This window comes from Streptomyces sp. NPDC001093, assembly GCF_040298985.1.
Classification (GTDB): domain Bacteria; phylum Actinomycetota; class Actinomycetes; order Streptomycetales; family Streptomycetaceae; genus Streptomyces.
On sequence record NZ_JBEPBF010000038.1, the window covers coordinates 1 to 56,871 of the forward strand.

General features: G+C 70.7%; 50 protein-coding genes (1 of these 50 only partly in view). 22 read left to right on the forward strand and 28 right to left on the reverse strand.

The annotated features are described in order from the left end of the window. A partial coding sequence (locus ABT288_RS20375; RefSeq protein ID WP_351609505.1) for an MAB_1171c family putative transporter occupies positions 1-1,060 on the reverse strand: 1,060 nt, incomplete at its 3' end. Continuing rightward, positions 1,057-1,746 carry a toxin-antitoxin system, toxin component family protein gene (locus ABT288_RS20380; protein WP_351609508.1) on the reverse strand — a complete coding sequence of 230 codons (690 nt, stop codon included), beginning with the start codon at positions 1,744-1,746 and terminating at the stop codon, positions 1,057-1,059. The genes ABT288_RS20375 and ABT288_RS20380, both read right to left, overlap by 4 nt. 219 nt (positions 1,747-1,965) lie before the next feature. On the opposite strand from ABT288_RS20380, the gene arfA reads away from it, so the two are divergent. Further along, a complete protein-coding gene (gene arfA, locus ABT288_RS20385; protein ID WP_351609510.1) occupies positions 1,966-3,480 on the forward strand; it encodes an arabinosylfuranosidase ArfA in 1,515 nt (504 codons plus the stop codon). Here arfA and ABT288_RS20390 read toward each other — a convergent pair. Then, positions 3,467-6,421 (reverse strand): glycoside hydrolase family 35 protein, encoded by a 2,955-nt coding sequence (locus ABT288_RS20390; RefSeq protein WP_351609512.1) that lies wholly within the window; start codon positions 6,419-6,421, stop codon positions 3,467-3,469. The two genes, arfA and ABT288_RS20390, sit on opposite strands and share 14 nt — an antisense overlap. A 77-nt stretch (positions 6,422-6,498) precedes the next feature. On the opposite strand from ABT288_RS20390, the gene ABT288_RS20395 reads away from it, so the two are divergent. The 6 genes from ABT288_RS20395 (at position 6,499) to ABT288_RS20420 (ending at position 13,789) form a co-directional block, all read left to right on the forward strand. Then, a complete protein-coding gene (locus ABT288_RS20395; protein WP_351609515.1) occupies positions 6,499-6,957 on the forward strand; it encodes an RrF2 family transcriptional regulator in 459 nt (152 codons plus the stop codon). Positions 6,958-7,089: 132 nt separating this feature from the next. Further along, a complete protein-coding gene (locus ABT288_RS20400; RefSeq protein WP_351609518.1) occupies positions 7,090-7,743 on the forward strand; it encodes a DUF4360 domain-containing protein in 654 nt (217 codons plus the stop codon). Positions 7,744-8,030: 287 nt separating this feature from the next. Further along, entirely contained in the window at positions 8,031-9,464 is a 1,434-nt protein-coding gene (locus ABT288_RS20405) for a family 2B encapsulin nanocompartment shell protein (protein ID WP_351609520.1), read from the forward strand. 557 nt (positions 9,465-10,021) lie between these two features. Then, positions 10,022-11,389: a family 2 encapsulin nanocompartment cargo protein terpene cyclase gene (locus ABT288_RS20410; RefSeq protein ID WP_351609660.1), complete on the forward strand. Its 1,368-nt coding sequence runs from the start codon at positions 10,022-10,024 to the stop codon at positions 11,387-11,389. A 57-nt stretch (positions 11,390-11,446) separates the two neighbouring features. Continuing rightward, positions 11,447-12,322 (forward strand): geranyl diphosphate 2-C-methyltransferase, encoded by an 876-nt coding sequence (locus tag ABT288_RS20415; protein WP_351609523.1) that lies wholly within the window; start codon positions 11,447-11,449, stop codon positions 12,320-12,322. 120 nt (positions 12,323-12,442) lie between these two features. After that, positions 12,443-13,789, forward strand: coding sequence for an FAD-dependent oxidoreductase (locus ABT288_RS20420; protein WP_351609526.1), 1,347 nt, complete (start codon positions 12,443-12,445; stop codon positions 13,787-13,789). Between the two features lie 58 nt (positions 13,790-13,847). On the opposite strand, the gene ABT288_RS20425 is transcribed toward ABT288_RS20420, so the two are convergent. The 8 genes from ABT288_RS20425 to ABT288_RS20460 all read right to left on the reverse strand — a co-directional run bounded on the left by ABT288_RS20425 (position 13,848) and on the right by ABT288_RS20460 (position 24,165). Next, entirely contained in the window at positions 13,848-15,557 is a 1,710-nt protein-coding gene (locus tag ABT288_RS20425) for a pyridoxal phosphate-dependent aminotransferase (RefSeq protein ID WP_351609529.1), read from the reverse strand. A gap of 101 nt (positions 15,558-15,658) precedes the next feature. Then, the gene (locus ABT288_RS20430) at positions 15,659-16,846 is read right to left on the reverse strand and encodes an aldose epimerase family protein (protein ID WP_351609531.1); all 1,188 of its coding nucleotides are present in this window, start codon (positions 16,844-16,846) and stop codon (positions 15,659-15,661) included. A 60-nt stretch (positions 16,847-16,906) separates the two neighbouring features. Then, positions 16,907-18,151 (reverse strand): multiple monosaccharide ABC transporter permease, encoded by a 1,245-nt coding sequence (gene mmsB / locus ABT288_RS20435; protein WP_228620177.1) that lies wholly within the window; start codon positions 18,149-18,151, stop codon positions 16,907-16,909. Beyond that, positions 18,148-19,698 carry a multiple monosaccharide ABC transporter ATP-binding protein gene (gene mmsA, locus ABT288_RS20440; RefSeq protein ID WP_351609534.1) on the reverse strand — a complete coding sequence of 517 codons (1,551 nt, stop codon included), beginning with the start codon at positions 19,696-19,698 and terminating at the stop codon, positions 18,148-18,150. Before mmsA ends, mmsB begins: the two co-directional genes overlap by 4 nt. A 33-nt stretch (positions 19,699-19,731) precedes the next feature. Next, positions 19,732-20,841, reverse strand: coding sequence for a multiple monosaccharide ABC transporter substrate-binding protein (chvE, locus tag ABT288_RS20445; protein ID WP_351609537.1), 1,110 nt, complete (start codon positions 20,839-20,841; stop codon positions 19,732-19,734). A gap of 44 nt (positions 20,842-20,885) precedes the next feature. Then, complete coding sequence (locus tag ABT288_RS20450) at positions 20,886-21,857, reverse strand: hypothetical protein (RefSeq protein ID WP_351609540.1); 972 nt, start codon at positions 21,855-21,857, stop codon at positions 20,886-20,888. A 149-nt stretch (positions 21,858-22,006) separates the two neighbouring features. Next, positions 22,007-23,011 (reverse strand): zinc-dependent alcohol dehydrogenase, encoded by a 1,005-nt coding sequence (locus ABT288_RS20455; RefSeq protein WP_351609543.1) that lies wholly within the window; start codon positions 23,009-23,011, stop codon positions 22,007-22,009. Continuing rightward, positions 23,008-24,165, reverse strand: a complete 1,158-nt coding sequence (locus ABT288_RS20460) for a mandelate racemase/muconate lactonizing enzyme family protein (RefSeq protein WP_351609546.1) — start codon at positions 24,163-24,165, stop codon at positions 23,008-23,010. Before ABT288_RS20460 ends, ABT288_RS20455 begins: the two co-directional genes overlap by 4 nt. Before the next feature lie 200 nt (positions 24,166-24,365). Here ABT288_RS20460 and ABT288_RS20465 point away from each other — a divergent pair, with 200 nt between their 5' ends. Further along, positions 24,366-25,298: an SCO2400 family protein gene (locus ABT288_RS20465; protein WP_351609547.1), complete on the forward strand. Its 933-nt coding sequence runs from the start codon at positions 24,366-24,368 to the stop codon at positions 25,296-25,298. Between the two features lie 452 nt (positions 25,299-25,750). Continuing rightward, positions 25,751-26,905 (forward strand): serine hydrolase domain-containing protein, encoded by a 1,155-nt coding sequence (locus ABT288_RS20470; RefSeq protein WP_351609549.1) that lies wholly within the window; start codon positions 25,751-25,753, stop codon positions 26,903-26,905. A 97-nt stretch (positions 26,906-27,002) separates the two neighbouring features. Here ABT288_RS20470 and ABT288_RS20475 read toward each other — a convergent pair whose 3' ends face one another. The 3 genes from ABT288_RS20475 to ABT288_RS20485 form a co-directional block, all read right to left on the reverse strand. Then, positions 27,003-27,968 (reverse strand): DUF1152 domain-containing protein, encoded by a 966-nt coding sequence (locus tag ABT288_RS20475; RefSeq protein ID WP_351609550.1) that lies wholly within the window; start codon positions 27,966-27,968, stop codon positions 27,003-27,005. A gap of 107 nt (positions 27,969-28,075) precedes the next feature. After that, positions 28,076-28,495 carry an organic hydroperoxide resistance protein gene (locus tag ABT288_RS20480; RefSeq protein ID WP_351609553.1) on the reverse strand — a complete coding sequence of 140 codons (420 nt, stop codon included), beginning with the start codon at positions 28,493-28,495 and terminating at the stop codon, positions 28,076-28,078. A gap of 108 nt (positions 28,496-28,603) precedes the next feature. After that, complete coding sequence (locus ABT288_RS20485; RefSeq protein WP_351609556.1) at positions 28,604-29,602, reverse strand: NADP-dependent oxidoreductase; 999 nt, start codon at positions 29,600-29,602, stop codon at positions 28,604-28,606. 102 nt (positions 29,603-29,704) lie between these two features. Between ABT288_RS20485 and ABT288_RS20490 the strand changes: the two genes are divergently transcribed. Together ABT288_RS20490 and ABT288_RS20495 are read left to right on the forward strand one after the other, a co-directional pair. Then, the gene (locus tag ABT288_RS20490; protein WP_351609559.1) at positions 29,705-30,142 is read left to right on the forward strand and encodes a MarR family winged helix-turn-helix transcriptional regulator; all 438 of its coding nucleotides are present in this window, start codon (positions 29,705-29,707) and stop codon (positions 30,140-30,142) included. Between the two features lie 20 nt (positions 30,143-30,162). Beyond that, positions 30,163-30,969: an EI24 domain-containing protein gene (locus ABT288_RS20495; RefSeq protein WP_351609562.1), complete on the forward strand. Its 807-nt coding sequence runs from the start codon at positions 30,163-30,165 to the stop codon at positions 30,967-30,969. Between the two features lie 97 nt (positions 30,970-31,066). On the opposite strand, the gene ABT288_RS20500 is transcribed toward ABT288_RS20495, so the two are convergent. Next, positions 31,067-31,648 carry a TetR/AcrR family transcriptional regulator gene (locus ABT288_RS20500; RefSeq protein ID WP_351609565.1) on the reverse strand — a complete coding sequence of 194 codons (582 nt, stop codon included), beginning with the start codon at positions 31,646-31,648 and terminating at the stop codon, positions 31,067-31,069. Between the two features lie 111 nt (positions 31,649-31,759). Between ABT288_RS20500 and ABT288_RS20505 the strand changes: the two genes are divergently transcribed. After that, the gene (locus ABT288_RS20505) at positions 31,760-34,201 is read left to right on the forward strand and encodes a beta-glucosidase H (protein WP_351609567.1); all 2,442 of its coding nucleotides are present in this window, start codon (positions 31,760-31,762) and stop codon (positions 34,199-34,201) included. 131 nt (positions 34,202-34,332) lie between these two features. Then, entirely contained in the window at positions 34,333-35,238 is a 906-nt protein-coding gene (locus tag ABT288_RS20510; RefSeq protein ID WP_351609570.1) for a hypothetical protein, read from the forward strand. Here ABT288_RS20510 and ABT288_RS20515 read toward each other — a convergent pair. Both ABT288_RS20515 and ABT288_RS20520 read right to left on the reverse strand, forming a co-directional pair. After that, complete coding sequence (locus tag ABT288_RS20515) at positions 35,235-36,206, reverse strand: aldose epimerase family protein (RefSeq protein ID WP_351609572.1); 972 nt, start codon at positions 36,204-36,206, stop codon at positions 35,235-35,237. The genes ABT288_RS20510 and ABT288_RS20515 overlap by 4 nt on opposite strands. Before the next feature lie 26 nt (positions 36,207-36,232). After that, entirely contained in the window at positions 36,233-37,126 is an 894-nt protein-coding gene (locus ABT288_RS20520; RefSeq protein ID WP_351609575.1) for an SGNH/GDSL hydrolase family protein, read from the reverse strand. A 275-nt stretch (positions 37,127-37,401) separates the two neighbouring features. Here ABT288_RS20520 and ABT288_RS20525 point away from each other — a divergent pair, with 275 nt between their 5' ends. Next, entirely contained in the window at positions 37,402-37,896 is a 495-nt protein-coding gene (locus tag ABT288_RS20525; protein WP_302001021.1) for a DUF3145 domain-containing protein, read from the forward strand. A 95-nt stretch (positions 37,897-37,991) separates the two neighbouring features. Here the strand turns inward: ABT288_RS20525 and ABT288_RS20530 are convergent, their stop codons facing one another. From ABT288_RS20530 to ABT288_RS20550, 5 genes are all read right to left on the reverse strand, one after another. Beyond that, positions 37,992-39,263 (reverse strand): beta-ketoacyl-[acyl-carrier-protein] synthase family protein, encoded by a 1,272-nt coding sequence (locus ABT288_RS20530; protein WP_351609578.1) that lies wholly within the window; start codon positions 39,261-39,263, stop codon positions 37,992-37,994. Between the two features lie 85 nt (positions 39,264-39,348). Further along, positions 39,349-39,597 carry an acyl carrier protein gene (locus ABT288_RS20535; RefSeq protein ID WP_018545314.1) on the reverse strand — a complete coding sequence of 83 codons (249 nt, stop codon included), beginning with the start codon at positions 39,595-39,597 and terminating at the stop codon, positions 39,349-39,351. A gap of 81 nt (positions 39,598-39,678) precedes the next feature. Beyond that, the gene (locus ABT288_RS20540) at positions 39,679-40,710 is read right to left on the reverse strand and encodes a ketoacyl-ACP synthase III (RefSeq protein ID WP_351609581.1); all 1,032 of its coding nucleotides are present in this window, start codon (positions 40,708-40,710) and stop codon (positions 39,679-39,681) included. A 10-nt stretch (positions 40,711-40,720) separates the two neighbouring features. Then, positions 40,721-41,638: an ACP S-malonyltransferase gene (locus tag ABT288_RS20545; RefSeq protein WP_351609583.1), complete on the reverse strand. Its 918-nt coding sequence runs from the start codon at positions 41,636-41,638 to the stop codon at positions 40,721-40,723. Positions 41,639-41,727: 89 nt separating this feature from the next. Continuing rightward, positions 41,728-42,945 carry a PucR family transcriptional regulator gene (locus ABT288_RS20550; protein ID WP_351609586.1) on the reverse strand — a complete coding sequence of 406 codons (1,218 nt, stop codon included), beginning with the start codon at positions 42,943-42,945 and terminating at the stop codon, positions 41,728-41,730. A 97-nt stretch (positions 42,946-43,042) separates the two neighbouring features. Here ABT288_RS20550 and ABT288_RS20555 point away from each other — a divergent pair, with 97 nt between their 5' ends. Beyond that, complete coding sequence (locus ABT288_RS20555) at positions 43,043-43,702, forward strand: pirin family protein (RefSeq protein WP_351609662.1); 660 nt, start codon at positions 43,043-43,045, stop codon at positions 43,700-43,702. Positions 43,703-43,730: 28 nt separating this feature from the next. Here the strand turns inward: ABT288_RS20555 and ABT288_RS20560 are convergent, their stop codons facing one another. Then, positions 43,731-44,567: a serine hydrolase domain-containing protein gene (locus ABT288_RS20560; RefSeq protein ID WP_351609589.1), complete on the reverse strand. Its 837-nt coding sequence runs from the start codon at positions 44,565-44,567 to the stop codon at positions 43,731-43,733. Positions 44,568-44,586: 19 nt separating this feature from the next. Further along, positions 44,587-45,063, reverse strand: a complete 477-nt coding sequence (locus ABT288_RS20565; protein ID WP_351609591.1) for a GNAT family N-acetyltransferase — start codon at positions 45,061-45,063, stop codon at positions 44,587-44,589. A gap of 97 nt (positions 45,064-45,160) precedes the next feature. On the opposite strand from ABT288_RS20565, the gene ABT288_RS20570 reads away from it, so the two are divergent. Both ABT288_RS20570 and ABT288_RS20575 read left to right on the forward strand, forming a co-directional pair. Next, the gene (locus ABT288_RS20570) at positions 45,161-45,625 is read left to right on the forward strand and encodes a MerR family transcriptional regulator (RefSeq protein ID WP_351609594.1); all 465 of its coding nucleotides are present in this window, start codon (positions 45,161-45,163) and stop codon (positions 45,623-45,625) included. After that, the gene (locus ABT288_RS20575; protein WP_351609597.1) at positions 45,622-46,638 is read left to right on the forward strand and encodes an aldo/keto reductase; all 1,017 of its coding nucleotides are present in this window, start codon (positions 45,622-45,624) and stop codon (positions 46,636-46,638) included. The genes ABT288_RS20570 and ABT288_RS20575 overlap by 4 nt, the downstream gene beginning before the upstream one ends. Before the next feature lies 1 nt (position 46,639). Here the strand turns inward: ABT288_RS20575 and ABT288_RS20580 are convergent, their stop codons facing one another. The 3 genes from ABT288_RS20580 to ABT288_RS20590 all read right to left on the reverse strand — a co-directional run bounded on the left by ABT288_RS20580 (position 46,640) and on the right by ABT288_RS20590 (position 49,488). Beyond that, entirely contained in the window at positions 46,640-47,485 is an 846-nt protein-coding gene (locus ABT288_RS20580) for a DUF4429 domain-containing protein (protein WP_351609600.1), read from the reverse strand. Positions 47,486-47,551: 66 nt separating this feature from the next. Next, positions 47,552-48,769 carry an alpha/beta hydrolase gene (locus ABT288_RS20585; protein WP_351609603.1) on the reverse strand — a complete coding sequence of 406 codons (1,218 nt, stop codon included), beginning with the start codon at positions 48,767-48,769 and terminating at the stop codon, positions 47,552-47,554. Between the two features lie 83 nt (positions 48,770-48,852). Then, entirely contained in the window at positions 48,853-49,488 is a 636-nt protein-coding gene (locus ABT288_RS20590) for a TetR family transcriptional regulator (RefSeq protein WP_351609605.1), read from the reverse strand. 66 nt (positions 49,489-49,554) lie between these two features. Between ABT288_RS20590 and ABT288_RS20595 the strand changes: the two genes are divergently transcribed. Next, complete coding sequence (locus tag ABT288_RS20595; RefSeq protein ID WP_351609607.1) at positions 49,555-51,168, forward strand: MFS transporter; 1,614 nt, start codon at positions 49,555-49,557, stop codon at positions 51,166-51,168. A gap of 523 nt (positions 51,169-51,691) precedes the next feature. Here ABT288_RS20595 and aceE read toward each other — a convergent pair. Next, on the reverse strand, positions 51,692-54,439 hold the full coding sequence (gene aceE, locus ABT288_RS20600) for a pyruvate dehydrogenase (acetyl-transferring), homodimeric type (protein ID WP_351609609.1): 2,748 nt from the start codon (positions 54,437-54,439) through the stop codon (positions 51,692-51,694). 433 nt (positions 54,440-54,872) lie between these two features. Between aceE and ABT288_RS20605 the strand changes: the two genes are divergently transcribed. The 4 genes from ABT288_RS20605 to ABT288_RS20620 form a co-directional block, all read left to right on the forward strand. After that, positions 54,873-55,310, forward strand: coding sequence for a DUF3052 domain-containing protein (locus ABT288_RS20605; RefSeq protein WP_351609612.1), 438 nt, complete (start codon positions 54,873-54,875; stop codon positions 55,308-55,310). Between the two features lie 134 nt (positions 55,311-55,444). Next, positions 55,445-55,903: a peroxiredoxin gene (locus ABT288_RS20610; RefSeq protein ID WP_351609614.1), complete on the forward strand. Its 459-nt coding sequence runs from the start codon at positions 55,445-55,447 to the stop codon at positions 55,901-55,903. Positions 55,904-56,050: 147 nt separating this feature from the next. Beyond that, positions 56,051-56,626: a TerD family protein gene (locus tag ABT288_RS20615; RefSeq protein ID WP_023551098.1), complete on the forward strand. Its 576-nt coding sequence runs from the start codon at positions 56,051-56,053 to the stop codon at positions 56,624-56,626. Positions 56,627-56,733: 107 nt separating this feature from the next. Continuing rightward, positions 56,734-56,871 carry the start of a TerD family protein gene (locus tag ABT288_RS20620; RefSeq protein WP_351609616.1) on the forward strand. The gene runs 441 nt beyond the window's last position, so only the first 138 of its 579 coding nucleotides appear in the window; the start codon lies at positions 56,734-56,736; the stop codon falls past the right edge of the window.

Below are 56,871 nucleotides of genomic sequence, written 5' to 3' on the forward strand. Positions count from 1 at the left end.
CGCCGACGGCCGCGTCCTGCAGCGCCACGGCGGCGGCGAGGGCCCTGGCGCGGCCGGGCTCGTGACCGAGGGCGAGGGCGGCCTCGTACGACCGCTCGCGCAGGTCCTCGTCCAGGTGCCGGGAGAGTTGCAGCAGGGCGTCGCGGATGAAGGTCTCGCGGCGGATCAGGCGCAGTTCGGCGGGGGCCTGCGGGGCGAAGGGCTCGCGTTCGCCGGTGACGGTCCGCGTCAGCTGGTAGAGGGGGCCGAGGGCGCGGTGGCGCAGCCGGACGTGCCAGCGCTCGTTCAGGTACTGGCCGACGTGCGGGACGATGAAGCCCACCGCGACCAGGGTGGCGGAGACGCACGCGCCCGCCGGTGCCACATTGGTGCTCAGCCAGTCCAGGTCGTGGCCGGTCCACCGGGCCACGACGGCGGTGAGCTTGGCCGCGTCGAAGAACAGGTTCGTGGCATAGCCGACGCCCAGCAGCCTGAGCCCCCAGCGCAGCCAGGCGTCGAGGCCGTCGGTGCGGATCCAGTTCCAGATCAGCCGGGCCGTGATCGAGCAGGCCACGGTGTGCGCGAGGAGGTAGAGCAGGATCTCCTCGCGCATGAAGGGGGTGGTGGCGTAGTACGTGTCCAGGTCCCGCAGCCGTTCCACGGGTACGTCGGCGAGGGCGAAGAGCACCCACAGGGCGGCGACCACGCCCGCGTAGACGGCCACGACCCAGCGGGTCACCCGGCGGGTCTGGGCCGTGTCGTCGCGGCCGTTGCGCCAGGCGGTGATCAGCAGCAGCCAGGACGCGCAGAGCGCGGTGAGCAGGGAGTACACCCAGGGCGCGGAGATGTTCGGCACGCCGGTGACCCGGTTGGTCCAGGCGATGGTCCGCGGGGCCGCGAAGACGAACACCGCGCAGGCGAACAGCAGCAGACCGCCGACGGCACGCAGCATCGGGTCCCGCCACATCCTGATGATGCCGGGCAGCTTGATCGCCAGGGCGGCGGTCAGGACGGCCGTGGGGATCCAGAAGGAGACGGAGACCTCGTCGAGCGGCCCCGAGAGGTCGAGCGCCAGGTTCACCGCGCGGCTCCCCCTTTTCCGGACGCTCGGTTCGCCTCCGGGGCACCGGCGCGCCCCTTCGGCTCGCTCGCTTCGTCGCGTCCGCGATAGCCGAGGGTCCGCTGTACGGGGCCGAGGGACCGTTGCACCGGGCCGGGCGGGGTGCCGGCGCCGGAGCCGGTGAGGTGGGGCCGGCACAGGGCGGCCAGGCGGTGCCCGAAGTCGTCCGCCTCGGCCTCGTCGGCCTCCCTCGAGCCGTTGCGGGCGGCCACCGTCAGGGGCATGCCCCGCCAGCCGGGTGCGTCGGCGAGCGCGCGGGCCGCCGCGTCGCCGGCCAGGTGGGAGTGCCGGTGCCCGGCGTGCAGATGCCACAACTCATGGCCCAGGATCACCAGTTGCTGCACGGCCTCGGCCCGCTCCTCCACGATCACCAGGTCGAAGTCGGCGAACTCCAGCCACAGCCCGGTGACCTCGATCTCGTCGGGGAAGCGCTCGAAGCGCACCTGGACCGGCCGTCCGCCGCGCAGCGCGCTCATCTCCTGGCACAGCGCCCGGCACAACTCCCGTACGTCCTCGGGTGTTCCGGGCCGGGCGTGGAGGGCGGCGGCGAGGTCGCCGGCCAGCGCGCGCATGGCCGAGCCCGGACGGGAGCGCCGCAGTCGTACGGCCAGGCGTGTCATCCGCTCACGCGCGCCCGCGATGCCCATCGTCTCCCCCTTCCGCTGGGCAGAGCCTACGCGGCCGGGTGTGTCCCCGTCATGACATGCGGGGGGCGCGGTCGAGGAGAAGACCACCCATCGGCTTGTGTCCCGCCCATTGACGCGGAAGCGCTTCGAATCTACGGTCCCGTTCGAAGTTGCGAGCGACATTCGTCATTCCGAACAACCTACGACGGAGCCACACCGCACCCCACCCCGGAAGGCGCCATGCACCCCGCCCGCTTCACCCTCGACCCCGCTTTCACCGTCGGCCAGGTCAACCCCCGTGTCTTCGGCTCCTTCGTCGAACACCTCGGCCGCTGCGTCTACACCGGCATCCACGAACCGGATCACCCCTCCGCCGATGAGGCCGGACTGCGAACCGACGTCCTCGACCTCGTACGCGAACTCGGTGTCACCGTCATCCGCTACCCCGGCGGCAACTTCGTCTCCGGCCACAAGTGGGAGGACTCGGTCGGCCCCCAGGCGGAGCGCCCCCGTCGGCTCGACCTCGCCTGGCACTCCACCGAGACGAACCGGTTCGGGCTGTCCGAATACATCGGCTTCCTCAAGAAGGTCGGCCCGCAGGCCGAGCCGATGATGGCCGTCAACCTCGGTACGAGAGGCGTCGCCGAGGCCCTCGAACTCCAGGAGTACGCCAACCACCCCTCCGGCACCGCCCTCTCCGACCTCCGCGCGGCCCACGGCGACAAGGAGCCCTTCGGCATCCGGCTCTGGTGCCTGGGCAACGAGATGGACGGCCCCTGGCAGACCGGGCACAAGACGGCACAGGAGTACGGCCGGCTCGCCGCCGAGACCGCACGGGCCATGCGCCAGGCGGACCCCGGAGTCGAACTGGTCGCCTGCGGTTCCTCCAACCAGGCCATGCCCACCTTCGCCGAGTGGGAGGCGACCGTCCTGCAGGAGGCGTACGACCTGGTCGACCACATCTCCCTGCACGCCTACTACGAGCCCACGGACGGCGATGTGGACTCCTTCCTCGCCTCGGCCGTCGACATGGAGTCCTTCATCGAGAACGTGGTCGCCACCGCCGACCACATCGGCGCGAAGCTCAGGTCCACGAAGAGGATCAACCTCTCCTTCGACGAGTGGAACGTCTGGTACCTCTCCCGCTGGGAGGAGCACGCCAAGGGCATCGACCGGTCCGACTGGCCCGAGGCCCCCCGGCTGCTGGAGGACAGCTACAGCGTCACGGACGCCGTCGTCCTCGGCTCGCTGCTCATCGCGCTGCTCCGGCACGCCGACCGCGTCACCGTCGCCTGCCTCGCCCAGTTGGTCAACGTGATCGCCCCGATCATGACCGAGCCGGGCGGGCCGGCCTGGCGGCAGACGACGTTCTTCCCGTTCGCGCAGGCGTCCGGATACGGCCGGGGCGAGGTGCTCGACGTGCGCGTGGACTCGCCGACGTACGAGACGAAGAAGTACGGCGAGACGGACCTGCTGCACGCCACGGCCGTCCGCGCGTCCGACGGCACGGTCACCGTGTTCGCCGTCAACCGCAGCCGTACGGACGCCCTGCCGCTCGAAGTCACCCTGAACGGGTTGGAGTTGACGACCGTCACCGGGCACAGCGCGCTCGCGGACGCCGACCCCGACGCCCGCAACACCCTCGACGAGCCCGAGCGGGTCGTCCCGCACCCGGTCGAGGGCACCGCCCTGGCGGACGGCACCCTCACCGCCGTACTGGAACCGCTGTCCTGGAACGTGATCAGACTGGCGTGACCGGCAGCCCGCCCGTTGCCCTGCCGAGCAGCGTCAGGCGTACGGACCCCGGTCCCGACAGCGTGGTGAACTCCGAGAGGACCGCCAGCGCGAGGGTGTTGGTGCCCCGGGTGCGCAGGACGCCGTTCGGCAGGACGAAGGTGTGCTGCGGACCGACGTTGTTGATGTACTGGCCCATGTTCCAGCCGTTGAGGAAGATCTGGGCACGGTAGGCCCGGTACGGGTCGTCCTGAAGGGTCAGGCCGATCGAGGCGTCGATGTCGGCCGGGACCGAGAGGCGGAAGGTCGTCCGGAACCACGTCACGCCCTGGTACCGGGCGGCCCGCGGGAAGGTCACCGCCTGCCAGTCGTGGTCCTTGAAGCCGGGCAGATGCCAGCCCTCGCGCTCGCCGTACAGGCCGCCGGTGTTCATCGGGCCGCGCACCGGGTCGGGGGCCGCCGCGCCCCGGATCCGCCACCTCACCCGGGGCGAGGCGCCCTTGAAGGCCGCCGCCGTCAGGCCGCGCGCCACCTTGTGCGTGTCGAGCCCCTTGCCGTCCTGGTCGCGCTGCATGCGCCGCACGAGCACGGACAGCACATGCCGGCCGGGCGAGCGCAGGGAGTCACGGACCGGGAAGGCGGCGGTCGCCGCCCAACTGCCCTGCCGGACGGTCGTGTCCTTGTCCGGCACCGGCATCCGGTGGGTGCCCAGCGGCTCGCCGTCCAGCCAGGCCATCAACAGGCCCTGCGTGCCGGTGCTGTAGGCGAGCGAGACCTCCTCCAGACCGGTGGAGTCGGTGAAGGAGCCGCGGTACCAGACGTCCCCGTAGTGGAAGCCGTAGTCGTCGGCGAAGAGGACCGGCTGCCCGGCGGGGACCGGCGTGGTGCTGAACGTCGTCCGCTTGTCCGCGACCGTCCAGTCCGAGTCGTCGAAGCCGGGACCCACCTCCGGGTTCTCCCTGCGCATCCGCCAGCCGCCCAGCTCGGGCAGCCGCACCTCGGGGACGGCCGGCAGCAGGCCGGCGGTCATCAGGCTGCCGGACAGGGTGGTGCGGGTGGGCAGGGTGCGGCCGTTCCACACCAGGGTGTCGATCCCGCGCGGCCCCCACACCTCCATGCTCGTCGTCTGCGTGACGTCACCCGTCAGGTGGACCTCGGAACCGCGCACTTCGGCGTGGCGCAGCAGCGCCGGGCCGTACACCAGCAGGGTCCCGGACAGGGTGTCGTACGGGAAGAGGCGTACGGCGGTGGCGTCGTCGGCGAAGAGCAGCACCAGCGGGGTCTCGGTCTCGCCCTTCTGCACCAGCACCCGGGTCAGTCCGTCCTCGCCGAGCGGGCTGCTCACATGCAGCTCGTCGCCGTTCAGGACCCAGGCGGCCTCGGGGTCCAGCCGCATGACGCTCGGCTCGACCGGGCACTTCAGCACCAGTTCGGCCATGTCGCCGCTGCGCCCCGAGAACAGCGCGATGTCCTGCCGGCCCGCCGTCACGGCCAGCACGGGCTCGGCGGTGGCGTACTTCAGTGTCCGCTCGCCCAGCTTCAGCCCGGTCGTCAGCAGCCGGGCGTCCTTGCCGGGCACGGTGATCCGCAGGCGGCCGGCGTCGGTCGGCAGGTCGGCGGTGACCGCCTCCGTGCCGTCGTTGCGGGCGACGTAGACGTGGGCGCCGGTGTCCGGGTTGGTCAGGTGGTAGACCTTCAGTCCCTCGGCGTGCACGTCCGCCGCCCGGTCCAGCTTGGCGAAGTCGGGCACGCGCTGGAGCAGATGGCCCAGCTGGTGCATCGGCGCGATCTTGTCGGTGACGTTGCGCGCCTCGTCGATGGCGGCGCCGTAGTCGTACGACGTGTAGACGACCGGTGCGGGCAGCCAGCCCCAGGAGGTGCCGCCGAAGGTCATGTAGACGTTGTGCAGGGTGAGCCCGTTGGCCAGGTTGGTCAGATAGAACCGGCGCTCGTAGGCGGCGTCCCGGGTGCGCCGCGACTCGGCGTACCCCTTGCCGTCGAAGAAGGCCCCGCCCCACGGGTCGAACCAGCCGCCGCCGAACTCGGGCACGAACCCGGGCGTGGACGGCGAGGCACTGGCCCCGCCCTGCGCCCCGCCGGGACCGTAGTGCCCCCAGTCGGGCGGGGTCCGGTCCGGCGACGGATACCCGTCGAACCCGTACAGCCAGCCGCCCTTCTCGCCGCCGGTGTCGAACGTCCCGGGCACCCAGTAGCCGTTCCGGCCCTTGTCGTTGTGGAACAGCGGGACGTCGATGCCGTCCGCCCGCACCTTCTTGTACAAGTGGGACATGTAGGACCGGCCGACGGCGTCGCCGGCGTGGGCGTCGTACTCGTTCTCGATCTGGTACAGCAGGATCGTGCCGGTGCCCTGGGTGAACAGATGCCGGCGGGCGATCCGGTTCACCTGGGTCAGCCACTCGTCGACATGCCCCAGATACGTCGGGTCGTCGGTCCGGGCCGTGCCCTTCGTCGCCGTCAGCCAGCCGGGGAAGCCGCCGCCGTCCACCTCGGCGTTGATGTACGGGCCGGGCCGCAGGATGACGTACAGGCCGGTCTCGGCGGCCATGCGCAGGAACAGGTCCAGGTCCCGGACGCCGGTGAAGTCGTACGCGCCCGGCGCGGGGGAGTGGTAGTTCCAGGCCACATAGATGCTCACGGCGTTGTACCCGTGGGCCCGCATCTTCTGCAGCACGTCCCGCCACAGGGAGGGGCTCGGCAGCCGGAAGGGGTGCAGCTCGCCGGACCACACCACGAGCCGTCTGCCGTCCACGAGCAGTGAGTACTGGTCGTAGCCGATGGTGTGCCGACAGCCGTCGGCGCTCGGCGGGGCGGGCGCCGGGCCGGTCGGCACACTGCGCGCCGCGTACGCCGAGGGCGCCCCGGGCCCGCCGCTGCCGCCCAGGGCGAGCCCGAGCGCGGTCGAGCCGGCCAGGGCACTGAAAGTACGTCTGCTGAGCGCCAAGGTGGATCCTCCGCGGGCGATCTTACGGGGCGCGGGTGAAGGCCATTCTCCATGCGGCGACGTCCCACAATGGACCCATGAGGATCTCGGCGCGGGCGGACTACGCGGTACGGGCGGTACTGGAGCTGGCCGTACGGCAGGCTAACGGCCCGGTGAAGGCGGAGGAAATCGCCGCCGCCCAGGGCATCCCGCACAAGTTCCTGGAAGGGATCCTGGGCGATCTCAGGCGTGGCGGGATCGTCGGCAGCAGGCGTGGCGGAGGCGGCGGCTACCGGCTGGCGCGGGACGCGGCCGAGGTCACGGTCGCCGACGTGATCCGCGCGGTGGACGGCCCGATCGTCTCGGTCCGCGGCGAACGCCCGACGGGCCTCGCCTACACCGGCAGCGCACGGCCCCTGCTGCCCCTGTGGATCGCGCTGCGCGCGAACGTCCGCCGGATCCTGGAGGGTGTCACCCTCGCCGACCTCGCGGCGGACGCGCTGCCGGAGCCCGTCCGGGCACTGGCGGCGGAACCGGCGGCCTGGGAGAACCCGTAGGCGCCCGGGTGTGAACGGCCGGGTGTGAATGGCCGGAGTTGAACCTCCCGGTGGTGAGCGGTGGTTCCTACGATGCGGAGCGCTTCACAGGTTCCACACAGACCCCCCACACCCTCGACCCCGGGAGAAACCATGGCTGGTGGACTCCTCCTGAGCGGTGCCGTGGCGGCACTGCTCACCACCGCGATACCCGCCCACGCGCCCGCGGGGGGCGTGTTCGACAACCCGCCCCCGGACAAGATCGTCATCGACGTGGCGACGGTGAACGGCTCCGGCTGCCCCGAGGGCACCGCGGCGGTCGCCGTCTCGCCGGACAACACCGCCTTCACGGTGACCTACAGCAACTACCTGGCCCAGGCCGGCGGCAACTCCGACCCCACGGCCTTCCGCAAGAACTGCCAGCTCAACCTGGTGGTCCACGTCCCTCAGGGCTTCACCTACGCGATCGCCAGCGCCGACTACCGCGGCTTTCTGTCCCTGCAGCCCGGCGCGAGCGCCACGCAGAAGGCCTCGTACTACTTCCAGGGCTCCCCGCAGACCGTGCCCAGGAGCCACCCCTTCAGCGCTCCCTTCAACGACAACTGGGAGGCCACCGACAGCACGGACTGGGCCCAGCTGGTCTGGGCGCCCTGCGGGGTGCTGCGCAACTTCAACATCAACACCGAGCTGCGGGTGAACCCGGGCACCACCAACCCCGACAAGGTCAGCTTCATGACCATGGACTCCACGGACGGGGACATCAGCACCGTGTACCACCTGGCGTGGAAGCAGTGCCCGAGCGCGTAGGCGTACGGGCGCCACGCCGGTCACTGTGAGTATGTGATGGCCGTTCGCCGGTTCTCGCCGGTGAGCGGTCATCCATGCGTTGACCCGCAGAATCGTTCGACAAGGCGTGATGCGCACAAGGGGCGCGCGAGGGGCGCGGTTCGCGCCTGCCGATTGCCCTCGCGCGCCGTCTGGTGCGATCACTCAACGTGAGCATGGCTCTGCAACCCTGTGCACTCAGTGTGACGACACGGCACCAGGTCGTCGCGCCCCTCACGTGCCATGGACGAGGAAGACGAGGTAGAGCCATGCCCCTCGACACAGTGACAGCACCGGCGGCGACCCCGGAGTCGGAGCAGCAGCAGCGCGAACAGCAGAGCCTCAGCACCGCGGCGGCGCGCAATCTCGCCACCACCACCAAGTCCGAACCTCAGATGCAGGCCATCAGCTCCCGCTGGGCCACCCGCATCCTGCCCTGGGTGAACGTGCCCGGCGCGACCTACCGGGTCAACCGCCGCATGTCCTGCACCGTCGGCGACGGCCGCGTGACCTTCGTGAAGACCGGCTCCAAGGTCCAGGTGGTCCCCGCCGAACTGGGCGAACTGCCCCTGCTGCGCGGCTTCTCCGACGCCGACGTGCTCGGCGCGCTCGCCGACAAGTTCGTGCAGAAGGAGTTCACTCCCGGCCAGGTCATCGTGCAGGAGGGCCGCAAGGCCGACCACGTCTACCTGATCGCGCACGGCAAGGTCGAGAAGCTCGGCGAGGGCCCGTACGGCGACGAGTCCATGATCGGACTGATGGCCGACGGCGACACCTTCGGCGGCCAGGTGCTCGCCGGCGCCGCCAAGAAGTGGGAGTTCACGGCCCGTGCCGCGACCCCCACGACCGTGCTCGCGCTGCCGCTGACGGCGTACAAAGCGGTGGCGGACCGCCACGAGGGGCTGCGCCGGCACGTGCAGCGGATCAGCACCGACGGGCACCGCAATCTGAACCGGTCCGGCGAGGCCGACATCCTCCTGAAGTCCGGCCACACCGGCGAGGAGACGCTGCACCAGACCTTCGCCGACTACGAACTCTCGCCGCGCGAGTACGAGTTGAGCGTGGCGCAGACGGTGCTGCGGGTGCACAGCCGGGTCGCCGACCTCTACAACGAGCCGATGAACCAGACGCAGCAGCAGCTGCGCCTGACCATCGAGGCGCTGCGCGAGCGGCAGGAGCACGAGCTGATCAACAACGAGGAGTTCGGCCTGCTCAACAACGCCGACTTCGACCAGCGCATCTCCACCTACTCCGGCCCGCCGACCCCCGACGACATGGACGAGCTGCTCAGCATGCGGCGCAGGACCCGCTGCTTCCTCGCCCACCCCAAGGCCATCGCCGCGTTCGGCCGCCAGTGCAACAAGCGGGGCCTGTACTTCGGCAGCATCGACCTGAACGGCAACCAGATCCCCGCGTGGCGCGGCGTGCCCCTGCTGCCCTGCGGCAAGATCCCGATCAGCGAGCAGGGCACGACGTCGATCATCGCCATGCGCACGGGCGAGGACGACCAGGGTGTCATCGGCCTGTACCAGACCGGCATCCCGGACGAGGTCGAGCCCGGCCTGAACGTCCGCTTCATGGGCATCAACGAGCAGGCGGTCATCTCCTACCTGGTCAGCACCTACTACTCGGCGGCGGTCCTGGTTCCCGACGCCCTCGGTGTCCTGGAGAACGTCGAGATCGCCCGCACGAACGGGAGCTGACGGCGGTGTCGTTGATTTCCCGGGTCACGGCACCGACCGCGGCCCACGACGTGGCGGGCCTGGTACGGGCCCTGCTGTCGGAGCAACCCCCGCCACCGGCCACCGGTGCGGGCCTCCCCACGGGCCCCACAGGCCTCGGCACGTCGGCGACCCACATCCCCTTCGCGGGAACGGCCACCCCCCACCGCTCCCGCACCAGCCGCGGCACCTCCCACACGAACGCCCGCCCCCTACCGCTGCCGACTCCGGCCGTCACACATCGGCCCGGGCCGGCCGATCTCCCGACGAGCGCCGATACGGGGGCACCCGGGAACCGACCGGAGGCCGGGCGGCCTGCGGCGGCCGGGCAACCGGTGGCCGAGCGGTCGGCGGAGGCTGGGCGGTCGGTTGCGGTGTCTTCGCCGGGGGCTGGGCCGGCGCCGGCGGGTGGGCATCGGCCTGCGGCGGCGGTGTCTTCGTCGGGCGGGGATGCGGCGGCAGGGCATGAGCCGGGGGCCGGGCGGCCGGTGGCCGCGCATCCCTCGGTGGCCGGGCAGCCTGCGGCGGCCGGGCAACCGATGGCCGAGCGGTCGGCGGAGGCTGGGCAGTCGGCCGCGGTGTCTTCGCCGGGCGGGGATGCGGCGGCAGGGCATCAGCCGGGGGCCGGGCAGTCGGTGGCGGCTGGGCAGTCGGCGCCGGGCGGGCAACCGGTGCCGGGTGCGGATGCGGCCTCGATCGGGCTGCCTGCCGGGCCGACTGGGCTCGGTACATCGGCGGCGGCTCTCGGCCGTACCGGTCCGGGTGCCGCGGCGGCAGCCGTCAGAGCCGGTCGTGGCGCTTCGGCGGCACTCCTTGCGCCCACCGGTAAGGGCGCGTCGGCGGCCGTCCCCGCCCCCACCGGTCCCGGCGCCTCGGTGGTGGACCGCCGGGTCGCAATCCTCGAGCCCCGCCGGAAGGCACCCGCGGAGGCGTCGGTATCCGATGTCGGGCCCCGGCTGCACTGTCCGCCCGCCGTGCGGGACGACCCCGCCCTGGGTGAGCTCGTCACCGAGCGTCTGGTGGAGTGGGCCGAGGAGGTCGGGATCTACCCGGGCCGGCTCGACAGGATCCGCAAGGCCGACTTCGGGCGGCTGATCATGCTCGCCCACCCCGAGTCCGACGACCCCGACCGACTGCTCGCGGCGGCCAAGTGCGCGCTGTCCGAGTGGGCCGTGGACGACCACTACGTGGACGGCGAGGTCGAGGAGGCAAGGCCGCAGGAGCTCGGCCGACGGCTAGCCATCGCCCACTCGGTGATCGACCAGGCCCACCTCCCGCTCGCCTACGCCCCCCAGCTGGAGGAGGTCGTCCGGGCGGACCCCGTCATGCGGGCCCTCAGGGACAGCCTGCGCAACCTCCACACGTACGCGACGACCTCACAGGTGCGCCGGCTCCGCCACGAGCTGGGCATCATGTTCGTCGCCTACAACCAGGAGGGCTACTGGCAGGCCGCCGGCCACCGCCCGCCGGTGTGGGAGTACCTGATGCACCGGCACGAGAACAGCTTCATCCCGTGCATGGTGCTCGTCGACGCGATCGCCGGTTACGAGATCCCGTACGGCGAGTTCGCCGACCCCCGGGTACGGCGCGCGTTCACGCTCGCGGGCACCGCCACCGTGATCGTCAACGACCTCTACTCCATGGCCAAGGAGAAGGGCCCGACAGACTACAGCCTGCCCCGGCTGATCGCCGCCGAGGACGGCTGCTCCCTCGAGGAGGCCGTCGACCGCACCGTGGACATCCACAACGAACTGATGCTCACCTTCGAGGCCGAGGCGGCCGCGCTCGCCCAGGCCGGCTCCCCGGAACTGCGCCGCTTCCTGGCCGGCACCTGGGCCTGGGTCGGCGGCAGCCGTGAGTGGCACGCCAGCAGCGCCCGCTACCACGAGACCGCGAAGGCCGCCTGACCCTGCCCCGCGCCCCGCGCCTCCCGCACCCCCACCCCGTTCCCAGTAAGGAACCCCATGTCCAAGATCTCCACCCAGATGGAAAGCATCGCCATGGGCGATGTCCTGCGCACCGACTACCAGAAGTCGGTCGCGGAGTACTGGAACAAGGAGAAGGACCCCGTCAACATCAAGCTCGGCGAGGTCGACGGCCTCTACCACCACCACTACGGCCTCGGCGAGTGGGACCCCTCGGTCCTCGCCGGCCCGCCCGAGAACCGCGACCAGCGCATCATCGAGGAACTGCACCGCCTGGAGACCGCCCAGGCCGAGGTCCTCCTCGACCACCTCGGCGACATCACCCCCGACGACCACCTCCTGGACGCCGGTTCCGGCCGAGGCGGCACCAGCTTCATGGCCAACGCGCGCTTCGGCTGCCACGTCGACGGCGTCAGCATCTCCGAGCAGCAGGTCGGCTTCGCCAACGACCAGGCCAGGCACCGCGGGGTCACGGACAAGGTCCGCTTCCACTTCCGCAACATGCTCGACACCCGTCTGGAGACCGGATCGCGCCGGGCGATCTGGACCAACGAGACGACCATGTACGTCGACCTGTTCGAACTCTTCGCCGAGTTCTCCCGTCTGCTGGAGTACGGCGGCCGCTACGTCTGCATCACCGGCTGCTCCAACGACGTCACCGGCATGCGCTCCAAGGCGGTCAGCAGGATCGACGAGCACTACACCTGCAACATCCATCCGCGCAGCGAGTACTTCAGGGCACTGGCGGCGAGCAACCTGGTGCCGATCCAGGTGGTGGACCTGACCCCGGACACGATCCCGTACTGGGAACTGCGCGCCAAGTCCTCGCTCGCCACGGGCATCGAGGACCCGTTCCTCACCGCCTACAAGGAGGGCAGCTTCCACTACCTCCTCATCGCGGCCGACCGCATCTGAAACCAGGGCGCCTGCGTGGTGCCGTACGCGCGGGACGTGCGACACCACGCCCGGCGCGGGAGCCGGATCACGGGCCTGCCAAGCGCTTGCGGGGGTACCGAGTCACGTGTGGGAGAGGACATGAGAGCACATTGCCTTTGGGGCAAGGCCGTTGTCGTCGGCGGCAGCTATGCGGGACTCGTGACCGCACGCGTGCTGGCCGACTTCTTCCGCGAGGTCGTCCTCGTGGAACGGGATGCCGTCGACGAGGACACCGGCGCTCATCCGGGTGCTCCGCACGGCTACCAGGGGCACGCGATGCTGGCCAGGGGCGGTGAGATCCTGGAGCGGCTGTTCCCGGGACTGCGCGAAGAGCTGAGGGAAGCGGGGGCTCCGGTATTCGACTACGGAGAGGGCATCGACTTCCTGCTGCCCGTCGGGCTCGCGCCACGGCAGCGTACGGGCGTCCCGGTCCAGAGCTTCACCCGCGACGAGCTGGAACGCCGCCTGCGACGCAAGGTGCTCGCGCTTCCCCAGGTCACGCTGCTGCCGTCCACCAAGTGTACGGGCCTGACCCGGGACTTCGCGGGCCGTGTGAACGGCGTGAGGTGCCAGTCGCAGAGCGCGAAGCCCTTCCAACTGGCCGCCGATCTGGTCGTCGACGCCTCCGGTCGGTCCAGTTCCCTGGTGGACTGGCTGAACGACCTGGGGATCAGCGTGCCGCCCAAGCGGACCGTGCGGGCGAAGGTCACCTACACGTCGATGAACTTCGACCGGCCGGCGGAGGGCCACCCCGACCACCCCGACTACTACGTCGCCTATCAGATGCTGTTCGCTCCCAGTGTGCGCCGGGCCGGGGTCCTGCTCGCCGTGGAGCGCAGCCGGTGGACGTGCATGCTGTTCGGGTTCCACGACCAGCCGCCGACCGACGACGAGGGCTACCTGGCGTTCGCGAAGAGCCTGAACACGCCGCACCTGGCCGAACACATCGCCCGGCGCTCCGTCCAGGAGCCCACCCGTCGCTACACCAATGTCGACAACCAGTGGCGGCCCTTCCACGCCGTCCGGGACTGGCCGGACCGCCTCCTCGCCGTCGGCGACTCCGTCTGCGTCTTCAACCCCGTCTACGGCCAGGGCATGACGGTCGCCGCGATGGAGGCGGAGCTGCTGGAGCGCATGCTGAGGCGACGCGGCACGACCGGGCGGCTGGACGGCCTGGCGCGCGAATTCCAGAAGAAGGTGGGGCGTCTGCTCCTGCTTCCGTGGACGGTGTCCACCAACTCCGACCTGATGTGGACCCCGGACGGCCAGTCCCTCGCCGCGCGCTTCGCCCACTGGTACAACGTGCGTCTGTTCCACGTGGCGGTGCAGGACCCGGCCGTGTGGACGAGGTTCGTCCGGGTGGTGAACATGATGGCCTCACCGGCCCTGCTGTTCCATCCCTCGGTGGCCCTGAAGGTCCTGAAGCTCTCTTCCCGGCGTACGTGACGCATGCCGACCAGGCGGCGGGCAAGAGGGCGACGACGACGGCCGCGGCTCCGACCGGCTACCCCGCCTGTCCCATGCCCGCCGCGTTCGGCCAGCTCTGGGCGTTGGGCCAGCCTGTTGCCGGGGCCGGGGTCAGGCCGGTGGGCGGGGCCGGGGTGGCGGGGGCCGTCATGCCGCGTACCTGGGCGGCCGTGAGGCCACCGCGTGCCGGGACACCCGGCGGGGTGAGGCCGGCCGCCGGGACGGGGACGGGGGCCGGGACGGGCGCCGGGGCCGGAGCTGCGGGGACGGGGGCAGGCAGCGGCGGGGGGAAGGCGGCGGGGGCAGGAGCCGGTATCGGAGCCGGGACGGGAGCCGGGACCGGAACCGGAGCCGGAGCCGGGACCGGAGCCGGGATCTCTGCCGGCGGCTGCTGCATCGGCACCGCCTGGGCTGCCGCCGGCATCGGCATCCCGGCGCCGGGCGGCGGTACGGCGGCGGGGAGCGGCATGCCGGTGCCGGCGGCCGGGGCGGGAGCGGCGGGCATGGCCTGGGCCTGCGCGGCAAGCTCCGGCATGCCGCCCCCGTTGGTCTCGCTCATCAGCCGGTCCACCGCCGCCGTACCCGAGCTGTAGCTGGTCCCTGTGCCCAGCTCGGGTACGGCGGCTCCCCTCCTGGACCCGTAGAGCACCTGTTCCAGGCCGGACACCAGGCGACGCACGTCGACCTGGGGGCGCACCACGAGTCTCAGGAAGCGGCTGGACGAGCCGATCTTGTTGCCGCACTCGCGGACCAGGATCCGGTGCTCGGTGAGCATCCGGTCCCGGACCACCGTGCCCTCGGCGCCGACGGGCAGCCGTACGAAGAGGAAGTTCCCCTGGGACGGGTACACCGTCAGGCCCGGGAGTGCGGAGAGGTGGCTGGTCATCTCCAGGCGGTCACGGCGGACCTGCTGCAGGCTCTGGGCGTACTCGGTGCCGTGCTCCTTCAGCATGAACACCACGTGCTCGGCGAAGGAGTTGAGGTTCCACTTCGGGAGCATCGCCCGCACCTTGCCCGCGAGCGCCGGGTTCGCGACCAGGTAGCCGAAGCGGACGCCGTGCAGGCCGAAGTTCTTGCCGAGGCTGCGCAGCACGATGACGTTGGGGCGGAGCATGGCCTCCTGGACGACGCTCGGTTCGGCCTCCGCGTCGGCGAACTCCAGGAAGGACTCGTCGACGATCACCAGGTCGAGGTCCGTCATCGCGTCCATGAACTGGACGACCTGCTGTTTGCGCAGATAGCCGCCATCGGGGTTGTTCGGGTTGCAGATCACCGCCACGCGCGTGCCCCGGGTGCGGATGAAGTTCGCGTACTGGGCCAGGTCCAGCGCGAAGCCGCTCGCCTCCTGGAGCGGGAACATGTCGACCCGCTTGCCGGTCTCCATCGGCTGGTCGGTCCAGCGGCCGAAGGTCGGCACGGGGACCGCCAGGGACTCGCGGACCATGAGGTGGTCGATCCAGGTGATCAGCTCCGTGGACCCGTTGCCCATCGCCACGCACTGCGGGGGCAGCTGGAGGAGGCTGCACAGCTCGGCGGTGATGGTGTCGGCGCCGCTCGGGTAGTAGGTGATGATCTCGCGCAGCCGGGCCGCCAGCTCGTCGTACATGGCCGGGGTGGGGAAGTACGGGTTGCACGGGACGCAGAAGTCCACCGGGCCGGTTCCGTCGCCGCCCTCGCGCGTCAGCGCCGCCATGGAGGGGCTGTGCGCGGCGGTGCCGCGGAACAACGAGGTGACGTTGCCGGCCAAAGGGACCTCCGTTTCGGGTGGCCCGTGCGGGGGAGCACGGGCCACCCATCGATACGGAGGGGACGGCAGTGGCGTTCAACTCACCGGCCCTGTGAGCCGGTTCACGCCCCGAACGTGTGGATCGTCGTCGTCCGGTAGGTCTGCCCGGGCCGCAGCACGGTCGACGGGAAGTTCGCGTGGTTCGGCGAGTCCGGGAAGTGCTGGGTCTCCAGGCACAGGGCGTCGCCCTGACGGTAGGTGTGTCCGCCGGTGCCGGTGAGGGTGCCGTCGAGGAAGTTGCCGGAGTAGAACTGCAGGCCGGGCTGGTCGGTGGCGATCTTCAGGGTGCGGCCGGAGCGCGGGTCGCGCAGGGTCACCACATGTTCCGGGCGCTGCGTGATGCCCTTGTCGAGGACCCAGTTGTGGTCGTAGCCCTTGGCCTGCACCTGCTGGACGTGCCCGGCGCGGATGTCCCGGCCGATCGGCTTGGCGTGGCGGAAGTCGAACGGGGTGCCCGCGACCTCGGCCAGCTCGCCGGTCGGGATCAGGCCCGAGTCGGTGGGGGTGTAGCGGGAGGCGGCGATCCGGAGCTCGTGGTCCTCGATCGTGCCGCTGCCCTCGCCGGCCAGGTTCCAGTAGACGTGGCTGGTGAGGTTGACGATGGTCGCCCTGTCCGTGGTGGCCTCGTAGTCGATGCGCCACTCACCGTGCCGGGTGAGGGTGTACGTCACCTTCGCCTTGAGCGTGCCCGGGTAGCCCATCTCGCCGTCGACGCTGGTGTAGTGCAGGTGCAGGCCGACCTCGGAGCCGTCGGCGAACGGCTCGACGTCCCACACGTGCTTGTCGAAGCCCTGCTTGCCGCCGTGCAGGCTGTTCACGCCGTCGTTGACGGAGAGCTGGTAGCTCTTGCCGTCGAGCGTGAACCGGCCCTTGCCGATCCGGTTGCCGTACCGCCCGATCAGGGCGCCGAAGTACGGGCTCTTGGCGACGTAGTCGGCTATGTCGTCGAAGCCCGCGACGACGTTGGCGTAGTGGCCGCGGCGGTCGGGGACCTCCAGGGTCTGGACGATGCCGCCGTAGTTCAGGACCTTCAGCCGCGTGCCGCCGTTCTCCAGCGACCAGCGGTAGATCTTCGTGCCGTCGGCGAGCGTGCCGAACAGTTCCTTCACCGGCTTACGGCCCCCTGAGGTGGCGGACGCGGCCTGGGCACCCGCCGCGGCAGCGGCTGATGTCTGCGTCGAGCCGAGGGTGGTGGCGGCGATACCGGCCGCCGCGGCTCCAGCGATGACCGTGCGTCTGTTCAGTTCCATGGATGCGGCTCCCTGAGAGGAGGGGCCCCACCGGCTCTGTCCGGTGGGGCCCGATCTGACTTACGAACCGGACTTGCGCTTGTTCCACACGTCGAAGCCGACCGCCGCCAACAGGGCCAGGCCCTTGATGACCTGCTGCCAGTCGGTGCCGACGCTGAGGAGGTTCATGCCGTTGTTCAGCACGCCGAGGACGAGACCGCCGATGATGGCACCGAGCACGGTGCCGACACCGCCGCTCATGGAGGCACCGCCGATGAACGAGGAGGCGATGGCCTCCAGTTCGAAGCCGTCGCCCGCCTTCGGCGAGGCCGCGTTCAGACGGGCGGCGACCACCAGACCCGCCAGGGCCGCGAGCACGCCCATGTTCAGGAACACCTGGAAGGTGATGCGCTTGTCCTTCACGCCGGACAGCTTGGCCGCCGGCAGGTTGCCGCCGATGGCGTAGATGTGCCGGCCGAAGACCGAGTTGCGCATGACGTAGCCGTATCCGCCCACCAGGACACCGAGGATGATCAGGATGATCGGCGCGCCGTCGTAGCTGGCGAGCAGCATGGTGAGGGCGAGGACCGCGGCGACCAGCGCGACGAGCTTGAGCAGGAACAGCTTGAAGGGCACCACGTCGAGGGAGAACTCCTGCTGGCGGCGCCGGTCGCGCACCTCCTGCCAGACCACGGCGGCGATCAGGACGATGCCGAGGAGCAGGGTGAGGTTGTGGTAGTTGGTGTTCGGGCCGACCTCGGGCAGGAAGCCGTTGCCGATCTTCTGCAGGCCGTTCGGGAACGGGCCGAGGGTCTGGCCCTTGAGGAGGATCTCCGTCAGGCCGCGGAAGAGCAGCATCCCGGCGAGGGTGACGATGAACGACGGTATGCCGAAATACGCGATCAGGAAGCCCTGTACGGAGCCCGCCACCGCGCCCACCAGCAGGCACAGCACCAGGGCGACGGGCCACGCCACATGGTGCTGCACCGTCAGTACGGCCGCGAAGGCGCCCACGAACGCCGTGATCGAGCCGACCGACAGGTCGATGTGCCCGGCGATGATCACCAGCATCATGCCGATCGCGAGGATCAGGATGTAGCTGTTCTGCAGCACCAGGTTGGAGACGTTGCGCGGCAGCAGCAGGTCGCCGCCGGTCCAGAACTGGAAGAGGACGACGATCAGACCGAGCGCGATCAGCATGCCGTACTGGCGCATGTTGCGGCGCAGGCCGCCGAGCACCAGCCGCAACAGGCCCTCGCCGGCGGCCGGTCCGCCCTTGCCCGGCGGCGCGGCCGCCGGGGTCTTGTCGGTGACGTCCGTGCTCATCGGGTTACCTCTTTGTCCTTCGTCATCTGGCGCATCAGCACTTCCTGCGTGGCCTCGGCCCGCGGCACCTCACCGGTCAGCCGTCCCGCGGCCATCGTGTAGATGCGGTCGCACATGCCGAGCAGCTCCGGCAGCTCCGAGGAGATGAAGACGACCGCCTTGCCCTGGGCGGCCAGTTGGTCGATGACCGTGTAGATCTCGTACTTGGCACCCACGTCGATGCCGCGGGTGGGCTCGTCCAGGATCAGCACGTCCGGACCCGCGAAGATCCACTTGCTGAGGACGACCTTCTGCTGGTTGCCGCCGGACAGCTTGCCCACCGGCTCGAACACCGTCGGTGCCTTGATGTTCATGGACGTGCGGAAGCCCTCGGAGACCTGCCGCTCCGCCTGCTCGTCCACCACACCCCGCTTGGCGACCTTCTTCAGCGCGGTAAGCGAGATGTTGCGGTTGATGGTGTCGATGAGGTTGAGGCCGTAGTGCTTGCGGTCCTCGGTGACGTACGCGATGCCGTGCTCCACCGCCTCCGCGACGGTCTTCGTACGGATCTCCGTGCCGTCCTTGAGGACCGTGCCGCCCGCGTACCGGCCGTAGGTGCGGCCGAAGACGCTCATCGCGAGTTCGGTGCGGCCGGCGCCCATCAGGCCCGCGATGCCGACGATCTCGCCCCGCCGGACGCTGAGCGAGACGTCGTCCACGACCTTGCGCTGCTGGTCGATGGGGTGGCGGACGGTCCAGTTGCGGATCTCCAGCGCGGGGGCCGCACCCTCCTCCGGCTGGTGCGGGGTGCGCTCGGGGAAGCGGTGGTCGAGGTCGCGGCCCACCATGCCGCTGATGATCCGGTCCTCGGTGGTCTCCGCCGCCTTCACGTCGAGCGTCTCGATGGACCGCCCGTCGCGGATGATCGTCACCGAGTCGGCGACCCGGCGGATCTCGTTGAGTTTGTGGGAGATGATGATCGAGGTGATGCCCTGGTTCTTCAGCTCCAGGATCAGGTCGAGGAGTTTGCCGCTGTCCTCGTCGTTCAGGGCCGCCGTCGGCTCGTCGAGGATGAGCAGCTTCACCTCCTTCGACAGCGCCTTGGCGATCTCCACGAGCTGCTGCTTGCCCACGCCGATGTCGGCGACGCGGGTCTCCGGGTGCTCGTCGAGACCGACCCGGCGCAGCAGTTCGGTGGCGTGGCGCAGCGTCTCGCGCCAGTTGATGAGTCCGCGCGTGGCGTGTTCGTTGCCGAGGAAGATGTTCTCCGCGATGGAGAGGTACGGCACCAGCGCCAGCTCCTGGTGGATGATGACGATGCCGTGCTGCTCGCTCGCCCGGATGTCCCTGAACCGGCAGAGCTCCCCCTCGAAGAGGATCTCGCCCTCGTAGGTGCCGTGCGGATGGACGCCGGAGAGCACCTTCATCAGGGTCGACTTGCCGGCGCCGTTCTCCCCGCAGATGGCGTGGACCTCGCCCTGCCGGACGGTCAGGGTGACGTCCGACAGCGCTTTGACACCGGGAAAGGTCTTGACGATCGAGCGCATTTCCAGGACGGGTCCCGCCATGGTCGTGCCTTCCAATCCGTAGGGGGCGGGCGCTTACTTGAGCTCGGACTCGGTGTAGTAGCCGCCGTCCACCAGCACCTGCTTGTAATTGGTCTTGTCGACGCTGACCGGCTGGAGCAGGTAGGCGGGCACGACCTTGCTGCCGTTGTTGTATGTCTTGGTGTCGTTGACCTGCGGCTTCTTGCCCTTCAGGGCGTCGTCCACCATGGTCGAGGCGACCTTGGCGAGCTGCCGGGTGTCCTTGTAGACGGTCTGTGTCTGCTGCCCGGCGATGATCGACTTGACCGAGGCGAGCTCGGCGTCCTGGCCGGTGATGACCGGCAGCGGGTTGCTGCCGGAGCCGTAGCCGTCCGACTTGAGCGCGGACAGGATGCCGATGGAGATGCCGTCGTACGGCGAGAGCACCGCGTCGACCCGGCCGCTCTTGTAGGACGAGGTGAGGATGTCCTCCATGCGCTTCTGCGCGGTGGTGCCGTCCCAGCGCAGCGTCGTGACCTGGTTGAGCTGGGTCTGCCCGGACTTGACCACCAGCTGCTTCTTGTCCATGTACGGCTTGAGCACGCTCATGGCGCCGTTGAAGAAGTACTTGGTGTTGTTGTCGTCGTTCGAGCCCGCGAACAGCTCGATGTCGAACGGGCCCTTCTTGCCGGCGTCCAGGCCGAGCTTGTGCACGATGTAGGTGGCCTGGAGGACGCCGACCTTCTCGTTGTCGAAGGAGGCGTAGTAGTCGACGTTCGGGGTGCCGAGGATCAACCGGTCGTAGGCGATCACCGGGATGTTCGCCTGGTGCGCCTCCTGGAGCACGTTGTTCAGCGACTTGTTGTCGATCGCCGCGACGATCAGGCCCTTGACGCCCTGTGTGATCATGTTCTCGATCTGCGAGACCTGGGTGCTCGGGTCGTCCTCGCCGTAGACCAGCTTGGTCTTGTAGCCCATGGACTGCAGGTTCTTCACGACGTTGTTGCCGTCGTTGATCCACCGCTCGGAGGATTTCGTCGGCATGGCGATGCCGATGGTGGCGCCCTTGACGTCACCGGTCTTCTCCTTGCTGCCGCCCGAGCTGCTCTGCCCGCAGGCGGTCAGGGTGAGGGCGAGCGAGGCTGCTCCGGATATCGCGGCGAGTGCGGCTCTGCGGTTGCGCATGGTGATCCGTCCTTGGTCTTCTCGGTCGTCTCGTCGTTGAGGGGTCACACGGTGATGGGGAAGCGGTTGAGCGGTCCGGGCAGTCGCGAGCCGAGCGGCGCCATGTCGCCGTCCGCGCCGTGCCGGGCGAGCAGGTCCAGGGCGAGGCGGCCGCGCCGCACCCGCTCCCGGGCGGTGTCCAGGGTCACGTCCCTGAGGTGGGTGCCCCACGGGTAGATGCCGGGTGCCTTGGACAGGCCGAACTTCAGGTAGAGCGGGGCGCCGCGCCGGATCAGCTCGGCGACCTCGTACATCCGCACGTAGCCGCCGAGGTCGTCGGGGGCCTCGATGTACATGTCCATGGGAGCGGCGGACACCCGCCGGATCTCGGTGAGGTGATCCAGCGTCAGATCGCTGGGCACGTTGACCGAGTCGGCGCCGAGCCGCTCGAAGACGGCGTACGAGGCCGGGTTGACGGGGCCGATGAGCGCCGAGACCTTCAGCGTGGTGCCGGCCGGGATGATCCCGGCCTCGCGGGCGCGGTGCAGGGTCCACAGCACGCCCTCGTCGGCGACCAGCAGGCACCTGACGCCCAACTCCGTGGCCCGTACGGCGTCTTCGACGCACCCGGCGATCGCGTCGTGGCCTCGTGCGCGCAGTCCGGCCCCCCGCGAGTCGGAGCGCACCGAGCCGCCGATGTCCCAGGTGCCGCGCGGGCCGGTGAACAGGCAGAGTTCGATGTCGCGTGCGGCGGTGGCCTCGACCATCTCGGTGATCTCGGCGTCGGTGAGCATCCACACGCCGCTGCCCTGGCTGATCCGGTGGATCGGCACATCGAGGCGTGAGGCCTCCTTCAGGACGACCGCCAGCGCTTCGGGACCCTCGCACGAGGGGATCTCGGTGCGCCAGCGGCCGCCGCCCGGGAAGGTGTGGGCGGAGGCGTCGGCGGGGTCGAGGGCGGGCGCACTCAGGCCGAGGGCGGTGAGCGCCTGCTCACCGGGTCGGCGGGCCGCCGTGGCGGAAGCGTCGGTCGTCACAAGCTGTCCTTCGTGTCGAGACGTTCGAGATATCGGACGAGGTTCGCGGCTCGGAGCGAACTACGGCCCCGGGGGTGCTGCGAAAAGAGCGGGCGTGGTGGTACGCCGGTCAGGGCGCCGTCAGGTCACGCCCTGACCGGCGTACGTCTTCAGGGACGGAGCAGCACCTTGCCCACCTTCGGATCACCCGCCCCGACCAGCTCGATGGCCTGCGGGAACTCGATCAGCGGCAGCTCGTGCGTGACCAGCGGCAGCGGGTGGAGCAGTCCGGCGCCGAACACCCGCACGGTGTGCGCCCAGGCGTCCGGCGGCGCCCCGAAGACGGTGTGCACCTCCAGCTGCCGTACGACGAGATCGGTCGGGTCGAGCCCGTCCGCGCCCGGCGCCGGGATCCCGGTCAGGACCAGCCGTCCGCCGCGCCGGAGCAGCGAAGCGGCGGTCCGCGCGGCGGAGGCGGACCCGGCGGTCTCGACGACGACGTCGAAGTCGTCCGGAAGCTCCTGGTCCTTCAGCCGGAAGTCGCTCGCCCCGAACTGCCGGGAGAGCGCCTCCCGGTCGTTCCTGGTCCCCACGACGAGCAGCTCCGCCGGCGAGACGGCCTTCAGGAACTGCACGGCGAACATCCCGAGCGTGCCCGTGCCGACCACCGCGACCCGCTCGCCAGGCAGGGCGCGGGCCTTCAGCGCGGCGGCCGCGACGCAGGCGGCCGGCTCCAGCAGGGCGGCGGCGGTGAGGTCGGCGTCGTCCGGCAGGACGTGCAGCAGCCGGGCCGGGAGGGTCAGCGTGGCGGCCATGGCGCCCGGCTGGGTGAACCCGGTCTCCTCGTAGCCGTCGGTGCACAGGGTGGTCTCGCCCGCGTGGCAGCGGTCGCACACCTGGCAGTTGCGGAATCCCTCGCCGACCACCTTGCGGCCTACGAGCCCCGCCGGCACCCCGGCGCCCACCTCCGACACCGTCCCCGACCACTCGTGGCCGGGGGTGAGCGGGTAACGGACGTACCCCTCGGGCCGGTTGCCCTGGTACACCTCGCGGTCGCTGCCGCAGATGCCGACCGCGTGCACGGTCACCAGCGCCTCGCCGGGACCGGGTTCGCGCGGCGTGTGCGGCACGAGCCGGTGCCGGCCCGGGGCCTCGACGACGACGGCGGTGCTCACTTGGTCCCCTTCGGCCTGCGCTGCTCCCAGCCCTCGGCCCACAGGTCGAACCGGGCCTGCTGCTGCGGGAACTCGGCGGCCGCGTCCACGTCCAGCTCGACGCCGAGACCGGGCGCGTCGGACAGGTGGAAGTAGCCGTCCACCACCTGCGGCGCCCCCTTGACCACCTTCTTGATCTCCGCGTCCGCGAAGTCGTTGAAGTGCTCAAGGATCTTGAAGTTCGGGGAGGTGAAGCCGACCTGGAGGGAGGCGGCGGTGAGCACCGGCCCGCCGACGTTGTGCGGCGCGACCAGCATGTAGTGCGTCTCGGCGGTCGCGGCGAGCTTGCGGGTCTCCCAGATGCCGCCGATGTGACCGACGTCGGGCTGGATGATGTCCACGGCCTGGCTGTCGAACAGCTCGCGGAACTCGATCCGGTCGTGGATCCGCTCACCGGTGGCGACCGGGATGTCCACCTTGGCCGCGACCTTCTCCAGCGCCTTCAGGTTCTCCGGCGGCACCGGCTCCTCCAGCCAGGCCGGCCGATAGGGCGCCAGCTCCTTGGCCAGCCGGACGGCGGTGGCGGGGGAGAAGCGGCCGTGCATCTCCAGCATCAGCTCGGCGTCCGGGCCGATCGCGTCCCGTACGGCCTCGATGAGGGAGACGGCGTACAGGCTCTCCTGGTGGTCCAGCTCGAAGTGCCCGGTGCCGAACGGGTCGATCTTCAGCGCCCGGTAACCGCGCTCCATGACCTGCTGCGCGGCCTTGTGGTAGGCCTCCGGCGTTCGCTCGGTCGTGTACCACCCGTTGGCGTACGCCTTGACCCGGTCCGTCACCTTGCCGCCGAGCAGCTGCCACACCGGCACGCCCAGCGCCTTGCCCTTGATGTCCCAGCAGGCCATCTCGACGACCGCGATGCCGGACATGACGATCTCACCCGCACGGCCGTAGTCGCCGTACTTCATCCGGCGGACGAGGTCCTCGACCGCGAACGGATCCGAGCCGAGAATGTGATTGGCCTGGGCCTCCCGCAGATAGCCGATCAGCGCGTCGGTGTGACCGAGCATCCGGGTCTCGCCGACTCCCGTGATCCCCTCGTCGGTGTGCACCTGGACGTAGGTCAGGTTGCGCCACGGCGTGCCGACCACGTGTGTGCTGATTCCGGTGATGCGCACGGCAGTTGCCCCTCAGCTGTTCGAGATTTCGTCACACGTTCGAAATGCTGGCGTGACAGTAAGGACGAGGCGGTAGGGGTGTCAATGGGTCGAACAGGTAACGGTTTCGGCAAGCCTTTCGAGAATTCTTTCGCTTTCTACGAAACCTTCACAGCGGCACCTAGGAACGTGACCGATGGGGAATCTAGTCTTCCGGCGTCATGGACTACTGCCACCCGTGCCAACGGCACCTCAACGGCGCCCTGGCCTGCCCCGGGTGCGGAACTCCGGCACGCGCCGTCGCAGAAGCGCCGGCCGCGTACGCGCGCGCGGGCACGGGTGAGACGCAGGGGTACGGCGTTCCCCAGCCGTACGGGTCCCCTCAGTACGACTCTCAGCAGTACTCCCAGCAGTACGGGTCCCCGGAGTACCGCGTCCCCCATCAGTACGAGCCGGCCGGCCCGGAACAGGCGGCGTGGGCGGAGGAACGGGAGCAGCACGAGAACTGGGTCCCCGGGACCGAGTCCGAGCCCGCCACCGAGGCGGAGGCCGCAGCCGACAGCGAACCTGAGCCCGACCCCGAGTCGGAACCCGGTGGCAGGGCCGCGCGGCGCCGGACGCGCGGCGGCACCGCCGTGGGCCCCGCCGAGGCCGACGCCAGCCGCCGCGACCGCAAGGCCGCCGCGCACCGGCGCCGACGCCGCCGTACCGTGCTGATCACCGCGGGGTTCGTGCTGGCCGCGGGCAGCCTCGGCCTCGCCGAACTCGGCACGGACGCGCCGTTCTCGCCCTTCTCCAGCGGACAGCCGGACTCCGCCGCGAACACCGCGGCCGACGGCGGCACCTCCTCCGCGTCCCCCGGCGCCACGGCCTCCGACACCTCCGGCGCGGCTCCCGGCTCGGCCTCCCCGGACGCCTCCGCGTCCGCCTCCAAGTCCCCGAAGGACAAGCACTCCAAGTCGCCCGACGCCAAGAACACCGACAAGGCGACGCAGACCGCCGCGACGGGCTCCGGCGCCACCCACGCGGCCCCGGCGCCCACCGCCACCTCCCGGCCCACCTCCACCCCCACCAGCGCCCCGACGAGCTCACCCCCCTCCCCGACACCCTCCCCGACCAAGACCTGCACCCGCTTCCTGTGGTGGTGCAGCTGACCCCGACCGCAGACCCCCCGCGGCCTTGTCCGTACCGGCGCGCCTGAGCCCTGCGCGTCCGCCCTGCGGGACGGCGTCGCCCCGGCCATGGGCGGTCGGCGCGGCCGACTCCGGCCGGTGCGTCGCGGGGAGCGGCGGCACCATCTCCGCCCTTTGCGCCCGCCCGCCGACTTCCGCGGCCCTTTCCGCGGCGGTCTGCCTGAGCCCTGCGCATCCGCGCGCTGCGTCCGCCGTGCGGGGCGGCGTCGAACCGGGCCATGCTCGGCCGGACCTGGGCGTCCGCGCGCCACCCCCGCGCCATCCGCCATCCGGGGCAGCTGTGACACCCATGGGGGTTCGCGTCGGTTGAGTCGAACGGGTACATCGCGCCGTACCGGTCTCGGGAACGCCCGGAGCGGGAACGGGCGTTGTAGAGGGGGAGCAGCGAGCAGCGGCTCAGTTGAGGAGAGCGGATGACGCAGCAGATCACCGTCCACGGCACGGTCGCCGAGGGCTTCGAGGCGGTGCGCGAGGAGTTCGCCGCCTTCGTCGCCGGGGAACGCGACGACTACGAGGGCCAGTTGTGCGCCTACGTGCACGGGCGGCAGGTCGTCGACCTGTGGGCGGGCGCGGAGGCGGACTCGCTGTACGGCGTGTTCTCGTCCACCAAGGGCGCCGCACACCTGGTGGTCGCGCTCCTGGTGCAGGACGGCACGCTGGAGCTGGACCGCAAAGTGACCTACTACTGGCCGGAGTTCGGCGCCGAGGGCAAGGGCGCGGTGACCCTGAGGGACCTGCTGGCGCACCGCGCGGGGCTGGTCGGGATCGACGCCGGGTTCTCCGCCGAGGAGATGGCCGACGACCGGGCGATGGCCGAACGGCTCGCCGACCAGAAGCCGTTCTGGCGACCGGGCACGGCGTTCGGCTACCACGCGCTCGTGATCGGCGCGCTCACCGGCGAGGTGGTCCGCCGGGCCACGGGCCGCACCCTTCAGGAGGTGTACGAGGAGCGGGTGCGCGCGCCGTACGGCATCGACTTCTTCCTGGGCCTGCCCGAATCCGGGGAACCCCGCTTCCGCCCGGTGCAGCCGATGCTCCCGACCCCCGAGCAGCAGGCCCTGCTGGACGCCCAGCCGACCGGCCCGCACACCTTGACCTCGATCGCCTTCAACACGCACGTCCCGGAGCCGGGCACACCGGCGGACTACGCCAACTCCCGTCTGGTACGGGCCAAGGGACCGGCGTCGGCGGGAGGCGTCGCCTCCGCGCGGGGACTCGCCAAGATGTACGCGGCGGCGATCAGCGAGCTGGACGACCGGCCACCGCTGCTGAAGCCGGACACGGTCGCCGAGGTCGGCCAGATCCACTCCGTGGGCTACGACCTGGTGGCCCGCGCCCACAAGTCGTACGGCCTCGGCTTCCAGGCCACCGCCGACATGTGGCACCCGGTCCTGGGCGCCGGCGCCTTCGGCCACAGCGGTGCGGGCGGCAGCCAGGCCTTCGCCGATCCGCGCAGTGGTCTGGCGTACGGCTATACGCGTCGCCGGATGGCGTTTCCGGGCGGAGCGGCACCGGAGAACAGCAGACTGACGGCCGCCGCGCGCCGGGCGGCACTGGCGCGCGACTGAACGTAGTCACGGTGCATCCCGGCGTACCGCCGTAGAGCGTCCAGAACTGGTCCAGGTCGGCGAAGAGGTCAAGTAATGCCACTGACCCAAGCCGGGCTCAGTGCGGGAAGGCCCGGGGTTGCCGCTGCCGGGGCAGCTTCTCGCGGAAACCGGAGATGGCGGAGCTGATCTGGCGCATCAGAACCGTGTCCTCCAGCCGGTCGAGGTAGAGGTTCGCGCGCGCCAGGGCGGGCAGGTCGACACAGAAGTACAGTGCCATCAGCGGGTTGACGAACAGCTCGCTGCCACGGGTACGCTCGGTGAACCGTACGTCGCCGAACTCCCCTCGCACGGCGGCGGCGACGGACCCGTGGACGATGCTCGGATGACTCGCATGGCTGCGCTGGGCATCGGCCACCGCGTCGAGATAGGCGGCACCCTCAACGCTCTCGCGAGGCAGCGAGAACGCGCCCAGATACCCGTCGGCGCGGTCCAGAGCGGCCAGGTTCTCCAGCGCCAGTGAGTGGTTGACGCCGTGGTAGGCGTCCACGCCGAAGCCCACGCAGGCCACGAGCCGGTGCGGGACCTCGTCCAGGCCGGCGACGGCTGCCAGGCTGGCCATGTCCTCCTCCGGAGTGCCGAGCCCGTGCTCGTCCCCGCGCATGAGGATGTCGGTCCCGCCGTCCACCAGTACGACAGCGTCCACGCCGCCCAAGTGATCCAGCAGGGCCCGGTAGGCGGCGCGCAGCGGCTGGACACCCGTGAGGGGGAAGGCGTACACGGTGTCGGGCAGTTGCCGCGAGTGGAGCCAGCGGGCGAGGGAGCGCTCGGGGAAGTAGTCGCCACGCAGTGGGGTGTCCGGGCGGACGGCGGCGACGTCTTCCGCGACCCAGGAGTCCAGGTCCAGGCCGTACAGCTCGGAAAAAGACAGGCTGGCCAGGTGGACCTCGGCACCGGCCGACCGCAGCGCGAGGGCCAGGGGCAAGCCGGCGTAGACGTCGAAGCCCCCGCCCGCACCGGCGACGAGGATCCGGCGCGCCTCGCGCAGGCGGCTGAAGAAGACGGGCTCACGGAGGGAGAACACCACCCGACCCTAACAACGCCCCGGTACGGGAAACCCAGACGTCGATCAACGCGGCAGCCGCACCCCACGTCCAGGGGTGCGGCTGCCGCTGTGAGCAACGACGTAGCTCAGGCCAGCGTCACGGTGATGTTCCCCCGCGTCGCCTTCGAGTACGGGCACACCTGGTGGGCCTTCTCGACCAGCTCCCGGGCCGCCTCGGCGGAAACGTGGGGAATGTTCGCCGAGATCTCCACGATGATCCCGAACCCGTCGTCGTTCTTGCCGATTCCGACCTTCGCGGTGACGGTCGCCCCGGAGACATCGGCCCCCTCGGCCCGGGCGACAACGCCCAGCGCGCCCTGGAAGCAGGCGGAGTATCCCGCGGCGAACAGCTGCTCCGGGTTGGTGCCGGCGCCGTTGCCGCCCATCTCCTTGGGCGGGTTGACGACGACGTCGAGTCGGCCGTCGTCCGTGGCGACCCGGCCGTCGCGGCCGTTCTCGGCGGTGGCGACGGCGGTGTACAGGACGTCGGACTGCGTGATGGGCATGCGGTGGTCCTCCTCCTCGGTCCGCCGCGACTCGCGCCCACGATCGACGACGGAATTCGGAAAGAAGTTACCGCATGCCGGAAACGACGGGGAAGGCCTGCCCGGGCCTCAGAGCTTGACGATCATCTTGCCGACGTTGTCGCCGCGCAGGACCCCGAGGAACGCCTCCAGGTTGTTCTCGATGCCCTCGACGACCGTCTCGCGGTACTTCAGCTCGCCCGAGGCGACCCACGGCCCGACCTTCTGGACGAACTCGGGCTGCAGGTCGTAGTGGTCGCCGACCAGGAAGCCCTCGATGCGGCCCCGGGTCTGGATGAGCCGGGCGAGGTTCCTCGGTCCCGGCGCGGGCTCGGTGTTGTTGTAGACCGAGATCATGCCGCAGACGGCGATCCGGCCGCCCTGGTTCAGCGAACCGATCGCGGCCTCCAGGTGGTCGCCGCCGACGTTGTCGAAATACACGTCGATGCCGTCCGGCGCGGCCTCGCGCAGCTGCTCGCTCACGGGGCCGTTCTTGTAGTTGAACGCGGCGTCGAAGCCGTACTCCTCGACCAGCAGCTTGACCTTCTCGTCGGAACCGGCCGAGCCGATGACCCGCGAGGCGCCCATGAGCTTGGCGAGCTGGCCGACCTGGCTGCCGACGGCGCCTGCCGCGCCGGACACGAAGACGATGTCGCCCTCCTTGAAGGAGGCGGTGCGCAGCAGGCCGGCGTAGGCGGTCAGGCCGGTCATGCCGAGGACGCCGAGGTACGTCGAGAGGGGCGCCGCCCCGGGGTCGACCTTGACGGCGTTCTTGGCGTCCATGGCCGCGTACTCGCGCCAGCCGAAGAAGTGCAGGACGTGGTCGCCGACGGCGATGCCCTGGGCGTTGGACTCGATCACCTCGCCGACCGCGCCGCCCTGCATGACCTTGCCCAGCTCGAAGGGGGCGGCGTACGACTTCGCGGCACTCATTCGGCCGCGCATGTACGGGTCCACGGAGAGGTACTTGTTCCGCACCAGCACCTGGCCCTCGCCGGGTGTCGGCACCGGGGTCTCGACGAGCGCGAAGTCCTCCGGCTTCGGCCAGCCCACGGGACGGCTGAGCAGGTGCCACTCGCGGTTGATCATGACAGCGCCTTTCCTTGCTTCGGAGCCTGATTACTTCAGAACCTGAAACAACCATGCGCTTCAATATTTCAGGATGTCAAGTAACACGGTATCCTGCTGGGCATGGCCACACCACCGAAGACCCACCGCCCCGACGCCCTCACGATGGAGGTCGTCGAACTCATCGGGGACGTCGTGGCCCGCTTCTACGCGGACTACGAGGAAGCAGCGGGCGAGCACACCCTGACCGGCCCCCAGGCCCGGCTCCTCAGCCTGCTCTCCGTGGAGCCGCTGCCCATGCGCAAGCTGGCGCAGAAGCTGAAGTGCGAGCCGTCGAACGTCACGGGCATAGTGGACCGCCTGGAGTCCCGGGGGCTGGTCGAGCGCCGCCCCGACCCGGACGACCGCCGGGTCAAGGTGGCCGCCGCCACCGAGGAGGGCGTGCGGGTGGCCCGGGACCTGCGCGAGGGGCTGCACTTCGCACGCGAGCCCCTGGCCGGGCTGTCGGAGGAGGAGCGGCGCTCCCTGCGCGACCTGCTGCGCCGGATGCTGGCCGGCTGAAAGTCGGTAGAGTTCCCGCCATGCGTGATCTCGGGGTGGGGTTCGGTCATCTGCTGAAGGGCCAGCGCTGGGTGGCCCGGCACGGCAGGAGTTACGGCTTCGGGCTGCTGCCCGGGCTGATCGCCCTGGTGCTCTACGTGGCGGCGCTGGTCGCGCTCGCGGTGTGGGGCGAGGACGCGGTCACCTGGGCGACGCCGTTCGCGGACCACTGGTCCAGCCCTTGGCAGGGCCTGTTCCGCGGCTTCCTCACGGCCGTCCTCTTCGCGCTCGGGCTGCTGCTGGCCGTCCTGACGTTCACCGCCGTCGCGCTGCTGATCGGCCAGCCCTTCTACGAGAACCTGTCGGAGAAGGTCGACGCCGACGTCTCTCCCGACGGCACCGCCCCGCGGTCGGAGCTGCCGCTGTGGCGCGAGCTGTGGATCTCGGCCCGGGACAGCGTGCGGATCCTGGTGCGGGCCGCGCTGTGGGGCGTGTTGCTCTTCGCCCTCGGCTTCGTGCCGTTCGTCGGGCAGACCGCCGTCCCCGTGCTCGGCTTCTTCGTCACCGGTTTCTTCCTCACCGAGGAGCTCACCGCCGTCGCCCTCCAGCGCCGAGGCGTCGAACTGCGCGCCCGGCTCGCCCTGCTCCGCTCCCGCAAGACGTTGGTCTGGGGCTTCGGTACGCCCCTGGGCGTGGCCTTCCTGGTCCCGTTCGTCGCGGTGTTCCTGATGCCGGGCGCGGTCGCGGGCGCGACACTGCTCGCGCGGGAGCTGCTGGGGGAGGAGAGCGAGGAGGACGACTCCACGACCGACGCCGACGGTACGGTGCCGACCCGTCAGGCCGGTTGAGGCCGCACGCGGCTGCGGACCCGGGGCGTCTTCGAGGCGATCGACGCGCTGCTTGGAGGTCGTGGCGGCCGTACGACCCTCGTGAGACGAACCGCTCTCAGTCCGCCGGCTCGCCCAGCAGCCCCAGGAAGTCCCGGAACGCCCCCGGCATGTCCACCGCCTCCGGATCCAGCAGCCACTGGTACTGCAACCCGTCCATCACCGCCACGAGCAGCGGAGCGGTGCGCTCGGGGGTGAGTCCGTTCGGCAGGCGGTCGCCGTACTCGGCGCGCAGCACCGTCGCCATGGACTCCCGCACCCGCGCGTACCGCTCGGTGAAGTACGAACGCGCCGGATGTCCCTCCGTCACGCTCTCGCCGAGCAGCGCGGAGAACGTCTGGATGATCGCCGGCCGCATCGCGTTGTACTCCACCAGCGAGGCCAGCAGGTCCACCCGCCACCGCGTGTCCGGCAGCGCGTCCCACCGGTCCCGCTCCTGGAGCACGGCCACCAGCAGGGCGTCCTTCGTGGGGAAGTAGTGCAGCAGCCCCTGCTGGGTGAGGCCGACGCGCTCGGCCACGGCGGCGAGGCTCGCCCCCCGGTAACCGCGCTCGGCGATCACCTCCAGGGCCGCCCCGACGATCTCCGCGCGCCGCTCCTCGCTCCTGACCCTCGCGTTCATGACGACACCGTACGGCATCCGCACTCCCCAAAAATAACGGCAAGATAACGAAACCTACCGCTCTACAGGTAACGGATGCACGATGGGAGGCACCTGCACGGACACGGACGTCAACGAGGAGGCACCGCCATGGCGGGACCCCAGCCCACCCCGGCCGACACGGCCCGCGAGGCGGTCGTCGAGGCCGCTCTCGGCAAGCTCGACCTGGACGCCAAGGCACGGCTGCTGGCCGGCCAGGACATGTGGACCCTGCCCGCCCTGCCGCAGATCGGGCTCGCGTCCCTGGTCATGTCCGACGGCCCGATCGGCGTCCGGGGCGTGCGCTGGACCGCCGACGACCCCTCCGTCGCCCTGCCCTCGCCGACCGCGCTCGCCGCCACCTGGGACCCCGAACTCGCCCGCCGTGCAGGCGTCCTGCTCGCCCAGGAGGCCCGCCGCAAGGGCGTGCACGTGCTCCTCGCGCCGACCGTGAACCTGCACCGCTCCCCGCTCGGCGGCCGCCACTTCGAGTGCTACAGCGAGGACCCGTACCTGACCGGTGTCATCGGCACCGGCTATGTCACCGGCGTCCAGTCCGGCGGAGTCGGCACCACCGTCAAGCACTTCGTCGCCAACGACGCCGAGACCGACCGCTTCACCGTGAACAACCTGGTCTCCGAGCGCGCCCTGCGCGAGCTGTACCTCGCCCCGTTCGAGGCCATCGTCGAGAACGCCCGTCCCTGGGGCGTCATGACCGCCTACAACACGGTCAACGGCACGACGATGACGGAGCACCACCACCTGGTCAACGAAGTCCTGCGCGGCGAATGGGGCTTCGACGGCTTCAACGTCTCCGACTGGATGGCCGCCCGGGACACGGTCGGCGCCGTCAACGGCGGGCTGGACGTCGCCATGCCCGGGCCGCGCACCGTCTACGGCGACGCCCTCGCGCAGGCCGTCCGGGACGGCGAGGTCGCCGAGGCCACCGTCGACGCGGCCGTACGGCGTGTCCTGCGCCTCGCCGCCCGCGTCGGCATCCTCGACGGTGCCGAACCCGTCGTACCCGAGCCGCCCGCCCCCGTCGACGGCGAGGCGCTGGCCCGCGAGATCGCCCGCCGCTCCTTCGTCCTCCTCCGCAACGAGAACGCCGCCCTGCCCCTGAAGCCGCACGGCACGGTGGCCCTGATCGGTGCCGCCGCCCGCGACGCCCGCGTCCTCGGCGGCGGCTCCGCCACCGTCTTCCCGGCCCGGATCGTCTCCCCGCTGGACGGCCTCACCGCAGCCCTCCCCGAGGGCACCCTCGCCCACGCCGTCGGCGCCGACCCGGCCACCGAACTCGCCGTGGCCGACCAGGGGTTCAGCCTCGAGGCCCGCTGCCGCGACACCGACGGCAAGGTCATCGGCACCCGGTCGGCCCCGAACGGCCTGATCCAGTGGATGGGTTCGGACCTCCCCGAAGGCGTCACCCACGACACCCTGCACACCGTCGAGCTGACCGGTACCTTCACCCCGCGCGCGACCGGCCCGCACACCTTCGGCGTCAAGGGCATGGGCGCCTTCACCCTCACCGTCGACGGCACCACGTACTTCGACGACGTCCAGCGCCCCGGCAAGGACGACCCCTTCGAGGCCTTCTTCGGCGCCCCCGTACCCCGCGCCCAGGCCGAACTCACCGCCGGCGAACCGGTCGAGGTCTCCCTCACGTACGTCGTCCAGCTCCCCGACGACATCCCGATGAAGGTCGTCACCTTCGCGCTCGCCCACGCCGAGCCGCAGCGCGACGCCGACGAGCTGATCGCCGAGGCCGCCCGCGTGGCGCGGAACGCCGACACGGCCGTCGTCATGGTCGCCACCACCGACCGCGTCGAGTCCGAGGGCTTCGACCGTACCGACCTGAGGCTCCCCGGCCGCCAGGACGACCTGGTCCGCGCGGTCGCCGCCGCCAACCCTCGCACGGTCGTGGTCGTCAACTCCGGCTCCCCGGTGGAACTGCCCTGGCGCGAGGAGGTCGCCGCCGTCCTGCTCAGCTGGTTCCCCGGCCAGGAGGGCGGCGCCGCCCTGGCCGACGTCCTCACCGGTGCCCACGAGCCCGGCGGCCGGCTCCCCACCACCTGGGGCTCCCTCACCGACGCCCCGGTCACCCAGGTCGTGCCCACCGGCGGTGAACTGGCCTACACGGAGGACGTGTTCATCGGCTACCGCGCCTGGGAGAAGGCCGGCCGCACCCCGTCCTACCCCTTCGGCCACGGCCTCGGCTACACCGACTGGACCTACGAGTCCCTGGACGTCGACGGCACCACCGCGCGCATCCGCCTCCGCAACACCGGCGAGCGGCCCGGCCGCGAGGTCGTCCAGGTCTACGTCTCCCCGGCCGGCCCGGACCCCCGGCGTCCGGCCCGCCGGCTCGCGGGCTTCGCCTCCGCCGAGGCCGGTCCCGGCGAGAGCGTCGAGGTGACGGTCACGCTGCCGCGCCGCGCCTTCGAGAGCTGGGACGAGACGGCGAACGCGTGGGCGTATGTGAAGGGTTCGTACGAGATCGCCGCCGGACGCTCGATCGCGGACCGCAGGCTCACCGCGCCGATTAACGTCTGATCCGGGACAAGTCCCCCACGAGCAGCCCCGGCCCGGGACCTGACCCCTGGGCCGGGGCTCGTCGCCTCCGGGTACGTATAGACTCCCGGCCCGCGAACACCGGAAGACACCGGGCACGGGGGAGAGACATCGTGTATCCAGGCCAGCAGGCGGGGCCGTACGGCCGGCAGCAGCCGACGGGGCCGTACGGGCAGCCGCCGCAGTACCAGCAGCCGTATCCGCAACAGCCCTACGCGCCGCAGCAGCCGTATCCGCCACAGGGGTACCCGCAGCAGCCGTATCCGCCTCAACAGCCCTACCCGCCCCAGCAGTCCCCGCAGCCGCCCGCCCAGCACGTCGGCGAGGGCAGGATGCGGCTGGACCCGAACCTCACCCCGGCCCAGCGTGATCTGGTGCTGAGGATCCAGACGAAGTCCAAGCCCATGGCCTACGGCATGGTGCTCGGCATTCCCCTGACCTTCGGCGGAGTCCACTACGGCATCACCGAAAAGCCCCTCGGGTTCGTCGCGGCGCTCGCCGGACTGGGCCTGCTGGCCTTCGGTGTCTTCTCGCTGATGCAGATGCAGGCCCTCAAGCGGCAGCTGCGGCTCATCACGGCGGACGCCTGGCGTTCCCCGGCCGCGCATCTGCCCGGCGCCCGCAAGGCCGCCACACAGGCCGCCTACCTCAACGGCCTGCTGGTCCTGCTGTCCCTCGCCGCGACCGGCTACCTGCTCTACAAGGGCGTCGGCTGGGGTGCGTACGGCAACTCACTGGGCTTCGGAGCGCTTTCGCTGGGCGCGGCCCTGCCGTTCGGGATGGCGGTGGCAGCCGCGACCACCATCCCGCAGTTGCTCCAGGTGATCCCGGCCGGCGCCAAGGTCGGCCGGAGCCTGTACTCGATCATCTTCGTACTGGCCACGACGGTGACCGGGGAAGGGATCAAGGGGGGCTCGGCCGGGCCGGTCGTGGGCGGGGGGCTGACGCTGCTGATCTGCGGCGGTGCGATGTCCCTGCTCGGGAAGTCGGCGAAACGGATGCGGGGCGAGACGCTCTAGCGGACCCCGAACCCGTACACCGTCTGCGAGCGGAACACCTCGCCCGGCCTGAGCACCGTGCTCGGAAACTCCTGCCGGTTCGGGGAGTCCGGGAAGTGCTGGGTCTCCAGGGCGATGGCGTCGCCCGGGGCGAACGGTTCCGTCAGATGGTCGGCGGTGTACAGCTGGAGGCCCGGCTCGGTCGTCGCCACGGTCAGGGTGCGCCCGGAGCCCGGGTCGTGCAGCTCGGCGACCTCCTCGGGGGCGCCGGTCGCGCCCTTGTCCAGGACGAAGTTGTGGTCGTAGCCGGAGCCGACCTTGCGGGAGGTGCGGAAGTCGAACCGGGAGCCGGTGACGTCCTGAAGGGCGCCCGTCGGGATCAGGTCAGCGTCGACCGGGGTGAAACGGGAGGCGGCCAGCCGCAGTTCGTGCCCGCCGGCATCGCCCGAGCCGGCCAGGTTGAAGTAGCTGTGGTTGGTGAGGTTGATCACGGTCGGCGCGTCCGTGACCGCCTCGTAGGCGATCCGCAGCGCGCCGGCCGCGTCCAGGGTGTAGGTCGCCGACACCTCCAGGCGGCCCGGGAAGCCCTCCTCGCCGTGCGGGCTCACCCGGCTCAGCCGCACCCCGTCCTCGACGGGCTCCGCGGCCCACACCCGCTTGTCGAAGCCGCGCGTGCCGCCGTGCAGGGAGTTCGGGGCGTCGTTCGGCTCCAGGGAGTACACCACGCCGTCCAGCGGGAAGCGGGCGTGCGCGATGCGGTTGGCGTACCGGCCGATCAGGGCGCCGAAGTGCGGCTCCGGGTGGGTGAGGTAACCGTCGAGGTCCGTGAAGCCCAGCACTACGTTCGCCGTCCGGCCCTCCCGGTCCGGCACCTGGACCGACCGCACGATCCCGCCGTACGTCAGGACCTCCACCCGTGTTCCGGCGCGCTCCAGCGTCCAGCGGTGGACCTCGGTGCCGTCGGAAAGTGTGCCGAAAAGTTCGCTCATGTGGAAAACAGTAGGTGATGCGTGTCCTAGGCAACCGGATTGGCCGCGGTGATCGTCCGGTACGCGATCGACGCGAGCCGCGCCTGACCGTCCCTGCTGGGGTGGAACCAGTCCCAGTGGCTGAGCTGGTCGGTGCCGAACCGGTAGTCGTACACGGCGTTGTTGTCGAAGCGGCAGCGGCTGTCCCTGGCGCAGACCTCCTTCAGCACCTTGTTGTACTCCACCACCCGCTGCTGCACCCGGTCCCGGCGGAGCATGGCCGCGTTGGTCAGATCGTCCGCGTCGGACAGCATCGACGGGCAGATGCCGAGCTTCCACACCTCCTTGCCCAGCGGATTGCCCCGGCCCTCGGACCACAGCCGCTTCAGGTTCGGCACGCTCGACACGTAGACCTGGGTCCTCGGGGACGCCGCGCGCAGCGTGCGCAGCGCCTCCTCGAAGTCCGCGCGGAAGACGGCCACCGAGGTCATCGCCCGCGCCGAGGACCGGCAGGCGTCGTTCGCGCCCACCATGACCGTCACCAACTGCGGGTCGTGCGCCGCCGCCTGTGCCATCTGCTCGGGCAGGTCGGCCATGCGGGCGCCGGTCACCGCGTAGTTCCAGCTGCGCTCCGCCGCGCCCGAGGCCCCGAGCAGCCGCACCGCCAGGCTGTCCACCTGCGTGTCGCTGCCGGTCGCCCAGGACACCTCGGGGCAGTCCGACAGCACCGTGCACGCGTCGAAGCCGCGGGTGATGGAGTCGCCGACCGCGGCGATCGAGTCGGGGCTGCGGTTCCACACCGGCGCGGGTCTGGCGGCGCGCGCCTTGGTGCCCTGCGCCGAGGGCGAACCCCCACCCCCGGCGCCGCACCCGGCGACGCCCAGCACCGCGGCCGCCACGAGGGCGTGAGCGGCTCGCGTACGGCTGCCCGGCTTCCGCATCCCTGCTGATCCCCTCGTCCTCGCACCCGGTGCCCCCGGGTGGTCGTCTGTGCTTCCTCCCATAACAACGTGTGAGGGTTCCCGAGCCGGTGCCCTGGAACGGAGCACCCCCGTACAAGCGTCCCCCTGGGTGAATGGCGGGGGTTTCCTGACGCCGGGACCGACGGTACGTCACACTCCTTGCACCGCCGCAGGGTAGCCTCGCCATCAGCGCGGCCGTCGTGCCACTGCCGCCAGCCAGTCCGCAAGATGTCCCGCTCTGCCCGGAGGTCCCGGTGACGACACGTGGAGTTCTGTACGTGCACTCCGCGCCGCGCGCGCTGTGCCCGCACGTCGAGTGGGCCGTCGCCGGGGTGCTCGGCACGCGCGTCAACCTCGACTGGATCCGGCAGCCCGCGGCCCCCGGAACCTGGCGCTCGGAGTTCTCCTGGCAGGGCGAGGCGGGCACGGCCTCCAAGCTGGCCTCGGCCCTGCGCGGCTGGCACCTGCTCCGCTTCGAGGTCACCGCCGAGCCCTGCCCGACCGCCGAGGGCGAGCGCTACAGCTGCACCCCCGACCTCGGCATCTTCCACGCCGTCACCGGCATCCACGGCGACATCCTCATCCCCGAGGACCGTCTGCGCGCGGCGCTGGCGCGCTCACAGCGGGGAGAGACCGACCTGGAAGGGGAGATCGCCAAGCTCCTGGGCAAGCCGTGGGACGACGAACTGGAGCCGTTCAGGTACGCCGGCGAGGGCGCGCCGGTGCGGTGGCTGCACCAGGTGGTGTGAGCATCCGGGCCACACATCCGGGCCACGCATCCGGGCACAGCATCACGACATGAGTGAGGGCCCCCGCCGGTCGGCAGGGGCCCTCACTCACGTTCTCAGACGGTCCTGAACGCCAGGACCACGTTGTGCCCGCCGAAGCCGAACGAGTCGTTCAGCGCGGCGACACGGCCCTCGACCGGCAGCTTGCGGGCCTCCCCGCGGACGACGTCCGCGTTGGCCTCGGCCTCGGGGTCGATGTTCTCGATGTTGATCGTCGGCGGCGCCACCCGGTGGTACAGCGCGAGCACGGTCGCGACCGACTCCACACCACCGGCGCCACCGAGCAGATGCCCGGTCATCGACTTGGTCGCGGACACCGCCATGTGGTCGGCATCGTCGCCGAACACCTTGCGCAGCGCCTTCAGCTCGGCGATGTCACCGGCCGGCGTCGACGTGGCGTGCGCGTTGACGTGCACGATCTCCGCCGGGTCCAGGTCCGTGTTGTCCAGCAGGTTCTGCAGCGCGTGCGAGATGCCGCGGCCCTCCGGCTCCGGCTGCACGATGTCGTGGCTGTCGGCGGAGATGCCCTGCCCGACCGCCTCCGCGTACACTCGCGCGCCGCGCCCGGCCGCGTGCTCGGCGGACTCCAGGACGATCACGCCGGCGCCCTCGCCGAGGACGAAGCCGTCGCGGTCGACGTCGTAGGGGCGCGAGGCACCCTGCGGGTTCTCGTTGTTCTTGGACATCGCCATCATGTTGCCGAACGCGGCGATCGGCAGCGGGTGGATGGCCGCCTCCGTACCGCCGGCGACGACGACGTCGGCGCGGCCGGTGCGGATCATCTCGATGGCGTAGCCGATGGCCTCGGCGCCCGACGCGCACGCGGAGACCGGCGTGTGCACGCCCGCGCGGGCGCCCACGAGCAGGCCCACGTTGGCCGAGGGGCTGTTCGGCATCAGCATGGGGACGGTGTGCGGGGAGACGCGGCGGACGCCCTTCTCCTTGAGCACGTCGTACTGGTCGAGCAGCGTGGTCACGCCGCCGATGCCGGAGGCGATGACGGCACCGAGCCGGTCCGGGTCGACGCTGCCGTCGTCACCGGCCTTGGCGGTGAAGCCCGCGTCCTTCCAGGCCTCCTGAGCGGCGATCAGCGCGAACTGCGCCGAGCGGTCCAGGCGGCGCGCCTGCGGCCGGGGGATGACCTCGGTCGGCTCCACGGCGATGGGAGCCGCGATACGGACGGCCTGCTCGGCCGCCCACTCCTGCTCCAGGGGCTTGACACCGGACGTGCCGGCGACGAGGGCCTCCCAGAACGAAGCTGCGTCGCCACCCAGCGGTGTGGTTGCGCCGATACCGGTGACGACCACGGTGCGATTGGTCGGGCTCACGGGAATTCTTTCTCCAACGGATGCGGGATTCTACGGCGCCACCGCCGGGTGGCGGGGCCTTGCAGCCTCGGGCCTAAGGGGTCGCTCAGGCCTGGTGCTTGAGGATGTAGTCGGTCGCGTCGCCGACGGTCTTGAGGTTCTTGACGTCCTCGTCCGGGATCTTCACGTCGAAGCGCTCCTCGGCGGCGACGACGACCTCGACCATGGACAGCGAGTCGACGTCCAGGTCGTCGGTGAAGGACTTGTCCAGCTGGACGTCCTCGGTGGGGATCCCGGCGATCTCGTTCACGATCTCGGCGAGACCGGCGACGATCTCTTCCTGAGTGGCGGCCATGTCAGGCGCTCCTTCTTCGATGTTCCAGACGGTTTGTGGCAATTGCTCCCGTGCCGGATCGCGCGATCCGGCACGGAGTGCCTAGGGGAGGGTAACGACCGTGGCGGCGTAGACGAGACCCGCCCCGAATCCGATGACGAGCGCGGTGTCGCCGCTCTTCGCCTCCCCGGTCGCCAGAAGCCGCTCCATCGCGAGCGGAATCGAGGCGGCCGAGGTGTTGCCGGTGGTGCGGATGTCACGGGCGACCGTGACGTGCTCCGGCAGTTTGAGGGTCTTCACCATCGAGTCGATGATCCGCACGTTGGCCTGGTGCGGGATGAAGACGTCCAGCTCTTCCGGGCTGATGCCGGCCGCGTCCAGCGCCTGCTGGGCGACCTTCGCCATCTCGAACACGGCCCAGCGGAACACCGCCTGGCCCTCCTGGGTGATGGCGGGGAACTTGACGTTGCCGTCGCTGTCGAGCGGCAGCTCGGAGACGTCGCCGATGCGGAACCGGTCCCAGGGCACGGTCTGCTTGATCGTCTCGGCCTTGTCGCCCTCGGAGCCCCACACGGTCGGGCCGATGGCCGGCTCCTGCGAGGGACCGACGACGACCGCCCCGGCGCCGTCGCCGAACAGGAAGGCCGTGGCCCGGTCCTCCAGGTCGGTCAGGTCGCTGAGCCGCTCCACGCCGATGACGAGCACGTACTCGGCGGAACCTTCCACCACCATGCCCTTGGCGAGGGTCAGGCCGTAGCCGAAGCCCGCACAGCCGGCCGAGATGTCGAAGGCGGCGGCCTTGTCCGTGCCCAGCTTGTCGGCGATCTCGGTGGCCACGGCCGGGGTCTGGCTGAAGTGCGAGACCGTCGAGACGACCACGGCACCGATCTGCTCGGCGCCGATGCCGGCGTCCGCGATGGCCTTGCCGGCCGCCTCGATCGACATCGCGGCCACGGTCTCCTCGGGACCGGCCCAGTGCCGGGTCTCGATGCCGGAGCGCGAGCGGATCCACTCGTCGGAGGAGTCGATCCTCTCGAGGATCACCTCGTTGGGCACCACCCGGGTCGGCCGGTAGCCGCCGACACCGAGGATGCGCGCATACGGGGCGCCCTTGCTGGGCTTGATCTTCGCCATGTACGGCTCCTTAGGCGCCGGCGTGCTCGGTGATGAGCGCGCGGGCCGCGTCGAGGTCGTCGGGGGTCTTCAGGGCCAGGGTCACGACGCCGGGCAGCGCCCGCTTGGCCAGTCCGGTCAGGGTGCCGCCCGGGCACACCTCGATGAGCGCGGTGACGCCCAGCTCCTTGAAGGTCTCCATGCACAGGTCCCAGCGCACGGGGTTGGCGACCTGGCCGACCAGCCGCTGAAGCACCTCGGCGCCGGTCGCGACGGCCCGCCCGTCCTTGTTGGAGACGTAGGCGACCTTCGGGTCGGCGGGCGTCAGCCGCGCGGCGGCCTTGGCCAGCGTCTCGACGGCGGGAGCCATGTGGCGCGTGTGGAAGGCGCCGGCGACCTTCAGCGGGACGACCTTGCGGACGCCCTCGGGCTTGTCCTCGGCCAGCGCGGCGAGCTGCTCCAGCGTGCCCGCGGCGACGATCTGACCCGCACCGTTGATGTTCGCCGGGGTCAGGCCCAGCTTCTCCAGGTGCGCGACGGAGGTCTCGGGGTCGCCGCCGAGCAGCGCCGACATGCCGGTCTCGGTGATCGCGGCGGCGTCGGCCATCGCCAGACCCCGCTCGCGGACCAGGCCGAGCGCGGCGGTGTCGTCCAGGACGCCCGCGAAGGCGGCGGCGGTGAACTCGCCCACGCTGTGACCGGCGACCGCGTCCGGGGCAGTGTCACCGAGTGCCGCGGCGGACAGGATGCCGGCGGCGACCAGCAGCGGCTGGGCCACCGCGGTGTCACGGATGGCGTCGGCGTCGGCCTGGGTGCCGTAGTGGGCCAGGTCCAGTCCGATGGCGTCCGACCAGGCGGCGACGCGGTCGGCGGCGCCGGGCAGTTCGAGCCAGGGAGTCAGGAAGCCGGGCGTCTGGGCGCCCTGGCCGGGAGCGACGAGTACGAGCACTCTCACACTCTCTCTTGGGGACGGCCGGAGCCGCCCGTGAGGACTGGGACGAAGAACACGAAGGGCTTTTGTGGGCCTCCGACAAAACCCTATGCCGGGAGCTCGCCGTCGACCAGACGCCCCAGGATGAGCGCGATCCGCAACGTGAACGCGGATCGTACATCCGATGGCGACCAACCGGTGACGTCAGTCACACGTCGGAGCCGGTAGCGCACGGTGTTCGGGTGAACGAAGAGCATCCGGGCCGCGCCCTCCAGGCTGCTCGCCTGCTCCAGATAGACGCTCAGAGTCTCCAGCAGCGCCGAACCGGCCTCTTCGAGAGGTCTGTAGATCTCCTCCACCAACTGCTCGCGGGCGCTCGGATCGCCCGCGATCGCGCGCTCCGGCAGCAGATCGTCCGCGAGCACCGGTCGCGGCGCGTCCTGCCAGGCGGAACACGCCTTCAGGCCCGCGGCGGCGGCCTGCGCGGACCGCGTGGCGGCCAGCAGATCGGGTACGACGGGCCCCGCGACCACCGGCCCGGCGGCAAAGGGCCCGATCAGCGACTTGGCGACGGCGAGCGGGTTGTCGCTGCCCCCGGCGATGACGACGAGCCGGTCCCCGAGAACCCCGGTGAGCACCTGGAGTTTGGCGTGCCGGGCGGCCCGCCGGATGGCCTCGACGGTCAGCTCGCTGTCTCCGTCGGGCGCGGTCCCGAGCACGACGCACACATGTTCCGGCGAGTTCCAGCCGAGCGCGGCGGCCCGGCTGACGGCGCCTTCGTCCGCCTCCCCGCTCAGCACGGCGTTGACGACCAGCGACTCCAGCCGCGCGTCCCAGGCACCGCGTGCCTCGGCGGCCTGCGCGTACACCTGCGCGGTGGCGAAGGCGATCTCCCGGGCGTACACGAGCAGCGCCTCCCGCAGCACGCTCTCGTCCCCGGGGGCCGCGACCTCGTCGATCGCGCTCTCCATGACCTCGATGGTGGTCCGCACCATCTCCACGGTCTGCCGCAGCGTGATGGCCCGGGTCAGCTCGCGCGGCGCGGTGCCGAAGACATCGGTCGAGATCGCCTGGGGGGCGTCCGGGTGCCGGAACCACTCGGTGAAGGCCGCGATGCCCGCCTGGGCCACGAGCCCGATCCAGGAACGGTTCTCCGGGGGCATGGCCCGATACCACGGCAGGGTCTCGTCCATCCTCGCGATGGCCTGCGCGGCGAGAGACCCGGAGGACTTCTCCAGCCGCCTAAGGGTCGCGGAGTGCGGATGGACGTCGCGTGCGTGGTGACCGGCGTGGGGCTCGTTGCTGCGGGATTCGGGTTCGGGCACGGGACAAGACTGCCTTATCCGGACGACGGGGTGCGCCGCTGGGTCGTCCTTGCCCGTACCGGAGGCCTGCCCGCGGGGGTCTACGGTGGTGCGCGTGATGGACGTACGGCGCGCCGACGAGCGCTACCCGGGGGGCGAGCCGGCGGCCGGGATCGAGTCCTGGCACGCCTTTTCCTTCGGCCCCCACTACGACCCCGACAACCTCCGCTTCGGCGCGGTCATCGCCTGCAACGAGGAGCGGCTCGCGCCCGGTGCCGGCTTCGGCGAACACCCGCACAGCCACACCGAGATCGTCACCTGGGTGATCGAGGGCGAGCTGACCCACCGCGACTCCACGGGCCACGAGACCCGGGTCCGGGCCGGTGACGTCCAGCACCTCAGCGCGGCCAGGGGCGTCCGCCACGTCGAACGCAACGACGGCACGGTCCCGCTGACCTTCCTGCAGATGTGGCTGGCGCCGCGGGAGCCCGGCGGGGACCCGTCGTACGAGATCGTCCCCGGCATAGCCGACGCCACCCCGTACGCCGTCCCGGCGGCGGGTGCGATGCTCCACGTACGCCGCCTGAGCGCGGGGGAGCGGACCGCCGTGCCGGACGCGGAGTACCTGTACGTCCATGTCGTGCGCGGCGAGGTGCGGCTGGCCGGCGAGACGCTCGGCCCGGGCGACGCGGCCCGGGTCACCGGTGCCCGGGGCCTGGAGGCGGTGGGGATGACACGGGCCGAGGTGCTGGTGTGGGAGCTGTCCGCCGCCCCATAGGCGGTGGCCGGCCTCCAACGGCCGGAGATCAGCCCACCCCGCGGGTCTCCCGCAGCACCGCGTCGGTGAACGCCGGCCACGCCTCGATCGCCCAGGGGCCGAACGCCCGGTCGGTCAGCGCGGCGCACGCCAGGCCCGCGTCCGGGTCGATCCACAGGAACGTACCCGACTGCCCGAAGTGACCGAAGGTACGCGGCGACGACGAACCGCCCGTCCAGTGGGGCGACTTGGAGTCACGGATCTCGAAGCCCAGCCCCCAGTCGTTCGGGTTCTGGTGGCCGTATCCCGGAAGCACCCCCTTCGTCCCGGGGTACTGCACGCTCATCGCCTCCGCGACCGTCCGTGGATCCAGCAGCCGCGGCGCCTGCACCTCCGCCGCGAACCGCAGCAGGTCGGCCACCGTGGACACGCCGTCCTTGGCCGGTGAGCCCTCCAGCGACGTCGACGTCATGCCCAGCGGCTCCAGCACCGCCTGCCGCAGATACTCGGCGAAGGGGATGTCCGTCGCCTTGGCGATGTGGTCCCCGAGCTGCTCGAACCCGGCGTTGGAGTAGAGCCGGCGCTCACCGGGCGGCGCCATCACCCTGTGCTCGTCGAAGGCCAGCCCGGAGGTGTGCGCGAGGAGGTGGCGGACGGTCGAGCCGGGCGGCCCGGCCGGCTCGTCCAGCTCGATCGCGCCCTCCTCGTACGCGACCAGCGCCGCGTACGAGGCCAGCGGCTTGGTGACCGAGGCGAGCGGAAAGCGGTGCCCGACGGGACCGTGCGTCCCGAGGACGGTCCCGTCGGCCCGTACGACACCCGCCGCCGCGGTGGGCACGGGCCACTTCTCGATCGACGCGGTGCTCGTCAAGCTGTTCAACGACATGCAGCCGAGCCTATGCGGCTCACAGCAGCAGCCGCATCGACGGGTCCGGATCCCGGGTGAAGCCCAGCGAGGCGTACAGCGGCTCGGCCTCGGCAGAGGCGTTCAGCAGCACCTGACCCGCGCCACGCTCCCGGAACCAGGCCAGCAGCTCCTCCATGCACGCGCGCGCGTACCCGCGCCGCCGGGCGTCCGGGTCGGTCGCGACGCTGAAGACGTACCCCACCCGCCCGTGCGGATTGCCGGCCTTCCCGATGCGGTACTCCAGCGTTCCGACCGCCAGCGCGGCCAGCGCCCCCGGCCGGTCCGGGTGGTCCACGACGAAGGCGGCGAAGTCGCCGTCCGGCTCGGCCAGGCGCTCCCGCAGTCCCGGCAGCGACTCGGCGTGCCAGTCCGTCGGCCCGCCGCCTCCCGCGCTCCCCAGGGAGTCGATCATCACCTGACGCAGACGCAGCACTTCCATGGCATCCTCGGGCAGCGCCCGGCGTACGAGACTCATGCGCCACACGCTAGCCAGCAGCCCCAGCCCGCGTCCCGCGCATTTCTTACCGAACCAGCTTGCTTGGAGTGCACTCCAAGGCCATAGCGTGGGGGCCATGACGGTGATGCAGACCACGCCAGCGGACACCGCACCGACGACCCCCGCCGACATCTGCTCCGCCCCGCCCAGGCGCCATCCACGCCCCGACGGCCAGGACCGCTACACGATCAGCGAGGTCGTCGCGTTCACCGGCCTGACCGCGCACACCCTGCGGTGGTACGAGCGGATCGGCCTGATGCCGCACGTCGACCGCTCGCACACCGGTCAGCGGCGCTACAGCAACCGCGACCTGGACTGGCTGGACTTCGTGACCAAGCTGCGGCTGACCGGCATGCCGGTGGCCGACATGGTCCGGTACGCGGAACTGGTCCGGGAGGGCGAGAGCACCTACGGGGAACGCCGGGAGCTGCTGGAGTCGACCCGCCGGGACGTCCTGAACAGGATCGCCGAGCTGCGGGACACGCTCGCCGTACTCGACCGCAAGATCAGCTTCTACGCGTCGGAGGGGACCACGCGATGACCGACACGAGGATTCCGACGGTACGGCTCGGCGAGGGCGGGCCGGAGGTCGGCGTTCAGGGCCTCGGCTGCATGGGCATGAGCTTCGCGTACGGCCCCACGGACGCCGGCCAGGCGCGCGCCGCGCTGGAGCGGGCGCTGGAGCTGGGCGTGACGCTGTACGACACGGCGGACGCCTACGGCGCCGGCGAGAACGAGCGGTTCCTGTCCCCGTTCTTCACGGCGCACCGGGACGAGGTGGTCATCGCCACCAAGTTCGCCCTGTCGATCCCGCAGGACGACCCGACCAAGCGGATCATCCGCAACGACGCCCCGTACATCCGCCAGGCCGTCGAGGCGAGCCTCGAGCGGCTCGGCGTCGACGTGATCGACCTGTACTACATGCACCGCCGCGACGTGAACGTCCCCATCGAGGAGACGGTCGGCACGATGGCGGAGCTGGTCCGCGAGGGCAAGGTCAAGCACCTCGGGCTGAGCGAGGTCACCGCCGACGAGCTGCGCGCCGCGCACGCCGTGCACCCGATCGCGGCCGTGCAGTCGGAGTGGTCCCTGTTCAGCCGGGACATCGAGGCGAAGGTCGTACCGGCCGCGCGTGACCTGGGCGTCGGTCTGGTGCCGTACTCGCCGCTCGGCCGCGGCTTCCTCACCGGCTCCTTCACCCACGCCGAACGGGAGCTCACGGCCGACGACTTCCGCCGTCAGCAGCCCCGCTTCACCGGCGCCAACGCGGCCGCCAACGCGGCCCTCCTGGAGCCGATCCGCGCCATCGCCGAGGCCCACGACGCCACCCTCGGCCAGATCGCCCTGGCCTGGGTGCAGCAGCGGGCGGTGATCGACGCCCTGCCGGTGGTCCCCATCCCGGGCACCCGCAAGCCGGGCCGGGTGGAGGAGAACGTGGCGGCGACGGCGATCGTCCTGACCGACGAGGAACTGTCCCGGCTGGAGCCCATCGCGGGCAAGGTGGCGGGCGCCCGCTACGCGGACATGGCGTTCACCTCCGCGGGCCGCGAGTAGCTCAGAGTTCCGCCAGCAACTCGGCCTTCTTGGAGGAGAACTCCTCGTCGGTGACCAACCCGGCCTGGTGCAACTCCCCCAGATGCCGGATCCGTTCGGCGATGTCGGCGGGGTCGCGCCGGGACCGGGCCGGTACCACGGGTACCGGCCCCCGCGTGCGTACGGCGGCGAGGACGGCCGCGGCGAACGGCAGCGACTCGTGCACCGGCCCGTACCCCAGCCCGAAGACAAGGGCCGCCGGATCCTGATCGGGCTGCACGGCGGCCGGCTCGGCCGAGCGGCGGACCAGTCGCAGGTGTCCCTCGAACACCTCCGGCGACCGCCACTCCACCCCGCTCAGCTCCGTGACCGGAAAGCTCTGGTCGCCCGCCTTCCACTTGGCCGAGGACGCGCCCGTCCAGGACCAGCGGAACTGCACGGCCGTACCGTCGAAGCTCGCCTTCCCGTCGTACGCCTTGAACGACAGGGGCGCCTCGGGCGCCGTCACCAGAGGGCGGTCGGCGGGCCCGGAATCGGTCAACCGCCCCTTCAGTTCGTCGGCGTAGTACTCGGCGAGGGTCTCCCGCTCGGCCGGCAGCACCAGCCGGTACGGATCGGAGCCCTCCTTCAGCTGCCCGGCCGCCGCCTCCATCAGCGGATCGGCGCCGGCACGCGGCAGCAGCCGCAGCACGACGGTGCCGCGCTTGCCCGGGGAGAGCGTCACGCCCTCGACCGCGGACAGCGGGACCCGCCGTTCGCCAAGTGCCTGGAACAGCTTCGGTGTCCGGATCCCCCGTTCGTAACGGATGAGCACGGAGTCGGACTCGAACTCCCAGACGGCATGAAAACCCGCCAGTACGTCACCCATGTGGCTCATCGTATGCGGCACGTGCCCCTCCGTCGCCACCCGCGCAGACCGCACTTCCTGCTGTTTCTACGCGCGTCCGGCCGGGGTAGTGCCGGACACACCGGCCCGGCACAGGTCGTCCTCGCGTGCGCACGACACCTCGTCGTAGGCCCCGACGGCCACGTCGGCGAGGTTGCGCAGACTTTCCGTGCCCGGCTGGAAATAGCCGGCGTGGCCCTGCGCGTCCCCGGCGGACAGCACGCGCGCGCCGAATGCCGGGGACACCGGATCGGCGCCGTGCCCGAGGCCGCCGAGCTCCAGATACGGCACGTCCTGGATCCAGTCGCTGGAGTCCCGCATGGCCCACACCCGGGCCTTGGTGTCCAGGTGGGAGGCGCTGGAGACGCGCATGCCGGGGCTCGCGGCCACCGCTATGTCGGTCACCCGGCGCGGCATGGCGTGCGCGGCCACCCCGCAGACCACGGAGCCGTAGCTGTGACAGACCGTCGTCACCGGAGCGCGCCCGGGCAGGCCGCCCAGCAGCGCGTTCAGCCGTACGGCGCCCTCCTCGGCGCGCAGCCCGGTGGCCGCGTCCACACCGAGCCCGTCGGGGGCGGTGTAGTCGGCCCAGGCGATCACGGCCGTACGGGTCGCGGGGCTCTGTGCGCGCTCCGCCGCGTACAGCGCCTTGGCCATGCCGACCGGGGCGGTGTACTCGCGGTTGGTCCTCTGGAAGGTGAGCAGATCGGTGTCCACGCCGGGGACGACGACCGTGATCCGCTGCGCCGTGTCCAGGTTCCCGAACACCTCCGCGATACGGCCCGAGCCCTCGGGGTCGAAGGCCAGGATCTGCCGGCCGGGGCTCGTCAGGTCCTCGTAGCGGTGCATACGACGGACCGCGTCCTGCTGTCCGGCCGCGCTGAGCCGGCTGTCGTGCATGCGCTTCTTCTCGACCCTGCGCTGCTGCTCCAGCGCGATGTGGTTGGCGCGGTAGCGCAAGGCGACGGGGGCGCCGTTCATGTTGCCGACCGCGAGCGGGTAGCGGCGGGCGACACGGCTCTGGTCCTCGGGGGAGAGGGACGCGAAGAAACGGCCGAGCAGGGACGGCGCGGCCTGGGGGTCCGGCAGACGGAGACCGTGGATGCTGCCGTGCTCCCACTTGGCGAGCGAGGCCTGCAGTGCGGTCGACTCCCTGTGGGTGTGCAGAGCGGTCCAGCCGGTGGTCGCGAGCATCACGAACACGACGGCCAGCGCCAGCAGGGCGCGCCAGGCGTTCAGTTGCGGGGAGGTGTCGAAGGAAGTCACTGGGAGGACACACTAGGAGAACGGGAGGGTCTCGGGGTAACCGAGTGACAGGTATCACGTTTCGCGAAGCGTCGAACGCGCAGTCAACGATCTCGGTTTGAGCGCCAGTTCCCGAAAAGTGCCGAACCCACCTGATCGAGGTAGGACGCGGTGAGTTGACGGATCGCCACCAGACTGAAGTCGTCGCCCGTGCACCACTGCCGTTCGGTGACCCTTATCACTCCGCCGAACACGGCCACGGCCAGCCGCGGTCGCGGGTCGGCGTCCACGTCCACGCCCTCGCGCTCGGCCAGCAGGCGCGCGATCGTCTCCTCCGTGGCCGCCGAGCGGCGCAGATGGGCGGCGAGCAGCGCGGGCGTCGACTCGATCGTCCGGTACATGCGCAGATACAGCTCGACCGGGACGGCCGACTCGACGGTCTCCCGGATCCCGTCCCAGCCCTCCAGGACCGCCTGCCGGAGGGCCTCCAGCGGCGCCTCGTGCGGCGGACGCGCGCGTACGGCCTCGACGAAGCGCGCCTCCGTCATCTCCTGGACGGCGAAGGCCGCGTCCTCCTTGCCGGCGAAGTAACGGAAGAAGGTGCGCTGCGAGACGTCGACGGCCTCGGCGATCTCGTCGACGGTCGTGTGCTCGTAGCCCTGGGTGGTGAAGAGCTCCAGGGCGGCCCGCAGCAGTGCTTCCCGGGTGCGCTGTTTCTTCCGTTCGCGCAGTGTTTCCATAGGTGTCAGTAACTGACTGATGAAACGGTTTGTCAATTGTCAGTGGCTGTCACTAGCCTCGAACGCATGACTAGTCAGACCACCATCGACGCGACGGGGCCGGGGGACGCGGCACCCCCGCTCGAGTCGCCTCCGGCCGCGGGGCTGCGCGGCCATCCCTGGCTCACCCTCATCACCGTCGCCGTGGGCGTCATGATGGTGGCCCTCGACGGCACGATCGTGGCGATCGCCAACCCGACCATCAAGGAAGACCTGGGCGCGACCTTCGCCGATGTCCAGTGGATCACCAATGGCTACTTCCTCGCCCTCGCGGTCACCTTGATCACCGCGGGCAAGCTCGGTGACCGCTTCGGCCACCGGCAGACCTTCCTCATCGGCGTGACGGGTTTCGCCGCCGCGTCCGGCGCCATCGGCCTGTCCCACAGCATCGCCGCGGTCGTCACCTTCCGCGTCCTCCAGGGCCTGTTCGGCGCGCTGCTGATGCCGGCCGCGCTCGGCCTGCTGCGGGCCACCTTCCCGGCCGAGAAGCTCAACATGGCCATCGGCATCTGGGGCATGGTGATCGGCGCGTCCACCGCGGGCGGCCCGATCCTCGGCGGCGTCCTCGTCGAGCACGTCAACTGGCAGTCGGTGTTCTTCATCAACGTGCCGGTCGGCGCGCTCGCCCTGGTCCTGGGTGTGCTGATCCTGCGCGACCACCGCGCGCAGAACGCGCCGCGCTCCTTCGACGTCCTCGGCATCGCGCTGCTGTCCGGCGCGATGTTCTGCCTGGTCTGGGCCCTGATCAAGGCACCGACCTGGGGCTGGGGCGACGGTAGGACGTGGCTGTTCATCGGCGCGTCCGTGGTGCTCTTCGCCGCGTTCTCCTTCTGGGAGACGAGGGTCGCAGAGCCCCTGATCCCGCTGGGCCTCTTCCGCTCGATACCGCTGTCGGCGGGCGTGGTCCTCATGGTCCTCATGGCCATCGCGTTCATGGGCGGGCTCTTCTTCGTCACGTTCTACCTCCAGAACGTTCACGGCATGAGCCCCATCGACGCCGGTCTGCACCTGCTGCCGCTCACCGGCATGATGATCGTCGGTTCACCGCTCGCCGGTGCCGCGATCACCAAGCTCGGCCCGCGCATCCCGCTGGCCGGCGGCATGGCCGCGACCGCGATCGCCATGTACGGCATGTCGACGCTCAAGGCCGGCACCGGCAGCGGTGTGATGTCGGTCTGGTTCGCGCTGCTCGGCCTCGGCCTCGCGCCGGTCATGGTCGGCGCGACGGAGGTCATCGTCGGCAACGCCCCGATGGAACTCTCGGGCGTGGCGGGCGGCCTCCAGCAGGCGGCCATGCAGATCGGCGGCAGCCTCGGTACGGCCGTGCTGGGTGCCGTGATGGCCTCCAAGGTGGACAGCGACCTGCCGGGCAACTGGACCGGCGCCGGCCTGCCGCAGCTGACTCCCGGTCAGCTGGGCAAGGCCTCGGAGGCGGTTCAGGTGGGCGTCGCCCCGGTGCCGAAGGGTGTGCCGGCGCAGGTCGCCGCGAAGATCACCGAGGTCGCCCACCACACCTTCATCTCCGGCATGAGCCTCGCCTCCCTGGTCGCCGCGGGCGTGGCGGCGGTCGCCGTGCTCGTCGCGCTGCTCACCAAGCGGGGCGCGAACGCGGAGGCGGGCGCGGGCGTGGGCCACATCTGAGTGCCTCTGCCCGGGCTCCGACAGGGCGTCTTCCGGGCAGAGTTCCCCTATCAGGGTGACTCCGCTAAAGATCGCTCGCACCGGGCGCGCGCCGCAGGTCACAGTGGGTCAAGTCCTCCGCAGGGCCATGGGAGGACCGCCGGGCTGTGGCGCGCGCTGCGGAGGGGGCTGCGCGCGCCAGCGCCTGCGGCGCTTTGGCCATGCGGCAACTGGGGTGGGATTTCTCGCCGTTGCCGGGGTGCGGGTCCGCCGTGGCTGGTCGCGCAGTTCCCCGCGCCCCTTACGGGGCACTCCCCGCAGTCGTCATCGTCGTGAACGACGACCACACCGCGTCACCCGGCGTCCGGATGTGCGACATAGACCGTGAGACGGCGAACGCGCCCCGAGGGGCGCGGGGAACTGCGCGAACAGCCCCCACGCGCCCGCACCCGGCATCGAACACGCAGGCCCTCCCCGGTTGCCGCCCGGTCAAAGCCGAGCGATGGGGGTGCCCCCGCTCGAGCGCAGCCGAGAGTGGGGGAGGCTACGCGTCGCCGCCCGCCGCCCCCGGATGCGCCGCCGACACGTCCAGCAGCTGGTACCGGTCGATGGCCTGCTTCAGCACCGAGCGGTCCACCTTGCCCTCGCGGGCCAGCTCGGTCAGCACCGTGACGACGATCGACTGGGCGTCGATGTGGAAGTAGCGCCGCGCCGCGCCCCGGGTGTCGGCGAAGCCGAAGCCGTCCGCGCCCAGCGACTGGTACGTGCCCGGCACCCACCGCGCGATCTGGTCCGGAACCGATCGCATCCAGTCGGACACGGCCACGAACGGACCCTCGGCACCGCTGAGCTTCCGCGTCACATACGGCACCCGCTGCTCCTCCTCCGGGTGCAGCAGGTTGTGCTCCTCGCACGCCACCGCCTCGCGGCGCAGCTCGTTCCAGGAGGTGGCCGACCAGACGTCGGCGCGCACGTTCCAGTCCTCGGCGAGGATCCGCTGGGCCTCCAGCGCCCAGGGGACCGCCACGCCGGACGCCATGATCTGCGCCGGGAGCGAGCCGCCCGTGCCCTCGCTGAGCTTGTGGACGCCCTTGAGGATGCCCTCGACGTCCACGTTCGCCGGCTCGGCCGGGTGCTGGATGGGCTCGTTGTAGACGGTCAGGTAGTAGAAGACGTCCTCGCCGTGCGGGTGCTCGGCGTCGCCGCCGTACATCCGGCGCAGGCCGTCCTGGACGATGTGCGCGATCTCGTAGGCGTACGCCGGGTCGTAGGCCACGCACGCGGGGTTGGTCGAGGCGAGCAGCTGCGAGTGACCGTCCGCGTGCTGCAGACCCTCACCGGTCAGGGTCGTACGGCCGGCGGTCGCGCCGAGTACGAATCCGCGTGCCAGCTGGTCGGCCATCTGCCAGAACTGGTCGCCGGTGCGCTGGAAACCGAACATCGAGTAGAAGACGTAGACCGGGATCAGCGGCTCGCCGTGTGTGGCGTAGGCCGAGCCCGCCGCGATCAGGGAGGCCGTGCAGCCCGCCTCGGAGATGCCGTCGTGCAGCATCTGGCCGGTCGGCGACTCCTTGTAGGCGAGCAGCAGCTCCCGGTCCACCGACTCGTACTGCTGGCCCAGCGGGTTGTAGATCTTCGCGCTCGGGAAGAAGGAGTCCATGCCGAACGTGCGGTACTCGTCCGGGGCGATCAGCACGAACCGCCGGCCGATCTCCTTGTCCCGCATGAGGTCCTTGAGGAGTCGCACGAAGGCCATCGTCGTGGCGATGGACTGCTGGCCCGTGCCCTTCTTCACCGTCGCGTACGCCTTGTCGTCCGGCAGCGCGAGCGGCTTGGAGCGCACGACGCGCGTCGGGACGTACCCACCGCACTGCCGGCGCATGTCGTGCATGTACTGGATCTCGTCCGTGTTCCGGCCCGGGTGGTAGTACGGCGGCAGGCCGGACTCCAGCTCCTTGTCGGAGATCGGCAGGTGCAGCCGGTCCCGGAAGCGCTTGAGGTCGTCGACCGTCAGCTTCTTCATCTGGTGCGTGGCGTTGCGGCCCTCGAAGTTCGGTCCCAGCGTCCAGCCCTTGACCGTCTTGGCCAGGATGACCGTCGGCTGGCCCTTGTGCTCCAGAGCCGCCTTGTACGCCGCGTAGATCTTCCGGTGGTCGTGACCGCCGCGGCCCAGCATCAGGATCTGGTGGTCGGTCATGTTCTCGACCATCGCGCGCAGCCGCTGGTCGTCGCCGAAGAAGTGCTCGCGGATGTACGCGCCCGACTCGGTGGCGTAGGTCTGGAACTGCCCGTCCGGGGTCGTGTTCATCTTGTTGACCAGGACGCCGTCGCGGTCCTGCGCGAGCAGGGGGTCCCACGAGCGGTCCCAGATCAGTTTGATCACGTTCCAGCCGGCGCCCCGGAAGATCGACTCCAGCTCCTGGATGATCTTGCCGTTGCCGCGCACCGGACCGTCGAGCCGCTGCAGGTTGCAGTTGACGACGAAGGTCAGGTTGTCCAGGCCCTCCCGGGCCGCGATGGACAGCTGGCCGAGCGACTCCGGCTCGTCCATCTCGCCGTCGCCGAGGAACGCCCACACGTGCGACCTGGAGGTGTCCGCGATCCCGCGCGCCTCCATGTAGCGGTTCATCCGCGCCTGGTAGATCGCGGCGAGCGGGCCGAGGCCCATGGAGACGGTCGGGAACTCCCAGAAGTCCGGCATCGAGCGCGGGTGCGGGTAGCTGGACAGGCCGTTCGGGTACTTCGACTTCTCCTGGCGGAAGCCGTCCAGCTGGTTCCCTGCGAGCCGGTCGAGCAGGTACGCGCGCGCGTAGATGCCAGGGGAGGCGTGGCCCTGGAAGAAGACCTGGTCGCCGCCGTCGCCCTCGTCCTTGCCGCGGAAGAAGTGGTTGAAGCCGACGTCGTACAGCGAGGCCGAGGAGGCGAAGGTGGCGATGTGGCCGCCGACGCCGATGCCGGGGCGCTGGGCGCGCGAGACCATCACGGCCGCGTTCCAGCGGGTCGCGTTGAGGATCTTGCGCTCGATCTCCTCGTTGCCCGGGAAGAACGGCTCGTCCTTGGTGGCGATCGTGTTGACGTAGTCCGTGCTGCGCATCTCGGGCACGGCCACGCGCCGCTCGCGGGCCCGCTCGATCAGCCGGAGCATGAGGTAGCGGGCCCTCTCCCGGCCGCGCTCGTCCACGGCGGCGTCGAGGGAGTCGAGCCACTCCTGGGTTTCTTCGGGATCGAAGTCAGGAACCTGACTCGGAAGGCCGCCAATGATGATCGGATTGCGATCGGATCCGGAAGCCACGCTGTTCCTTACCTGTCAGAGGGCCGATACCTGTCAGAGGGCCGATTTTCCGCACCGGGATACACCGTTCCCCATCGTGTACCTCGGGACCGCGTACGTCATCTCCTCGGTGTCTCTCGGTGCCTCCATCGGTCAAAACGCAACGATACGCCCGGGGTGTGACGTGCTTGGCAAAGGTGTTCGAGGGGCGGATCGCCGGATGATTCTGAGATGATTTCGAACGGCGCAAACCGGGCACATCGGTGTGATGTGGGTCACGCGGAATCGGGATACGGTGCCAGGAGTTGCGGCGACACGGCCGGGATCGTCACCGTTTCGGCGGTCCAGACGGCCGGGTACTTGCGCGATCCGCCCCGCCCGTGTGGACTACGGCCAATGCTTCGCGCACGCGCGTGGCTGAGATATTCATCAAGACATGATCAGGAGGCAACCCGTGAGCGCGACCGCGGACCACGCGGAGGAGCGGACGAACCCTGCCGCCAGGCTGGGGTTCCAGCCCGGGCAGGTGGTCCAGGAGATCGGCTACGACGACGACGTCGATCAGGAGCTTCGCGAGGCCATCGAGGAAATCGTCGAAGGCGACCTGATGGACGAGGACTACGACGACGTGGCCGACGCCGTTGTGCTGTGGTTCCGTGACGACGACGGCGACCTGACGGATGCGCTGGTGGACGCCACCACGTACATCGAAGAGGGCGGCGCGATCCTGCTCCTGACGCCGAAGACCGGCCGTTCGGGGTACGTGGAGCCGAGCGACATCCAGGACGCCGCCACGACGGCCGGTCTGACGGCGTCGAAGAGCGTCAGTGTGGGCAAGGACTGGAGCGGAAGCCGGCTGGCCACTCCGAAGGCGGCCAAGTCCAAGAGGTGATCTCCTCTCCCACCGCCGGACGGGCTGGAATTCGCCCCAGCCCGTCCGGAAGCCCCCGGTGATCCCTGCGTAGGGTGGACCCGAGCGTTCTGCTGTGCGCTCACCCGAACAGCCCACCGAAGGGATGCACGACGATGGCGATCCAGGTCGGCGACAAGGCGCCCGACTTCGAGCTCAAGGACAACCACGGCCGCAGCGTGAAGCTCTCGGACTTCCGCGGCGAGAAGAACGTGGTCCTGCTCTTCTACCCCTTCGCCTTCACCGGCGTCTGCACCGGCGAGCTGTGCGAGCTGCGCGACAACCTGCCGAAGTTCGCGGACCGCGACACCCAGCTGCTCGCCGTCTCCAACGACTCCATGCACACCCTGCGCGTCTTCGCCGAGCAGGAGGGCCTGGAATACCCGCTGCTCAGCGACTTCTGGCCGCACGGCAACGTCTCGCGCGCGTACGGCGTCTTCGACGAGGACAAGGGATGCGCCGTCCGGGGCACCTTCGTCATCGACAAGGAGGGCGTCGTGCGGTGGACCGTGGTCAACGGCCTGCCGGACGCGCGCGACCTGAACGACTACGTGAGGGCGCTCGACACCCTGTAGGCCCTGTAGGCCGACCGTGGCCGACACCTGTGATTCTCCGGGTCCAGGGTCTGCGGGGGGCGGGAACCCGTCACTAGGATCGGAACGTTGATCCCATATCCGAAGCACGACGGGGCTCCCCGCCCCTGGACACCACATGGAGGACTCGTGGGAGTCAGCCTCAGCAAGGGCGGCAACGTATCGCTGACGAAGGAGGCCCCGGGTCTGACCGCGGTCCTCGTCGGCCTGGGCTGGGACGCCCGCACCACGACCGGCAGTGACTTCGACCTCGACGCCAGCGCGCTGCTGCTGAACAACTCCGGCAAGGTCGCGAGCGACCAGCATTTCGTCTTCTTCAACAACCTCAAGAGCCCCGAGGGCTCGGTCGAGCACACCGGAGACAACCTCACCGGTGAGGGCGAGGGCGACGACGAGGTGATCAAGGTCAACCTCGCCGGAGTCCCGGCCGACATCGAGAAGATCGTCTTCCCGGTGTCGATCTACGACGCCGAGAACCGCCAGCAGTCCTTCGGCCAGGTCCGCAACGCCTACATCCGCGTGGTGAACCAGGCCGGCGGCCAGGAGATCGCCCGCTACGACCTGAGCGAGGACGCCTCCACCGAGACCGCCATGGTCTTCGGCGAGCTGTACCGGCACGGGGCGGAGTGGAAGTTCCGCGCCATCGGCCAGGGCTACGCCTCGGGCCTGCGCGGCATCGCGCAGGACTTCGGCGTCAACGTCTGATCCCGGCAGGGTTACGACACCTGCACCGTCCGGCGCCGCACCGTTTACGGGCGGCGCCGGACGCGCAGGACAACCAGGGAAAGCACCACTAGGGGAGGACCACCATCATGGGCGTCACGCTCGCCAAGGGAGGCAATGTCTCCCTCTCCAAAGCCGCACCGAACCTCACCAACGTCATGATCGGGCTCGGCTGGGACGCGCGTTCCACCACGGGCGCCCCCTTCGACCTGGACGCCAGCGCACTG

What these genes read in the sequence shown, in the direction of transcription:
- ABT288_RS20485 (WP_351609556.1), bottom strand. Translation starts at nt 29,602, where the DNA reads ATGATCAACCGCGAGTGGCACCTGCTCAGCCGTCCCGTGGGCTGGCCG.
- ABT288_RS20505 (WP_351609567.1), top strand. Translation starts at nt 31,760, where the DNA reads ATGGCGGGACCCCAGCCCACCCCGGCCGACACGGCCCGCGAGGCGGTC.
- ABT288_RS20535 (WP_018545314.1), bottom strand. Translation starts at nt 39,597, where the DNA reads ATGGCCGCCACTCAGGAAGAGATCGTCGCCGGTCTCGCCGAGATCGTG.
- ABT288_RS20490 (WP_351609559.1), top strand. Translation starts at nt 29,705, where the DNA reads ATGGCCACACCACCGAAGACCCACCGCCCCGACGCCCTCACGATGGAG.
- ABT288_RS20480 (WP_351609553.1), bottom strand. Translation starts at nt 28,495, where the DNA reads ATGCCCATCACGCAGTCCGACGTCCTGTACACCGCCGTCGCCACCGCC.
- chvE (WP_351609537.1), bottom strand. Translation starts at nt 20,841, where the DNA reads ATGCGCAACCGCAGAGCCGCACTCGCCGCGATATCCGGAGCAGCCTCG.
- mmsA (WP_351609534.1), bottom strand. Translation starts at nt 19,698, where the DNA reads ATGGCGGGACCCGTCCTGGAAATGCGCTCGATCGTCAAGACCTTTCCC.
- mmsB (WP_228620177.1), bottom strand. Translation starts at nt 18,151, where the DNA reads ATGAGCACGGACGTCACCGACAAGACCCCGGCGGCCGCGCCGCCGGGC.
- ABT288_RS20410 (WP_351609660.1), top strand. Translation starts at nt 10,022, where the DNA reads ATGGCCGAGCGGTCGGCGGAGGCTGGGCAGTCGGCCGCGGTGTCTTCG.
- ABT288_RS20570 (WP_351609594.1), top strand. Translation starts at nt 45,161, where the DNA reads ATGACGGTGATGCAGACCACGCCAGCGGACACCGCACCGACGACCCCC.
- ABT288_RS20500 (WP_351609565.1), bottom strand. Translation starts at nt 31,648, where the DNA reads ATGCCGTACGGTGTCGTCATGAACGCGAGGGTCAGGAGCGAGGAGCGG.
- ABT288_RS20595 (WP_351609607.1), top strand. Translation starts at nt 49,555, where the DNA reads ATGACTAGTCAGACCACCATCGACGCGACGGGGCCGGGGGACGCGGCA.
- ABT288_RS20400 (WP_351609518.1), top strand. Translation starts at nt 7,090, where the DNA reads ATGGCTGGTGGACTCCTCCTGAGCGGTGCCGTGGCGGCACTGCTCACC.
- ABT288_RS20590 (WP_351609605.1), bottom strand. Translation starts at nt 49,488, where the DNA reads ATGGAAACACTGCGCGAACGGAAGAAACAGCGCACCCGGGAAGCACTG.
- ABT288_RS20495 (WP_351609562.1), top strand. Translation starts at nt 30,163, where the DNA reads ATGCGTGATCTCGGGGTGGGGTTCGGTCATCTGCTGAAGGGCCAGCGC.
- ABT288_RS20465 (WP_351609547.1), top strand. Translation starts at nt 24,366, where the DNA reads ATGGACTACTGCCACCCGTGCCAACGGCACCTCAACGGCGCCCTGGCC.
- ABT288_RS20560 (WP_351609589.1), bottom strand. Translation starts at nt 44,567, where the DNA reads ATGTCGTTGAACAGCTTGACGAGCACCGCGTCGATCGAGAAGTGGCCC.
- ABT288_RS20565 (WP_351609591.1), bottom strand. Translation starts at nt 45,063, where the DNA reads ATGAGTCTCGTACGCCGGGCGCTGCCCGAGGATGCCATGGAAGTGCTG.
- arfA (WP_351609510.1), top strand. Translation starts at nt 1,966, where the DNA reads ATGCACCCCGCCCGCTTCACCCTCGACCCCGCTTTCACCGTCGGCCAG.
- ABT288_RS20420 (WP_351609526.1), top strand. Translation starts at nt 12,443, where the DNA reads ATGAGAGCACATTGCCTTTGGGGCAAGGCCGTTGTCGTCGGCGGCAGC.
- ABT288_RS20430 (WP_351609531.1), bottom strand. Translation starts at nt 16,846, where the DNA reads ATGGAACTGAACAGACGCACGGTCATCGCTGGAGCCGCGGCGGCCGGT.
- ABT288_RS20470 (WP_351609549.1), top strand. Translation starts at nt 25,751, where the DNA reads ATGACGCAGCAGATCACCGTCCACGGCACGGTCGCCGAGGGCTTCGAG.
- ABT288_RS20380 (WP_351609508.1), bottom strand. Translation starts at nt 1,746, where the DNA reads ATGGGCATCGCGGGCGCGCGTGAGCGGATGACACGCCTGGCCGTACGA.
- ABT288_RS20515 (WP_351609572.1), bottom strand. Translation starts at nt 36,206, where the DNA reads ATGAGCGAACTTTTCGGCACACTTTCCGACGGCACCGAGGTCCACCGC.
- ABT288_RS20580 (WP_351609600.1), bottom strand. Translation starts at nt 47,485, where the DNA reads ATGGGTGACGTACTGGCGGGTTTTCATGCCGTCTGGGAGTTCGAGTCC.
- ABT288_RS20395 (WP_351609515.1), top strand. Translation starts at nt 6,499, where the DNA reads ATGAGGATCTCGGCGCGGGCGGACTACGCGGTACGGGCGGTACTGGAG.
- ABT288_RS20610 (WP_351609614.1), top strand. Translation starts at nt 55,445, where the DNA reads ATGGCGATCCAGGTCGGCGACAAGGCGCCCGACTTCGAGCTCAAGGAC.
- ABT288_RS20520 (WP_351609575.1), bottom strand. Translation starts at nt 37,126, where the DNA reads ATGCGGAAGCCGGGCAGCCGTACGCGAGCCGCTCACGCCCTCGTGGCG.
- ABT288_RS20575 (WP_351609597.1), top strand. Translation starts at nt 45,622, where the DNA reads ATGACCGACACGAGGATTCCGACGGTACGGCTCGGCGAGGGCGGGCCG.
- ABT288_RS20415 (WP_351609523.1), top strand. Translation starts at nt 11,447, where the DNA reads ATGTCCAAGATCTCCACCCAGATGGAAAGCATCGCCATGGGCGATGTC.
- ABT288_RS20405 (WP_351609520.1), top strand. Translation starts at nt 8,031, where the DNA reads ATGCCCCTCGACACAGTGACAGCACCGGCGGCGACCCCGGAGTCGGAG.
- ABT288_RS20555 (WP_351609662.1), top strand. Translation starts at nt 43,043, where the DNA reads ATGGACGTACGGCGCGCCGACGAGCGCTACCCGGGGGGCGAGCCGGCG.
- ABT288_RS20540 (WP_351609581.1), bottom strand. Translation starts at nt 40,710, where the DNA reads ATGGCGAAGATCAAGCCCAGCAAGGGCGCCCCGTATGCGCGCATCCTC.